Consider the following 57,671-nt stretch of genomic DNA (forward strand, 5'->3'; position numbering starts at 1 on the left):
TTGTGTCATTCGCCCGAAGGCGACTTTTCTATCTTATCATGTCGCAACCGTTTTTGCAAGAGGTTTTTTCAAGCGTTTCGCTTCGTTCAGCAGCGACAAGATCTAATATAACAAAATCACCAGGCATAAGTCAAGTGTTTCTCTCACTTTTTTATCAGTGATTTTTTAAGTGTATTGATTGTTTCAAGCAGAATTTAAATATAAATGAAATGAATGACGGAGTCAATAGGAAAAACGAATAGTGATTCTCTTTTTATTTCAAACTATAACCGCTGGGCGTTTAAGCTGCGTAACCGTGAAGTACCCAACAAATAAACGGCGGTGTTACTATGGATCCAAAACCAACCTATGAAGAATACGAAAACGACAATTACAGTGAATTATCTACTGTAGAGTCGCAGCGCAATGAAATCCTTCAGGAGGAATTCCCAGAGGGGCCATTTGGAGCTGCCACCAACGAAACTCGCTTAGGGAAAGCAACAGGCTGGGAGCCCGGACAGCATTCCACCACCACTCGGTTCACTTACGAAACACGGCAGATGCATCAAGACCTCCCGCGACAAGACCCATCTGCGCATCCCATTCATGATGATCCGAACAAAGAAGAATAAAATAAAAAAGCCAAGCCCCCACTTCACACAAGCAGGGGGCTTGGTCCATCTTATCAAAGAATGTATGACTACTCCTCGGCCACTACATGAGTCGTTAAGGTTCCGATCCCTTCAATGGTTACCGAAATCTCATCACCTGGAACAAGCTCACCTACACCAGATGGAGTCCCGGTTAAAATAACATCGCCAGGACGAAGCGTCATGACCGCAGATACAGCCTCGATCAATTGTGGAATCGTAAAAATCAATTGGTCAGTGCAAGCATCCTGACGCACTTCTCCGTTTACTCGTGTCACGATACGCAAGTTATGATAATCCAGTTTAGCCGCAATAGCAGGTCCAAGCGGACAAAATGTATCAAAACCTTTTGCCCTTGTCCATTGCCCATCGCTCATCTGCAGATCGCGCGCGGTCACATCAATCGCACAAGTGAATCCCAAGATATAATCGTCTGCATCCGCAGCCTTGATCTTCTTGGCCTCTTTCTTAATCACCACGGCGAGTTCGCCTTCATAATGAAGGTTCTGCGTCAGCTTTGGATAGACGATGGGCTCACCAGGTCCAATGACAGTTGTTGACGGCTTCAAAAACATCAACGGTTCATTTGGCAGGTCAATCCCCATCTCAGCCGCATGGTCCCGGTAATTCAATCCGATGCATACGACCTTGCTTGGATCACTTGGCGCCTTCAACGTGACCTCATCCAAAGGCAGCTCAAGGCCCGTCATGATCGGTTTTGCCGTATGGATTTTGTAAATGTCCCCTTCAATCACGCGTACTTTGTGATCCTCTTCCACCATCCAGCCATGCTTCACCTTACCATTGCGCTCATAACGGATTATCATGGTTCCTTCTCCCCCGTGTCGCGATTTTCTCTATACTTGTATTTAGAACAGGTCGGTTGTCGTTTCTATTGGCTTCGTTGTAATCTCTTCTATTTCAGTTCTCGCTACAGCATCCTCCACTAGCGCTTCTACATCCAGTGCTTCCTCAAATTTTGCAGCGAGGCGAGGCTTCGGTCGCGTGACAGGATTTTTCGGTGTAAACACTGTGCAGCAGTCTTCATACGGCAAAATAGACAGCTCGTACGTATCGATTTGGCGAGAAAGGTCTACAATGTCTACCTTGTCCATGGCGACGAGCGGTCGCAGGATTGGAATCGAAATCACCTTGTTGATCGTGTCCATGCTTTCCAAGGTTTGCGATGCGACTTGACCGAGGCTTTCCCCTGTTGCGAGTGCCTTCGCATTGGTATTTTCCGCTACACGCTCCGAAATGCGCATCATAAACCGACGCATGATGGTGATCAAATAGTCTTCTGGGCATTTTTCACGAATGGCAGTTTGAATCTCTGTAAACGGTACGACATGGAGGCGGACTGTTCCTCCCCATTTGGTCAGCTTATGTGCTAGATCCCGTACTTTTTGCAAAGCACGCTCGCTCGTAAATGGGTAGCTGTGGAAGTGAATCGCTTCAAGCGTCACACCACGCTTCAGCATCATCCAGCCAGCTACAGGACTGTCGATACCCCCAGATAGAAGCAGTAGTACTTTTCCGCTCACCCCAACTGGCAAGCCACCTGGTCCCGGGATGGTTTCACAGCTAATGTAAGTACCCTCCGTGCGAATTTCTACATTAACAATCATATCCGGCTCATGCAAATCTACACTGATAGCTGGAAGTGCACGCAAGATGTGTGTTGCCACCATACGGTTCACTTCCATCGATTGAATTGGATAGCGTTTATCTGCACGACGAGAAACCACACGGAAAGTGCGCGGTTGTGGGTCCATTTGACGAACCAAGTCCAGCGCTTTTTCCTTGATCGTTTCAATATCAGGATCTACCTGGATCGTCGGACTAAAGGAAGAAATACCAAATACACGTTTCAAACGCTCCATAACCGCATAAGCGTCCTCGCCATGCAGCTCCACATACATCCGACCGTAATTGCGTCGAACTTTTACTTTAAAAAACGAGCGCAGTACGTTTCTCACACTTTTTACAAGTGCCTCTTCGAATTGATCGCGGTTTTTTCCTTTAAGCGCCAACTCACCATAACGAATTAAAATAACATCGTAGTTCATATTTATCTCCTTTTAGTTGTCCACACTATTTTCTATGAGCGGGGGCAGGTTGTTGTTTTAAATAAGAACGAAGCACACTGACGCATTCCTCTAACGCCTTCAAAAACTGCTGAATGTCCTCCGCTGTATTTTCCCGGCCCAAACTAACCCGCAAAGACGACAACGCGCAATCCCGCTCAATGCCAATCGCAGTCAGTACTCTGCTTGGCTCATTGACTTTGGATGAACATGCAGACTTGGTGGATATCAGAAAGCCTTTTTCCTCCAAAGCATGCAACAGGACTTCCGCTTTTACTCCTGGTACTGACAAGTTCATGATATGAGGAGCCGTATTCGCTTCCGGGGTATTCACTATGCAACCTTCAATCGTTGCAATCCCTTGACGAAGCTGTTGATTCAATTGTTGCAGCCTGATCATCTCCACGCTGCCTAGTTCTTCTAAAATCCGGATTGCTTTTGCCATACCGGCGATGGCTGGGAGGTTTTCCGTACCTGAGCGAACTCCGCCTTCTTGGCCGCCACCCATCATCAACGGGTGAATGATCAAGCCTTCCCGTTTATACAAAATGCCGACTCCCCTGGGTCCGTAAAACTTGTGAGCAGAGACGCTCAACAGATCAATCCCTGAATCCTTGATGCGCAAAGGAACTTTCCCAATTCCTTGGACAGCATCGACGTGAAACAAGACTTTCGGGAATTGCTTCAACCATTGTCCGATTTCCAAGATCGGTTGAATGGTTCCCAGCTCGTTGTTCACATGCATGACCGAAACGAGAATCGTATCCGGACGCATTGCTTTCTGAACAGCTTCTACCGATACGCGACCTTCACGATCTACTGGCAGATACGTCACAGTAAACCCTAGGCCTTCCAACTGTTTGCAAACATCGTAAACAGCCGGATGCTCTACCTGCGTCGTAATAATATGTTTCCCTCTGTTTTGATATTGAAAGGCTATACCCTTGATCGCCGTATTGTTGCTCTCCGTACCACCTGAAGTAAAAATAACTTCACTTTCTTTACAACCCAAATACTGAGCGGCAACCTTTCGCGCCTGCTTCAGTACATTTTCCGCCTCTACTCCTTTTTGATGCAAAGAAGACGGGTTTCCATAGTAGCTTTCCATCGCGCGTCTAACGGTTTCAATCACTTGAGGATGAGGCCGGGTAGTCGCACTGTTGTCCAAGTAAATCACCAGTACACACCTTCCTAAGGGCAAGATGCCCGAATACTACGCTTCATCATAACATGACTTTTCGTAAAGAACATATAAAGTATTACACTTCTCGACCTTATTTTTCCCCGAGTTCGTTGCTCTCAAAAGGCCAAATCAGACAATCTGAACAAGCGTTCACAGACTATTCACGAATAAAACGCTTACATCCAGATATAGGCTATTTACATTGTTTTAGCCTTTCGTTAGAATAGTCAATAAATTTAGATAAAAAACGACAACAAGGAGAGAACCACCATGACCGCACAAGCTATGCAAGAAGAAATCAAGAAGATGGAAGCCGAATTGAAAAGACTGCAAGCGGAACTGGCGAAGATGAACAAAAATACTCCTCAGTACGATCGCACGGACGTCGCATACCTAAATGAGGTGTACAACGCGTGACACTTATTCGAATTCGATAGCGTGGTGACGGCATGAAGGATTCGCCGTGACCACGCTATTTTTTGTGAAAAAACCGCTCCTGTCGATTTCGACGGAACGGTTTTGGCTTGCTGTTATTTAAATGGGATCTCCCCCAAATACTTACCAGAAAAAACTTCAGTAGCCGGACCCGTCATATAGACACGGTTATCCGCTTCCTTCCATTCAATAAAGAGATCGCCTCCTGCCAGATGAACAGTGACTTTTCTACCGGTCTTTCCACTCAAGTGGGCAGCTACTGCAGCAGCGCAAGCTCCTGTCCCACAGGCAAGCGTTACACCCGAACCCCTTTCCCATACACGGAAAAGAATTTCCTCTTGATTCAATATTTGGATAAATTCGACATTAGTTCGCTCAGGGAACCATTCGTGATACTCGATCATTGGCCCGTAGTGACGAACATCTTCTTCCTTCACTTCATCCACGAAAAGGATGGCATGAGGATTGCCCATCGAAACAGCCGTCATCGTAAACGCAGTTCCACCGACTTCGATTACCTCTTCTCGCACTTGCTCTTCAGGAATGCCTGTCATCGGAATTGCTGCTCGCTCAAAATGAGGCTCTCCCATATCTATTGTTACTTGATCGACCTTACCGTCTGTTCCAAGCGATACAACAGGAGTAACGGTCCCTCCTAACGTCTCCACGGTAAACGTTGTTTGCTGAGTTAAAGCATGATCGTATACGTACTTACTCACACAGCGCAAGCCGTTTCCGCAATTTTTTGCTTCGCTGCCATCATTGTTAAATACCCGCATGCGAAAGTCTGCTCGCTCAGATGGCATAATGAGGATCAGTCCATCGCCACCAATGCCAAAATTCCGATCGCTCACCCTTCTTGCCAGTTCGGGTAAATCTACACCTGACAAGTCTTCCTCAAAACAGTTGACGTAAACGTAATCATTACCCAAGCCATGCAGCTTTGTAAATTTCATCGTCCACTCCTCTTTCTCTTTCGGATGCTAGGTCTGACTTTTCTCTATGCATTATCTTATCACAACCTGAGGAATCGCGGTCGAATCAAAAGGTGGTATACTACCACTAGCATCGATGATGGAAAGAGGTGGAACAAGCCGTTGGATTATCATATTTTCCGTTATGCACTCGGAACGAAAAATGAAGCAAAACGTCTCGCTGTACAAAAAGCAACTGGAACGGAACCTTTCTGCTTATCTGTCCCCTCTGGCGTAGCGGCTCAGCCGATGAGTGAAGAAGAGACGATTACTGGAGCGATCAATCGAGCAAAAGCTGCACATAGTCAAACCCCAGAAGCAGAGATTGGGCTAGGTCTGGAAGGCGGACTTATGTACGATGAGCCGTTTACCAAACAGTGGTATTTGATTTCCATCTGCGCAGCCTGGAATGGAAGTGAGCTCTTTATTGGAAAGGGATTGGCTTTTCCTATCCCAAATCAAGCTGTCCACCGAATCCAGCAGGAGCAAATTGAGCTAAGTACCATCATAGATGAATGGGGGAAAACCGTCGGCAGTAATCACCGTGGCGGCGCCTATTCCCTTTTAACGGATAATCGCGTAAGTCGTTCTGATGTATTTTGTGACGCCGTTATCGCAGCGATTACACCTTTCGTCTCCTCCTTGTACAAATAGCAGTGGGGCAACACAAAAACCTCTCCGGCTGAATGAACCGGAGAGGTTTTGCGGTTTGATACTTTTAGCGAGCCGTATAGTACGGGTAGATGACTAATGCGCCCAAAATGGCAATAGCACCTATGATCATCGCCCAGGCTCCCAGCGTCTTCGAGTTGCGTCGATACGCCAGATAGCCAAGCACCATACCAATTGGAGCCACCAAGTACGGCATGAGAAACAGGGACAGGATCGATAAGCCCAAGCCAGTCATTCCAATACCGGTGGCCCCATTTTCCCGGCTGTCCTCGTCTGTGTCGATCTCACTGGCAGCACGACTGGTCGGAAACGGCTCGGCGATCTCCGCCGCTGCCTCGATGTCGTCATCTCTGACTTTGGCGACCCGTGAACGGTCCTCTTTTGTCAGGACAACGCCATCCAAACGCTCCGAAAAGTCGTTACGCTCCTCATCCAGCTCGCCTGTATAGCGCTCTGTAAAGGAGTGGGGGTCATAGTGAACCCTGCGCCTCGACCGCTCTTCCTCTTCGTCAAAAACGGCCTGTGTCCAAGTATTCGCTGCAAACTCCCTGTCGTGCTGATCAACCGTCTCGGAAAAACCGGTATCTTCCTTCCGCTTCGCATCATTACGTTCGTGTCGATCCAACATAGCATGCTCAGCCCCTTTTTTGGTAAAGGATTATTTAAGTGAAGGAAGTAGCCTTATTGTCTGCCTACGTTGTACAATTTAAACGGGAGGCGAGAGAATGAAACCAGACAAAATCCTAACGATTGGCATTGATATTGACGGCACAGTCACATCACCTAGCAGTATTGTTCCGTTGATGAATGAGAGCTTTGGAAGAGATTTACGATATGAAGACTGTGTGGAGTACAATTTAGCCAACGTGTATCAAATCACAGACGCAGAGTTTGAAATGTGGCTGGATCAAAACGGGGAACGCCTTTATGATGGTGCGCCTGTTCACGGAATTGCCGATCAGGTTTTGCGCGATTGGTTTACCTCCCACAAGCTGGTATATATAAGTGCTCGAGAGGATCGTCATCGCGATGTGACCTTACAATGGTTTGCTCGCTACAATATCCCTCACCATGAAGTGGATTTGATTGGGAGCCACGACAAGCTGTCAGCTGCCCGCAAATGGGGCGTGGACCTCTTTTTGGAGGATCGTCTGGAGAACGCTTTGCAATTGTCAGAGGCGCTGCAAATTCCCGTGTTCTTGTTTGACACTCCGTATAATCAAGCGTCCCTACCTCCACTCGTCCATCGAGTCACTTCTTGGGAAGAGGTTGCCCAAAAAGTCAACGAGCTTTTTCCAGCTAGGACAAGCGTATAGGTTGAATAGAAAAAAGACGTATCACCGTTTTGGGATACGTCCTTTTTGCGCCGAGACAGCGTTATTTCTTCGCTGATGTCTTCGGCTTGAACGTCAGACAACAGGTCTCAGACGATGTCTTTGCCTGATCCTGATGCTGGGTGTTTTGACCGTACTCGCCTGCGAATTCTTCTTTCAGGTTTACGGTAGCGTGTGCGTCAATCTCTACCATGATTTCTTCGGCGCTGCAAAGATTGCCTTGCGCCCAGTACTCACAGTTTGCTACAGAACATTTTACTGCTGGCATGTGCATTCACCCCCTAGAGGCTAGCCTTCACATCAACTAGGGGGCTTATACTTTGCCATTTACAGTGGAAATCAAAACTCTACACAAGAAAGAAGTGGATGACATGTCGACTCCCCGTATTGTCGTCATCACCGGTGCTTCTGGTGGCCTTGGTCTAGCTTTGACTCGACTTCATTTAGAAAAAGGTGATTGTGTCATTGCCACGAGTCGCAGAGCTATCAACGAGGAACTCGTTTTGTTACAAAACGCTTATCCGAATCATCTCCATCACTACCCGTTAGACGTCAGCAGCAACGAAGACATTCGACAGTTCGCTGCATGGGTGAACATCCGTTTCGAGCGTTGCGATTTTCTTTACAACAATGCCGGGATGGCTGTCTTTGAACCGCTGATCGACATGCGCATAGAAGAGCTGGAAGAAACATTGCGGACGAATATTTCCGGTGTTTTCTACACAACCCGCGCCTTTTTGCCGATGATGCTTCAACAAAAGCAAGGTCATATTATCACAGTTGCCTCACTTGCCGGACAGGTCGCAACTGCCAAAGCTGCGGTGTATGCAGCCAGCAAAGCAGCTGTTATCCGCTTTAGTGAAGGATTGCGCCACGAACTGCAAGGCACTGGAATTGCTGTGACGTGTGCGATGCCAGGGCCGATCGACACGCCCTTTTTGGATAAAGCAGACAAAACAGGTAGCTATCGCAGCAAAGTGAGTCGGTATTTATTGACACCGGAACAAACGGCAAGGGCCATTTATCGAGCAGCGGAAGCAAAGCGTCCGGAGGTTGCCATGCCATTTCGTCTGCATGCGCTCTCCCGCATCTACTTCCTATTGCCTCAGTGGCTAAAACATCTCGTCTCACCTCTCCTCAATCGGAAGTGAGGAGGAATCCTCCAAGTTTTTCAATGCCCCGAATGCAAGGAGACCGAAAATGATACATACGGCTGCTCCGGTTCCAATGATCCCTTGAACGCCCAAAAAGGGTATGAGGAAGCCAGAGACAGCCGCTCCTGCTGGCATTCCTGTCCCCGTAATCGTACGAACACTGGTCAATACCCGCCCCAAGAGAGCATCAGGCACCTGTTTTTGCAGATAGCTTCTGTACATGATGTTATAAGGAGCAAAGCAAAAGCCCGCCACAACCATCGAAGCCATCGCGATCTCCAACCTTGAGAATAATGCGATCGGCAATGTGGTCAATCCCCACGCCACGATAATCCCTGCCAGTGTCGAACCCAACGGAAGTTTCCACGTAATCGTTGAGAAAAAGAGAGAGCCTAGTAATGCCCCGACTGCCAAAGAAGACCACAGCATCCCTAATGCAACAGCTCCTCCTGCCAAATCCTGATTCGCATACAGGGGGAGTGCAATTTCAATCGGACCGTACGACATGTTAAATAAAAATGTAAAAAAGATAAGAATAATCAATTGCTTGCGTCCCAATATGTAGCGATACCCTGTCCGCATGTCACTCAAGAGAGAACGAAAGAATACTCCCATTTGACCTTTTACAATCGCAGTAGGATTCGCACTTTTCGTAAGCTCACGCGGCAACCGGGAGAAGCAGAAGGCACATACAAAAAAGCTGGCCGCATCGATCAATAGAACATAAGCTTCACCAATCAACCCGATTAAAACACCCGCGAGTGCCGGTCCAAACATATAAACAATTTGCCATTGTGTTTCCATCACGCCATTTGCTTTGACCAATTGATTTTTGTCCGAAACGATTCTCGGCAACAAAGTCTGCGCCCCAGCTGTGCTCAGCGGAGAAAGGATTCCTGCAATCACAATCAGTACGTATATCACAAAAAGCGGAACTTGTTCGATCTGCAATAATGCGACCAATGCTATAAAAATGAGTCCTCGCGCCACATTGTCCATCATGATGAGCTTGCGTCGATCAAACCGATCCAGCAAAACTCCCGCCACTAAACCAGTAAAAACAGCAGGGAGCATATACGCAAGAACAACTCCACCCATCGCAGCAGGTGAGCCTGTTTTATTCATGACAAACCACGTCAAGCCCATCCAGCCAAACTGATCCCCCAAACCAGATAAAAACATCCCCAGCCAGTACCAGCGAAATGAACGCTGCAGCCATAATTCCTTCATGCTGCATCTTCCTTTTTCTCTTTTTTCCATTCATTGTATAATTGGTTTCATACTTTTTCAATAATTATATTTATTAAATCTAAAAGTTTCATTTTGTATGAAAAAAGAGCCTCTGCTCCAAATAAGCAGAGGAATCTATCCTAAGTCTAACTGTACGTCTGCGAACTTTTGCAATTTACGACGGCTCCAAAGCCACAGAAGTCCTGCTGCTACCCCAAAGAAACCAAGCCACACGGAGACAGCGGCACTCCCGACCTGCTCCGCACTGAATCCGAGAATCAAGCAGCTCGCAGAAAAGCTTCCCATGGTCGCCATTTCCCGAATGGAAAATACGCGAGCCAAATAAGCAGGATCAGACAGTCGCTGAAGCTTCGTTACAGACAATATCGACGAGCCAAATTGAGCCGTTGATGCAAAGAGGATGGCAATGGCCAGCCCAAGTAGTGGTTTCGTATGAAACACAGCGATAATCGAGCAGCCCATCGCAACGAGTGCCCAGCCTTGGACACGCCACGTTCCCTTTTCACTCAGGCTGTCAGACAGCTTGTTCACGGCAATCCCAGCGATCACACCCCCGAGTCCCAGCGGAATATCTAAGAGTCCGAATACATACAAGCCCTCTCCCCGCTCCGTAAGAACATAGTACATCAGCATAATGTAATAGGCGCCACATACTCGTTCCGCCATCTGATAGCCGATCACACTGCCAATTTCCCGATGTTTGCCGATATAACGGAAGCCCTCTTTTAGCCTTTCCATAAAAGGTACAGCCGCTTTCGATACAACATGGTTAGCGATATGCGGGAGCGGAAGCAAGATAAACAGCGACAACAAATAACAGGCGGCATCGAGCAAAAAATTGTAACGGTAGGAGAACAAGTAAACCAGAACTGCTGCCACACCCTGACAAACAATAATGAGAAACGAAGTCGTCCCCTGCAAAAGGGAATTCGCAGCCAGCCTATCCTTTTCCTCCACGGATTGTACGATCGCGACTTGCATGGCTGGTTGAAAAAAAGCACTGCAAATATTGACCAGAATCAATAACAAAAAAGCCACCCATAAGTAGGCCGCGGATGTGATGAAGAAAAACAAACTGACGAGAATGCCGCGAAGCAAATTGACAACAATCATGACCCGCCGTTTATCCCAATTCTCTACAAGCGTCCCTGCGAAAAAGCTGGCAAACACATAAGGGATCATGCGAAACACAGTACCTGCCGCAAAAGAAAGACCCGATCCACTTAAATCATGTAAAAGTCCAACGACCGCAATAAATGTAAATTCATTTCCGATGATGTGTACAATGTGGGCCGTATACAAACGACGAAAGACGGGATGTTGCAAGATCGCCACAGGAATGCACCCTCTCACCGTTTTCAATATTGTAGCACTTGTCAAAAAATAAGCGCAAATTGATCTTGCGAAACAGATCGTTTTGTTGTTACAATACGTTCAAATAAAACTGAACGTCTAAAAATAAGAAAACGTTCACGTTCAACGAAACGAGGTTGATCGACTTGAAACGATACGTAGTTGTGGAAACTTTGGATCAATTAAAAGCTGTCAGCGATTCCTTGCGCCTACAGATCATCACGATGCTGGTCAAGGAGGAATACACAGGCAAGCAGCTCGCGACCCTTCTCTCCCTTTCTCCCTCTAAAGTGCATTATCACCTGAAGGAATTGGAAAGCCACGGCTTCGTTGAAGTCGTGCGTACGGAAGAAAAGAACGGGATCGTACAAAAGTTTTATCGGGCTGTTGCTTACGACTTCAAGGTTAGTGATGATTTGCTGCCCTCCCTGCGCGAAGACAGTATCCTGTTGCAGGAAACGATGATAAATCACCTGCGCTCCGGTATTAATCGCCTGTATAACGCACCAGACGAGTCATTCATGCTCTTTTCGGATCAAGAGGATCGTCCTCCTGCTATTGCAGCTAGCTCCGAAGTGAGAGCACCTCGAAAAGAAATATTTGCTTGGCTCAAAAAATATCAGGCTTTACTTGAGGAGCTATCCGAAATGGAAGATCGCTACTTAGGGAGGATTGCTACTGGAGAAGCGGAGGATACGGTTGAAAACTTTTACATGGTCACCGTCGGATTCATGACGAATGAACGTTACTACGTCGCAGAAGACGAATCCTTGCCAGATAACTATGAGCACCAACAGTCTGAATTCAAGCATTACACCAGCAAGATTGTCGTGAAGAAAAAGAAGGAGGAAAATGGAGATGAGCACTCTGGCGACAAATAATTCCCTGTGGAAAAATGGATCGTTTGTCCGGTTATGGTGCGGCACTTTATTTTCGGCAATGGCTGACGGGGCTTTCTTCATCCTGCTCAACTGGTATATCGTGAATGGCTTAGGCTCAGGAGCAATCCTCGGCACGACTTTGATTTGTCTGTCCATCCCCCGTCTCCTCTTTATGCTGGCGGGCGGGGTGGCTGCTGATCGTTTGAATCGAAAATGGATTATGTTTTCCTCCCTTCTGGTTAGGGGCATTATTTTAGCCTGCTTCAGTTTGCTTATGCTTCAAGGAAATGGCGCCTGGTTCCCAGTAAGCCTGTACGTCATGGCAGCTTTATTCGGAACAGTCGATGCATTTTTTTGGCCAGCACGCAGCTCGATTCTGCCCTCTCTTGTCTCTCGAGAACAACTTGCGCCAGCTAACAGCTTAATGGAACTATGCCATCAGATTAGCATGGTTGCCGGACCGGTAGTTACTGCCTTATTAATTGGAACCGTTAGTTATCCGATCATGTTTATGATCTTGGCATGCACCTTCTTCGTAGGAACACTCTTTGTACTCTCTCTCCATTCACACTCATACACCAAAGATACGACTTCAGCGTCTACAACAGAATCACGAGCAAGCTCATATTTCAAAGATATCGTGGGGGGCATTCGTTTTACGTATTCAATCCCGATCCTCGCACTTATTTTAACAACATCACTGTTTACCAACATGATGTTCTCCGGCCCAGTTAACATGATCATTCCCATTCATGTAAATAACCTCGGATGGGACGGGAGTGCTTTTAGTTCACTCAGTACCTCAGTTGGAGTGGGCATGATTGTCGGCGGTATTTTGACTGGATTGTTTAAAGGATTCCGTGGAAAATTTATGTTACTACCTGTCATTCTCGGTTGTATGGGAGTTGGAATCAGCTCGTATTATTTCATTGAGGAGCTTTCCTTTGGACTTGTCTCTCATTTTCTCATCGGAATGGCACTCAGTATGACGAATATTCCGTTTATCACCTACATTCAAAGTATCGTCCCTGCCAACATGCTCGGTCGTGTCATGTCATTGCTTTCCTTGATGTCCGTCGGCTTTGGGCCAGTCAGCTATGCACTGTGCTCCTTTCTTCTCGCCAAAAACATCGCAACACCGGGGCTTCTATTATTCTTTGGCGGTATCATATTTGCAAGTATCAGCCTTAGCCTGTTCTTTTTCCGCTCGTTCCGGCAAATGGAGCAGCATCCGAACTGGAAACGACCTATGGTAGAGGAGCAGCAGTTTCCTGCCACCCTTTCTTCGTAACGCCTCTATTATAAATAGAAAGAACGCGCACCTCGCAAGCATGAGCTCTTGCAGGTACGCGTTTTGCTATTTAAACAGTTTGTTCTTTTTCAGCAAAGACCTTTACCAGCTGACGACCACCAAAGCCCATCCGTGTGACTACTCCGGCCTCATCTCGTACAAAGCGGATAAACATGTCGGTTTCTCCACGTTTCATGACGAAGCTGTCTTCTCCCACTGATCGTAGCGGAATGTTCGTTCCGTTACTTTTTGCTACCAGCTCATTTTCTTCGATTTCAACTGATACGATCGCCCCTTCGGAAGAGCGATACTCGCCTGTAAATGCAGGGAGTGCTTCGACAGCCAGCTCATAATCCGGATATGGGAACGGTACCGTATCCGTAGAACGTCCGTTGGTCGCATTCAAAATACCGTGCATCACATCTGCCATTGGCCCGCCATCTGTGTTCATCAATATGGCTCCTGTCAGGCCCCGCTCCGGGAAAACAAAAATTTGTGCCGCAACTCCCTTGATCGCTCCACCGTGCTCAATGAGTGTTCCATCATGACAATTGGCTATAAACAATCCATAGCCATATGCTTGAAACGGAGAAATCGAGAAATGAGGCGCTATCATGGCCTGCACACTCTCCGGTGAGAGCAAGCGATTCTCTCCTACCAATCCACCCGTTCTGAATATTTCGGTATAGCACAATAGATCGTGAATCGTCGATTTCAGAAAACCAGCGGAGCGCATCGATGGTGAATCCCACCACGAGGGTGAACGAAATACCTCACCGCCATCCTTTGGACTTTTTCGGGTAAACAAGGTAGCTACCTCTGCTCCCTCTGGCAAATCTTCGACGAGAAAGGCACTGTTCTTCATCCCGGCTGGCACCAAAATATGGTCATGCACAAACTGCTCGTAAGAAATCCCGCTCACTCGTTCAATAATCAGACCGAGCATGGCATAACTGTCGTTGGAGTAGCTAAACTCCGTTCCAGGCGCACCTAAAAACTCGTAATCCAGCTTGCCGATGTAGGCCATGAATTCTTCTTTTGTATTGATCTCTTCCACTTTATCGAGATCAAACTCAAGACCGGAGCTAGAGGACTTAACGTCCCCACCCTTCAGAATACTTCTTTTCATCGCACCAGCTAATGTATCCAAAGGAGGGAATCCAGCCGTATGTGTCATCAGATGATGGATGGTCATCTCGCGAGTATAAGCTTCATTAGGTGTGCGTAGCTCTGGGAGATACTTAATGACCGGATCATGAACGGATAGCTTTCCTGCGTCCTGAAGCTGCATAATGGCCACACATGTAAAGGACTTGGTAGCAGAACCAATGCCAAACACCGTATCAGGCGTTAATGCTTTTGCATCCTCTGTGTTGTCTGCCAAACCGAAGCCATGGAAATACCTCAGCTCTCCTTGCTCTGCCAATCCGACCGCTGTTCCTATTACTTTTGCCTCTGCAAGCAGCTTTTGTGCGTATTCCTCAAACGACTGTACCCAATCCGCCATGCTCCTTCTCCCCTTTTCATTTTTTTTAAGGCCGGAAGTTTGCCGTACGAATCACATAATTGCCGATCGCCTTTTGGTTCAGGACGTAACCGATGCCCGGGGTATCTGGAACTGCCAATTGGCCAGGAGCCATCAGTTCTACTCCATTCTCCACGATGTCTTCCTCCCAGTAACGGCTGGAGGCGGCTGTATCACCAGGGATCGTGAAATTCGGCAAAGAGGTAATCGCAATATTGTGCGCGCGGCCGACACCCGACTCAATCATGCCTCCGCACCAAACCGGAATGTCGTGTGCCTGACATAAGTCGTGAATGCGTTTGGACTCTGTTAATCCACCGACCCTCCCCACCTTGATATTAATAATGCCGCAGCTGCCTAGCTCTATTGCTTTTCTGGCATCATCCACATTGTGAATACTTTCATCGAGACAAATTGGAGTAGACAGCTCCCTTTGCAGCTTGGCATGATCAATAATGTCATCATGGGCGAGTGGCTGTTCGATCATCATCAGCCCATATTGATCCAGCTCCTTCATCACATCCAAATGCTCCATCGTGTATGCGGAGTTCGCATCCGCCATCAGCGGGACACCCTCTCCAAAGCGTTCGCGGATTGCTCGAATCACCTCTACGTCAAAGCCCGGCTTGATCTTTACCTTGATCTTCTTATAGCCCTCACCGAGATGGCGCTCTACTTTTGCCAAAACTTGATCGACAGTCGGTTCAATACCAATGCTGATCCCTACATCGATAACAGATTTCTCGCCTCCTAATGCTTTGGCGAGAGAGATTCCTTTCTGCTTGCTGTAGAGATCCCAGATCGCGCCTTCTAAAGCCGCCTTCGCCATGTTATTGCGGCGAATGGGGGCAAACAGCCGATCCACATCTTCCGGGGTCTCGATTTCACTCGTGAACAGCTTCGGAATCATAAACTTCTCCATCATGTGCCATGCTGTCTCTGTCGTTTCTTCACTATAATAAGGGGCCGACATCGCCACACTTTCCGCGTGCCCTACCTCTCCCTCTCCATACACACTGACCAGAATGAGCTCCTTGATGGTCGTATATCCAAAGCTCGTTTCAAAACGGAAACGAAGTGGCATGTGCAGTTGCTGCAATTCAATTCGTTCGATTTTCAATGTACTTCATCCCTTCTGTTCCATATAAATGACAAGCAACATAATGTTGTGGCGAAGCAAGTGTAGCGACAGGACGCACTGTGCGGCAAACATCCGTAGCATAGGAGCACCTGGTATGAAACGCACAGCCAACTGGAACATTCGCTGGAGAGGGAACATCCCCGGAAAGAACGATTCTCTCCTTCTTCCGAAACGGGTTGGCTTTGGGAACCGCTGACATGAGCGCTACCGTGTACGGATGCAACGGTCGCGCAAACAAATCCTTTTTGCTGGCGATTTCGACGATTCTTCCAAGATACATGACCGCAATTCTGTCGCTGATGTGGCGAACGACACCTAGATCGTGTGAAATAAACAGATAGCTCAAGCCTAGACGTTGCTGCAAATCCTGCAACAGATTCACGATCTGCGCCTGAATGGAGACGTCAAGTGCTGAAACCGGCTCATCTGCTACGATCAATGAAGGTTCTACCGCCAATGCTCGAGCGATCCCGATTCGCTGCCGCTGCCCACCGCTGAACTCATGGGGGAAGCGAGTAGCGTATTGAGCATTCAGTCCGACCATCTGTAGCAGTTCTTTTACTTGATCGCGCCTTTCTTTCGCAGACATTTGCGGATCTTTGACGCCTAACGCTTCCTCCAAAGCCCCTTGCACGGTCATCCGTGGATTTAACGACGCATACGGGTCCTGAAACACGATTTGCATTCGTTTGCGGAGTGGACGAAATCGTGCAGCCGACATATCCAAAATGTTTTGCCCCTCAAATTCAATCGTTCCACCTGTCGGCTCAATGAGTCGCATGATGCTACGACCAGTCGTTGACTTGCCACAACCGCTTTCTCCTACCAACCCAAGCGTTTCGCCTTTTCGCAACTGGAAAGAAACCCCATCGACTGCCTTGATCACTTCGTCGCTATTGCGAAACATTCCTTTGCTAATGGGAAAATACGTCTTTAAATCGTTTACGGATAACAAGATATCACTCATACCGCCATCTCCTTGTTCTCGTACAGCCAGCATCGAACGGCCTGTGTGCCTGTGCCCGTTGCCTTAAGCGGCGGTTTTTCTTGGTAACATCGCTCTTCAGCCTGCGAGCAGCGGAAGCGGAATGCACACCCTTGTGTCACTTCACCCAGTAGCGGGACACTGCCTTCAATCGGATCGAGGCGTAGCTTCTCCTCCTCATCCAGATCGGGGATGCAGCGTAAAAGTCCAATCGTATAGGGATGCTTCGGATTCGAAAACAGACTGGCAACGTCAGCTTCTTCTACAATCTCCCCGTAGTACATGACAAGTACACGATCAGCCATTTCAGCCACCACTCCCAAGTCATGCGTAATGAGCAGCAGGGAGGTATGATCGTTCTCCTTCAGATCGTTCATCAATTCCAAAATTTGCGCTTGAATGGTCACATCCAGTGCAGTCGTCGGCTCGTCCGCGATCAATAAATCCGGGTTACAAGCCATCGCCATCGCAATCATGACACGCTGCTTCATCCCACCTGATAGCTGATGGGGATATTCCCGCATGATGTCTTCTGCCCGCGGCACGCCCACTTTTTTGAGCATCTCAACCGCTTTTGCTTGGCGTTCTTTTTTCGATAAATCGGTATGCAGCTGATACACTTCCTCCAGCTGTCGTCCGATCGTATGGACCGGATTGAGTGACGTCATCGGTTCCTGAAAAATCATCGCGATATCTTTTCCGCGAATGTTGCGAAGTTCACTGGCACTCAACTGGTTCAATAAGGTATCACGAAACCGAATGCTTCCCTCCATCTGCGCATTTGCCCGTGACAAGAGCCCCATGATTGCCAAGGACGTCACACTTTTTCCACAGCCAGACTCGCCTACCAGCGCGACCGTCTCACCTTTTTTCAGTTGAAAAGAAATGCCTTGCAGCGCTGGTAGCTCGCCCTTATCCGTCTTAAACTGCAAGCGTAAATCAATTACTTCCAAGAGTACCTCTTTCATCAGCTTGTGCCCCCTTCATCCATTACCTCGTTTTCGGGTCGAATGCATCCCGTAATCCGTCACCTAACAGATTGAAGCCAAGGACAACCAGCATAATGGCCAATCCAGGAAAAATGGACATCCACCAGGCCTGACTCAAGAATGCCTTGCCGACAAAAACCATGGCTCCCCACTCTGGCATCGGCGGTTGCGCACCCAGTCCGAGGAAGCTCAAGGCAGCTGCCGCCAAAATACTCACACCGAATTGAATGGTGGAAAGCACGATGATCGGGGAGAGAATATTGGGTAAAATATGCTTCAGTAAAATCTGCCAGTCTCTGATCCCCAGAGCGCGAACAGCCTCAACGTACTCTTTTTCCCTTATGGATAAGACTGCAGAGCGAACGACCCGCACATAAGACGGAATAACGGCAATCACTACCGCAATCATGGCATTCGTTAAACCGGGACCCAAGACCGCAATGACAGCGATCGCCAGAAGCAGAGCAGGAAGTGACATGAGAATATCCATGCCCTGCATGATAAACAGATCCACGCGACGATAATAGCCAGCGATAATACCGAGCGTTACACCTATCAAGGTAGAAAGCACAACCGTTATCAAACCCATCAGCAAGGAAATCCGTCCCCCGTGCAATAAACGAGAAAAAATATCTCTGCCAAAATCATCTGTTCCGAGAAGATGAGTCATACTCGGAGCGCTTAATCGACTGTTAAAGTTCATTTGTTCGACAGGATGAGGGGCAATGACTGGAGCAAGAAGCGAACCCAGTGTGAAGACGATTAGGATAACCACACCCGCCATTGCTGTCTTATTGCGTCTCAGCCGTTTGCCCATCCCACCCCAATACGACTCCGGACGATTACTGTTCACCATCCATCTGCTCCTTCCTTAGTCGAAATGGATTCGCGGATCAATCCGGCTGTAAATGAGATCCACGATCAAATTGGTTAAGGCAAAAATCAACGCCATGAAAAACACCATGCCCTGTATGGTCGGCATATCCCGTTTACTGATCGCCTCAATCGCCAGGCTGCCGATGCCTTGCAGAGAAAACACGGTTTCCACCACCACAGCTCCAGCCATGAGCGAACCGAACTGCAAGCCTAACATCGTGACAACAGGAATAATGGCGTTCGGCAGACCGTGGCTCACTATGATTCGGAAAAGTGCTGCCCCCTTTGCCTCAGCTGTCCGCATGTAATCCTGCTTGATGACTTCCAGCATGCTGGATCGGGTCATACGGGCGATCATCCCCGCTTCCGCCATACCCAACGTAATCGCTGGCAGCAGCAAGGAGTGAATCCCCTCATAGCCGGAAATCGGAAACAAAGCAAGTTTGTAAGCAAAAATCCAGATAAGAAACAAGGCAATCCAGAAGCCGGGTGCCGAAATACCGAGTAACGAGGTAAGCACGACAAGCCGATCGATGATGGTGTTTTGTTTGACGGCAGCAATCGTGCCCAACAAGATACCGAATATTGCGGCAATGATTACACTAAGGATGGCAAGCTGCATGGTGATTGGGAAACGGTTCATAATCTGATCCCATACCTTTTCGCCAGTGAATAACGATGTTCCCAAATCGCCAGCGAACAGGTTTCCAGCAAATCGCATGTATTGCTGCCACAGTGGTTGATCCAGACCTAGCGACGCTCTCATTTGACTGATGGCCTCTGGTGTTGCAAACTGTCCGAGTATTTGTGTTGCGGGATCACCCGGTATGAGGTGCACCATCAAGAAGATCAGGACGGAAACGCCAAACAGTGTACCTACCAGGGAAAGTAATCTTTTTACTACATATCGGCGCATGCCCTCACCCCAGTTGTCTATTTTTCGAGCGTGACATCATGCAACGTAATACCTTGCGTGTACGGATTGACCGTGAAGCCTTTAACGCCGCGAGTTGCTATCACCGTCTCACTAACCCATAAAGGGACCCACGGCAAATCATTTAGCAAAATCTCCTGTGCATCTTCGTAAATCTTGAGACGCGCCTGCTCATTCATTTCCAAACGTCCTTTGTTCAGTAAAACATCCAACTCAGGGTTGTTGTAATGAGTACGGCTTGTAGAATTGCTCTTTTCAAAGATGAGGTACAAGATATCAGCATCAAACCAGCCGTAGTACATCAAAGCCATGTCATACGACTTTTTCGAAATGCGCTCTTTGATGGTTGTCATTTCTTGCACGCTGATTTTCATATCAATACCTGCTTCTTTCAGCTGGCTCTGCAAAATCTGCACTGCTCGCTGAAATGCTGGCTCTTGAGAGACGAGCATTTCTACAGACAACGGTTTTCCGTCCTTATCTACGATGCCATCCCCATTACTATCCGTCCAGCCTGCTTCTGCTAGCAACTGCTTCGCTTTGCCTAAATCTCTCGTATACAACTGCTTCGCCTTACTTTCAATCGCTTCACTGTAGCCATAAATCGTGGGTGCCAATGGACCATAGACTGGCTTGCCGAATCCGTTCAATGCTACCTGAACAAGTGGATCACGATCTACGGAGAGTGCTACTGCTTTGCGCAGACGAACATCTGAAAACAGCGGGTGCTTATTGTTAAAAGCAATGTATTTGTTTCCAACGTCCATCGCTTTCTCAATCTTGACTCCGGGCAGTGCCTCAAGCTCCGCAACCGAGTTCGGCGGCGCATCATACAACACATGGACCGTACCCTTTTTGAATTCCATCAGGCGTGTATCATCGTCTTTCATAAACCGGAACATCATGCTGTCGAATTGCAGAGGACCTTTGTTGGTAGCGTACTCCGGTCCCCAGTTATAATCAGGATTTTTCTTGTAGGTGAGCGAAGCACCCCGCTCGCGTTTGTCAAAGATAATCGGCCCCGTTGCAGATGGGTTATCTGAGAAGCCATCCCCTAATTCTTTTGCCTTTTTGGCGTCAAGAGGTGAGACTAATCCACCGACAATGACGTTAACAAAAGGAGCAAATGGTTGGCTAAAATGCACCTTGAGCGTATGCTCGTCTGTTGCTTCCACTTTTTCAATTGGACCTGCAAGCCCCTTCACAGGAGAAATGGCAAGCAAACGGTCAAACGAATCTTTTACGGATGCTGCCGTCATTGGATCGCCAGAGTGATAGCGGACATCTTTTCGGAGGGTAAATGTCCAAACCTTACCGTCCTGCGAGATCTCGTACTTCTCTGCCAAACCCGGATGGAGTTTGCCTGTTGCATCGCGGGTCAATAGAGGCTCGTATATTAAACTGTTTTCCATACTGAGCCAGCTCGTTTTGTGCATATCAAGCGAGTCTGGGTCCGTCAAGGAAGCGATGACTAATGTGTTCCCTTTGGCCGACGTGTCATTCCCCGTTTGATTGGTCGGCTGTGAGGAGCAGCCTGCAATCAACGCCGTTGCCACAAATACACTCAAGGCCCCTTGCTTCCACTTGTGAATCTTCATGTCCCATCCCCCTTATCAATGGCCGTTACACTTCTGTCCCTTCCACAAACGGGTATATTTGTCGACTTGTCTCTTCGTATTCTTTCAGTCTTTGTTGTACCTGTTCACCATCAGCCTGAACCACACCACTGATCAAAATATTCAGCATGGAAAAGATCGCCGTCATTCCTTTTAAGGCAGTAGGAGCAGGTGCGCTGACTTTCAAAATTTGGTCGGCTACCGGTCCAATCGGAGATAGCTCATCGTCTGTAATCCCGATGATTTTGGCACCTCTCTCTTTGGCTGCTTTTGCAAACAGGATGGTTTCACTCGTATAGCGGGGAAAGGAGAGTGCGATCACGAGCCACTCCTGATTGATCTGGGTCAACAGATAGTTGACGTCATCAACTGGCCCATTGTACAGATGCGCGTTTCCTCGGACGACATTCAGTGTAAAGGCGAGCCAATGGGCCGGAGCAAAGGAGCTGCGAAACCCTACGACAAGAATGTGTTTGGCTGCCATAATACTTGAAACCGCTTGCAAAAGTTGGTCCTTTTGTAGCTCCCCTAATGTTTGCCGAATATACGCAACATCCTGCTCCATGTTATAAGAAATCAGGTCTTGTTTCCCCTTCATCTCCACAGCCGCTGTACGAAAACTGTGGATGGCATCAGCTTTTGGGACTTTTTCCAATAAGGAGCTGCGGATCTCGTTTTGCAATTCGCTGTACCCGGAGTAGGCGAGAGCGTATGATAGTCGGATGATTGTGGTTTCGCTTGTGCCGCTCAATGCCCCGACAACTTTGGCTGGTTGCAGTGCAACGCTCTTCGGCTCGGCGAGAATGTATTTGGCTGCGAGTTTTTGTTGGTTGGTCAATTCCGGATAATGCTTGCGGATGCGCTCCTGTACGGATTCCATGATCATCTACTTCCTTGTCAATTGATGTAGGTTCCACTCTGTGGCTGGGTCTAACGGATAAATCGGACGAATGGCGCGCTCGTATTTGAAAAAGCGGAAGTTGAGTGTCGTCAATCCCGGCGAATCAACGGTAATGACGCGTGCGCTGATCGGTTCGAATGATGCCCGGAAATGTGTGCTTGATTTCAAGGCCACGATCTTGTATTTGGTCACGTCAATTCCGTGCAACAGAAAAATTTGCTCATCCAACACTTGCGATTTCACGGAGCAAACCAGTACATCAACCCCGTCAATTTGCAAGCGAACGGACTTGCCAAAATTCTCATGACCGCCTTGCCCCATCGGCGTCGTCGCAATGAATTTTCCATCTGTCAAAGCTTTGACGTAGGCTGTTACTTCAAGTGGCTCTCCATGCAAGTAGTCTGTCTTTCCACCAAGGGATAGCTGTAAGGTAGCGCCTACTCCAGCTTGATGGGCAATCTGTACCACTTCGGGATCGTAAATAAAACCAAAGCATGCATTTGTCAGCTGGGCTTCCAGCATGGCCCGCAGTAAATGCGTTCCGTCTCCGGGTGTGCCTCCGCCTGGATTATCTGAGGTCTCATTGATTACAATGGGCATCCCTTCCGTTTCCAGTGCCATCGCAATTCCCTCGGCAGGCGCGGGCATGTTCAGCTCGAACTCATCCCGCTTTTCCCAAATCAGACTGGCGACATCCTCGCTCACTTTTTTGGCGAGCTCCTGATCGTTATTGGTGACGCTCAAAACAGAAACGCCCAGCTCAGGAATGTCCGTATACGGAAATCCGTGGAAGAATGCACAGTCGATGACGCCTTCTTCCTTTTCCCACGTCCAGCAGGCTTCGTTTATTTCGCGTGCCGGGGAATGATGAGTAGCTGATGTCGGAATCAATAATGGCAGTCTGGTCAAATGCATGGTCGGCTTTATACCTTCCGTAACCATCTTGTGTGCCAGATCGATCGCTTCGATTCCACGTTCATAGCAATCCACGTGTGGGTAGAGGTGGACACCCAGGAGCGCATCGGCTTCATCCACCATTTTTTGTGTCATGTTTGCGTGGAGGTCGAGCGTAACAATTAAGGGAATGTCATAACCGACCAACTGACGCACGGATGCCAGAAGGTCACCTTCCAGGTCATCCATTCCTTCTACGACCCCCGCTCCGTGAAGTCCTAGACAAATGGCGTCTGCACCTTCTGTCGCAGCAATGGTGTCAAGAAGCTCCTTTTTAATCCGGTCGTACGCTTCTCGCAAAATCGTCCCCGCTGGATACGTAAAGGTGAGAAAGGTCGGTAGTAGCTCGATGCCCAGCTCTTCGGCGCGATCCACCATCCCTCCTGGAAAGTTCCGAACGCCCCGATTGCGATTCACAATCGTTTCATGATAATCCCACTCATAGCTTTGAAACATCTCAAGCGTCGTGGGCACATTGGAAAACGTGTTTGTTTCATGCGCAATCCCACCAATAATCACCTTCATTCTTAGAACCTCCATTCATTCTTGAAGTATGAACTTTAAATTTTTGATTTTTTTGAAGTTTCAACCTTTGTGGACATTATAAAGGGAAGAAAATCATTTATTCAACCGCTAAATCATGAACGTTTTATCTATTCTGCTATACTCGTTGATTCATAAACAAAAGCTCTCCCTAGTATAGGGAGAGCTTTTTTCGTAGCTCATGCCATTTATGAGGTTTTCCATTTTGCCAATTCAGATGGGAACTTGTCATTCAGCACTTTGATATATGTACCCTTCATCCCTAACGAACGGGATTCCAGCACACCGGCACTTGCCAGCTTGCGAAGAGCGTTCACGATGACAGAACGTGTCAGGCCTGCTTGATCTGCCAGCTGACTAGCTACCAGCAAACCTTCGCGTGCGTCCAATTGCTCCATAATTTTTTCAATCGCGATCTGTTCACTGTAGGACAACGAAGAGAGTGCGATTTTGGCAAATGTTTTGTCGCGCACTTCATTTTCAATCTGTTCTGTGCGCTGACGAACGATTTTCATACCGATCACGGTAGCTCCGATCTCGCCCAAAATCAGATCCTCTGTTTCAAACTGACCGTAAGCACGCAGCAGGACGAGTGTGCCAAGACGGCTTCCCCCTGCATTGATAGGAACAATCGTCGTCATCATTTGCGGGAAGATCGAATTCAACTCTTTTGGAACCAGGCTGTACGGACTGGTAACCGGCTCGTTCGCCAAGGTTTGTGTAACTTCCAGCAGCTTTTGATGTACACCTTCCTGCAGCTGCGTGGAAGAACGACCGTCTTCTTGCAGGGAAATTTCCTGATTCATTCCACTTCCCAGGATCGAGCCATCTGCGGTAATGATGTAAACATTTGCAGAAATCACTTCAGATAAAAGCCTTGCGAGATCCTGGAAGCCTACTCCGCTGCCACCCATTGTTTTTTGAAGCATCACATTAATTTTTCTCGTTTTTTCTAACAAATTCATAATAATATCCTCCTCTGGATTCTTCATGCTCACAGTATTGTCAGAAAAATCCAGCCCTATACATGCAAATCGAAAAATTAAAAAGAAAGTTGTGTACAGGAATTAGGTAGAAGCCTCGACACCGATTCATAGATCAATGACTATCCTATAGGGAATTGACTACGCCTTACGTGTGGGAGGAAAATCGATGAGCTTGTTTAACGGCGGCTTTAATGGGATTGCGCTAATTCTCGTCTTGTTCGTTCTGTTGACTATCGTAGGCGTTGGCGATGATTAAGACCTCCATAAAAGAAAAAAGGCTGACAGAGTGGTCATGTTCACTCCGTCAGGCCTTTTTTGTATATTCTCTATCGAAGCTGCTGCTTAATGAGTGCTTCAATCGCTTCTGCAATGACATGCGTATGCTTGTTCACATCCGCATTCGTTAAACGGAAACGAATATAGCGTTCATCGAGATTAAACGCTTCTTCAAAAGATCCCATAAAGCCTCGCGCACGTTTATCCAGTTCCAATAAAACTTCCAATTCGCCATCGCGAAGATAGAAGACTACTTCGAGTTCCTCCAATTGGCTGCGGTAAGGCCCTGTCGGACGGAATTCAAATTCCTGTACAAACGGATGTTTGCGACCTAGGTGGCGATTGTATTCACAGTCTACCTTATACAGCTGGAATCCGATCTGTTGAACCGCATCCAACACTTTAGACATTAACGGATGTGGGCGAACCTCGATGAAATCGGAATCCCCCGGGTCAATCGCATTTTTAATATCGAGACCTGTCCGCAAGTAAACCGGTTGGCGCCCCATCGTCAATGGCGTCTCGTAAGGTAATTGAAAAGCGAATGGCAGAACGGTTTCTTCTTTCGGTTTCAATTGTACCCGCTCAGACAGACGATATTTTACAAGTGTGCATTCTTCCTTTGTCTTGGTGTCGTTGACTTCTCTTTCATAGTGTGTGACGACATACATGTAAATCTCGTCGATTTCTTGGGCCACATCTCCTCCCTTGATATGGACCTCACCTCTGACCGTATCTCCGGGAATGAGTGAATCCTGCTCAAGACGTGCATCTACTTGCGCAGAGCCAATACCTACACTAGCCAACAATTTTTTGAACATGGACATGTGTTCGCCTCTCCTTTATACCGACCCAGACCTACATAATCTGGCTATCAGATATTCTATATTGAAATATACGGCGGAAGAAATAGAAAGTTTCGCGCAATCTTTTGCCAAACATCATCAGGTATAACGTCCGCTGTCACGAACACATGCAGCGTTCTACTGATTACCACCGTTTTGATTCGTACCTCCACTGTCGTTCGATCAGACAAAATGTATTCGCGGCGTCGCAGCATTTCATGCAAGACCTGATGGACCTCCGCAACCTGCTCAACCTTCTTCCCTTTTAACGAAGCGAGATCCTTTTCCACGCGATCGACTACTTGTACCACAATGGTGGCATGGAGTGGCTGCTTCTGATCCGCAGTGAGTACAGAAGCGCGTACGTCTTCGATGACGGTCTCTTGCTTTTTCCGATAGACCCGCTGATTTTGCTTCAGCTCCAGATTTTCCTCGTACAGTTTTTTATTTTGTAGCTCCAGGCTTTTTTTGATCAGCATCATCTGTTCCATTTCGCGTCCGTATGTAAATAAAATCACGCTTCCGCCCAAGACGCACCCCATGAGCAAAAGTGCGAGGTAACGTTTCCAAAGAGTCACCTTCATGAGCGCACCTGTACCAGCCAATGCACACAAATCGTTCCGATATGGGCACCTAAGAATGCGACGACGATCATCACAAGCTGCTTAAAGACAGGTGTCAAATTTCCCATCAGTATTTTTTCGATCTGCAAAAACGAATCAAAGGTTCCGCCCAATGCCCCAACTAATCCCCATATTTTGAGCTGGTCAGCCAATTGGGCCATGGATAACAGCGGGGGCTTTTCTGTGAGAAATGCGCCCACCCCACCTGAAAGAGCGCCGCCGACCACAATGCCATAAGCCACGAAAAACGTCAAAATGACTTGTGCCATGTTGTGCTTCATCCTTTCTTCGAACAAGCTGCACATGCTTATCCCTACGCTCGTCATCCCGGTTTTATAACAGGACTTGTTAGCGTTCCAAATAAAAAAGCGGCATGCTCTATTTGGCAGCATGCCGGATCGGTCAGCGTTGGTTCCTTCTCCATTTCTTCAGTTTCTTTTCAATGCGCGGCGAATTCATGATCATAAGATCCGTGAACAAGTTGACCATTTTCGGATTGCGCAGCATCTGCTTAAACACCTCTGGATTTTGCTTGAACCATTGCTCATTGGCACGAATCCATTTCTTGAAACCGTCGTTTGATTTGTAATAGTCATTCAATTGACGAACCGGCCGATATGCGCTCATCTTAATCTATCCCTTCGTCAAAAAATATAACGAGGAGAAAAACGATCACGATGATCCAGATGATCACTTCGAAACCTTCCTCGTTGAAAAAACCAAATCCTCTCACGTCAGATCCCCCTTTCATCCTGCCGCGCTCCTCGCACCATTCCCTACCGCCCATGGTACCTTTCCCTATAGGTATATGTCGTTCCACGCTTGTTGGATTGGACGCTTGCCTGCCTTCATATCGATTTTGTGTGCTGGCCTATATTTTGTTTGTGAAAACGGCTAGACGTTTTTCATAAAACAGGATGAGCATACTAGGGAGGAATGAATCAAAGAGGAGAAGAACATGACAGCCTCTACTGGATCACTGTTACGCAACAAGCCTTACTTGCTATTACTGATAGTCGTCTTTTTCATGCACATGGCCTCTTATCTGGTCATTCCCGTCTTCCCAATCTTTTTGCAAAAGGTACGGGTTCTTTCTCTCTCCCAAGTCGGCATCATTTTGGCAGCGGGAAGCATCACATACCAAATCGGAAGCTTGGCAGGCGGCTTGATGTCAGATCGCTGGGGCAAACGCTCCATCCTAGCCTTTGGGGCATTCCTTCAAGGATGTGCCATGGCAGGCTATCACTTCAGCCATTCTTATGGTTTCTTCTTGTTATTCTCCGCTGTCAACGGCTTAGGTCTTGGCCTGCTCGCTCCTACCATTAAAGCCATGATCGCGGATGAAGTGGATGAGAGCCAAAGAACCGCTGCCTTCTCGTGGAGAGGGATACTCGCTCATAGCGGGATCATTGTCGCTGGCTTGGTCATTACGTGGATGACTGCGGGTGGAAAACAACCGTTTCTCGTAGCTGCCTTTGTGTACGGAGCACTTGCTGTCTTTTCTCGCTTCATCCTCCCCGATGATCGGTGTGTGGGAACAGATTGCAAGCAAACGCCGATCAAGGAGTATCGTCACATCTTGACCCATCGCAGCTTTCTGCTTTTTTCTGGGATCTCGCTCTTAATCTGGGCGCTTTACGCTCAATTCGCCATGATCCTGCCACTGCGGGGTGAGCATGTCCTGCATTCCGCTACGATGATTGGCCTCATTTGGACGATCAACTCGCTCAGTGTCGTCGTCTTGCAAGGGTTTATCTCACGTTTTGTTCTACAGCGCATCAATCCGTACTTGTCCGTAACGATGGGAACGATCTTGTTGGGTGCAGGGCTTACGCTCATGGGATGGGCGAACCACTTTCTTACACTGTGCGGGGCTGCGATTCTTTTCATTTTGGGTGAGATGCTGTTTATGCCGATGCTGGACAGTCTCGTCACTCATTTCGCAAAGGAAGAATGGCTGGGAGCGTACTTTGGCTTTTCCAATTTCGTATCTGGTCTTGGAACGGCTCTTGGGACGGGATTGGGTGGAGCGATGGTTGAAAAGCTAGGAGGAGTCGGCAGCCATTATCCATGGATCGGCTATGGAGTGCTTACGCTGTTTTTAGCGGCCATTCTTGGTCTGTTTGCCGTATATGCAATTCCTCGCCACAAAAACAATGTGCTTGACTCGCCCTCAAAAAATCGTAGAAGGGAAGGTGCCACATGAACGCAGAGGAACACACACAGTATCAACCCGAAAAGCAAATGGAAGTGCTTAGGCGAGTGCCCCTCACCTCCCTATTCATCCAACTGGAGGACAATGTATCCTCCCGCAATCGCCAAAAAACAAATTCGCCTTGGCAGCCATGGCTCTAGGAAAGGAGTAGTTACATGACCAAGCAAAGCAAGGATTCCTCTGTACAGCAAAATCGACCAGATGAGCGCAATCGCCAGCCCAAAACTGTTCAAAACGATGCACCGGGCTATGGAGACAAAAAACTGGAGGGGCCAAATCGTCCGTCCACCTAACCCTCAGGCAAGCAATCAATAAAAAAAGTCATTTTGCGCCTTCATGCAAGGGCAAAATGACTTTTTTCGTTTCATTTACGCAATCGGCACGAGCATGTACGGCAAAGAAAATCCTTCCAATCTCTCCAAAAATGCTTGGCGAGACTTTTCATCAGGCGCAATCAGTTGCAGATAGCGCGTGAAATAAAACACGATACGATCTTCATTGCCCTCTTTTAAGCGATAGTGGGACAGCTGTGCGATGTCCGTCAAGTTGTAGAAGTATTCATAGTGCTCCTGTGTAAAAGGCACTTGAAAGATCCGGCTGACGACTACACCATTGCTCAGATTTTCCCGCATGTTCTCTTTTGTTGCCCCGAGAAAGCGAAGCAGTTCACCAGCACGCTTCGCCCCGACCTTTTCCACCAGTATGCTATCGTTGTACTCCACTTCCAGATCGGTCAAGTTGTTAGAAACGGCTGCAAGCATTGCCATCAGCACCTTGCGCACTGCCAGATTCTCCGTAGCGAATTGATTGTCAAATACATTAAATTCAAAGGACGTAGCTTCGCCCTGACGCCGTGTATACAATTTGATCGCGTTCAAAAGCACTCCTCCGCTTTCTGTTTCCTCGACGATATTCTCCAGACCATTTATCTAGGCAAAATGGATTCCCACGTGGCACGGTCCAGCTTGCGAATGACACTGAACAAGAGACGCTTGGCTGCCTCGTAATCCTCGCGATCAATGATCGAAGCATGGCTGTGAATGTAACGGGAAGGAATGCCAATAACGGCAGACGGTACTCCCTTGCCATGGTACTGCACGACCCCTGCATCCGTCCCGCCTTTTGCCACATAAATCTGGTACGGAATTTTCTCTTCTTCGCACGTGGAGATAAGAAGCTCACGCAATCCTACCGGCATGACGTACATCGGATCGTAGATGCGCATCAAAAGTCCACCGCCGAGCTTGCCTCCATCGTCTTTTACACCTGGTATGTCTGTAGCTGGACTCGCATCCACAGCCAAGAACAAATCCGGATCGATGGACGAGGCCGCAGTTTTCGCGCCGCGCTGCCCGGACAATTCTTCCTGTACAGTAGCCCCGACGTAGACGACATTCGGATGATCTGGTTTTTCGTGCAGCTCTTTTGCGAGCTCCACTGCCAAACTGCAACCATAGCGATTATCCCATGCTTTAGCCATTATGCGGCGTGGATTGGCCATGACCTGCAATGGGCAAACCGGAACGATTTGCTGGCCAGCCCGTATTCCTACCTGTTCTGCTTCCTCACGTGAATCTACGCCGATATCAATGTACATGTTGCGTACATCCATCGGGCGATTACGCTGATCGTCGCTCAAGACATGCGGCGGGATCGAGCTGATTACGCCTTCGACTGGTCCCTTGTCCGTAATAATTTGTACACGTTGCGCGAGCAGGACCTGCCCCCACCAGCCTCCCAACGTCTGAAAAGAAATAAATCCCTTATCAGAAATTCGGGTGACCATGAAGCCCACTTCGTCCATGTGACCCGCTACCATAATTTTCGGACCGTTCTCGTCACCACGCATAACGCCAAAAATACTGCCCAAATTGTCGTACATGAGTTCACTCGTATAGCTGCTTATGTATTCCCGCATAATCTCGCGTACCGGACCTTCGAAGCCAGGCGCTCCTGGTGCCTGCGTCAAACGGTTCCACAGCTCCATTTGAAATTTATTTTCCATCGCCAAAAATCCTCCTCGACCCTAGTTTCATGCCTATTATCCTTCTCTATTATCCGCGAGAGAGAATTCAGACGCAACTACTCCCAAGCAGGAATGCAAGCGCTTGTCCCGAATGAAGAAAAAAACACGAATCGTTTGAGGAGGAAAAAGTAGATGACAATCACGTTGCGAAAGTTGGCCGAATTCAGTGAGATTGAGCAATTAGAAGCAATGGAGGGGAAAATATGGGACCCTTCTACTGCTATTCCCCACCATATGACACTTACCATGCAAAAGTTTGGCGGTCTGTTTTTAGGGGCATTCGATGACGAGGAAATGATCGGCTTCTTGTACAGCTTCCCGGGCTTCACCAACGGAGAATCCCATCTTTGCTCGCACATGCTCGGCTTTTTGCCAGAGTATCGCAAGCAGGGGCTAGGTGTACAAATGAAATGGCTGCAAAAAGAAGAAGCAGCAGCAGCGGGCTATTCCAAAATCACATGGACGTACGATCCGCTTGAGACAGTAAACGGTGTTCTGAACATCGCCAAGCTGGGAGGTATCGTTCGAACTTATTTGCCAAACTGCTACGGCCAGCTCGATGACGACTTCAATCGTGGACTGCCGACAGACCGTTTCCTCGTGGAATGGTTTATCGGAAGCAATCGTGTGGAATCGCGTCAGTCTGGAAAGAGCTCTGCTCCCTCTTTTCAACAGGCGCCAGACCTATTGCGTTTTGAAATCAAGGATGGTATTCCACATCCTATCGAAATCGATTTGTCACGCGATGAGCCTGCAGTACTGCTCCCTGTCCCTGCCTTCTTCCAAGATGTAAAACGAGCGGATATAAGCGTCGCTTCCTTGTGGAGAGAAATGACGCGCGAATTGTTCACGTCGTATTTTGCCAAAGGATATGTTGTCACGAATATCCTCCGTGGTCCATCCACCGTTCGTTACGCCTTAGAAAAGCAGCCATTTCCTGATATTTTAGGTGCCTCGTCCTCTCTATCTTAGCTAGAATTGCGCGTCGGGTGATCAGGTTGTGGTAAAATGGTGGTTGCCCAACCCTATACAACAAAGGACGAGAATGAAATGAATCGATCACAATACAATTATGACGTTATCATCATAGGCGGCGGCCCCTCTGGGCTGATGTCTGCAATTGCTGCTTCTGGCCAAGGAGCGAGAGTTTGTCTCGTGGAAAAAGGCGCGAAGCTCGGACGCAAGCTCATCATATCGGGCGGCGGACGCTGTAATGTAACCAATGCCAAGGAACAAGATGAATTAATCAAACAAATGCCAGGAAATGGACGCTTCATGTACAGTGCTCTCACCCAATTCGGCAACCGAGAGATTATCCAGTTTTTTGAGGAGATGGGTGTCGCGTTAAAAGAAGAGGATCGGGGCCGTATGTTTCCTGTCACAGATAAAGCAGTGACAGTCGCTCAAGCATTGATTGATTTATTGAAGCGCCAAGGTGCCACCATTCATTTAAATGCCGCTGTAAAAGAAGTTCTCTATTCAGAAGGGAGAGTCGGTGGCATCATGCTCCAGTCCGGTGAGAAAATCACCGCGCCTTGTGTGATTATTGCTGTCGGAGGCTGTTCTGTACCACAGACAGGGTCTACAGGCGATGGCTATACATGGGCGAAAGCAGCCGGGCACACAATCACAGAGCTGTATCCTACTGAAGTACCGCTTACAGCGAATGACTCTTTTATTCGCGACAAATCAATTCAGGGTCTATCGCTGCGTGACATCACGATGACCTTGTATGCGCCCAATGGGAAAAAGATTAACACCCAAGAAGGCGATATGATCTTCACTCATTTCGGAATATCAGGCCCCGCCTCCCTGCGCATGGGACACTATGTCTCTGTGTCGCAACGAAAATACAGTGCGGTTCCTCTATCTCTGACGATCGATCTCATGCCTGACAGAACAGCCGAGGAAATCATGGCGGAAAGCTGGCAGTTGATTGAGGAGCAGCCAAAAAAGGCAGTAAAAAATGCAATCAAAGGCTTCCTCCCCGAACGGATTATCCCACTCTTGCTTGCGATGGCAGGAATTTCGGAAGAAACGACCTACAGCCATATGAAAAAACAAGAGTGGAGCAAGTTCACGAGCTTGATCAAAACTTTTCCACTCACCATTACGGGGACGCTCTCTCTTGAGGAAGCGTTCATTACAGGTGGTGGTGTAAGCGTAAAAGAGATCGATCCACGCTCGATGAGGTCCAAGCTCATGGATGGGTTGTATTTTGCTGGCGAGGTTATGGACGTCCACGCCCATACCGGTGGTTACAACATCACCATCGCCTTTTCGTCCGGCCATTCTGCGGGTACGCATAGTGCGCAGGAAGCATTTGAATTTTTTTACGAGAATGACGTTTAGATGAAGTGGGATTGGGGAAACTATGAATCAGGTTCTCTTTTCATGAAAAGAGAAATCAGCACATTACTCCCCCCTAGTTGTAATGTGCTGGTTTAACAGACCTTACTCCCTTTATCTTCCTAGATGGGCATCGCCTGCGTGAGCGATGCTTCTTTTTTTTGCCCAACAAAAAGCACCTGCTACAAAAGAAGGCTAGGCCATCTTTTCATAGCAGGTGCTTTATTCGTCGTTATTGATTTATCCGACAAGGCGGAACAAATACGCAAACCCAGCGAAAAAAAAGGCTAGGCCCAACAGAAAAAACGTGTTGGCACGCTGCTTAATGCGCCTTTCGTCTCCTTGAAAATGAGCGTTCATCCGCGATTGCCAGCGTTTTGTCCTCGGCTGTACCATAACGAGAATGCCAGCTGCCAGTAAGAAGAGAGGAAAGATCATCATCGGACTCATCCCTTTTTCTTACGACGTAGAAGCCAACGGTTGTCCTCTTCGGCTGGTGCGCCTTCGATTACCAGACGGGCCTCCTCGGCAAGCTGATAGGCTTCTGCAAAAGCTAGTTGTCGAAATGATATCTCTGCCTTCGTCAACAATTCATTGACCTGGCGATTTTGGCGGCGATAACGGTTCGTATACTGAATGGCACCTTCTGCCATCTGACAAGTTGTAATAATGCGTTCTGCCATCCGCTCTGTTTCGCCGACCAAATCACTTGCGTCCTGAACCAGCATAGCCACCTCTTCCAGATCATAGCGATATTGCTCCATGATCGTTTGCACGCGGCCCAACGTTTGCACGACTTCTTCAAACATGTATTTCAATTGATCCGGAATCCCCGGCAAGTAGCTGCGCTTGATTTGCTGACGGACGCGGACTAATGTGTTAGAAATTCGCTCCAGTTCATCCAGCGCATCGTCTTCCGTTTCGATGACCAAATACGTTTGCTCTTCTTCTTCCTGAATCAGCTCTTCCTGTTCAGGCTGACTCTTTGGCATGACCAGTTCATACTCTTCTTCTTCGTACGCAGGCTCCTCTGCTTTAACTGGTGGCACAGGCTTTTGTGCTTTTTTATTGAAAAGCTGAGGAATTGCTTGCAACAAAACGGAACGTTCAGCTTCACTCAGCTCTGAGGATTTTCCTCGCACCGGTCGCTCTTCTTCCACTTTCGACTGCTGGAGATGAGTCGGCTTTTCAGGATCTGTTTCGCTGGTAGAATGCTCGATCTTGCTAGCTGGAGTCGGCTCAGGTATACGAATCTCCTGCTCCACAGGCGCGGATGTCGCAGCTACTTGCTGTAGCGAATCATCCTGTTCCACCTCTTCTACTTCTGCTCTCTTTTCTACCTGTACAAATTCTGTTTCATCATTGCCTTGATTCACTTCTGCTTGCGGTTCCGCTTCTGTATATACCGTCGCTGCTGCTTCATCACGGGCAAGAACGCCATCCTCTATCGCTTGATACGTTGCATCAATGAGTACTTCGAACGCTTTGACATGGGTCAACACCATTTCCAGGCTGCCCTCTTCCAAAGAGCTTTTCGCGGACATGACCAATTGCTTCGCCTGCAAAAGAGCATTGTCCAAGGAATCCTGTTTTAAATCAAAGCCGTCACGAAAGGCCTGCTCAATTCCTTCTTCCAGATGCTTGAATTCTTCCGGCATTTCTTTTTTCACACGTTGCACAAGCTTTGGAATGAGCTCCATTGCTTGTCCTACCTGCTCCAGTACTTGCTGCGCTTTTTGTGTGGTTTCGTACGCAGCAATGTCGTCCCCTGCCGCACGCGCAGTTTTCACGAGTTTTCGCATTGTGTCTACTTCATCGAGCGATGCTTTCAGCTCATGGAAAGACAATCCGTATTCCAGACGCAAATCGGACAAGCGTCGTTCCATCTGCTCCACTTGCTTTCCGATCTCAGGAACAACAACCTTGTTTTCTTGCTTGGTAACGGCCACTTTGGAAGTGTCTGTTTTTAACTCATTCAGCTCTTCTTCAATTTTTGAAATGGCCTCTCTCGCCTCATTCAGCATGCCAAGTGCCAACGTAAAACGGAAGCGATCACAAGCCTCTTCCGCATCGAGAATCATCATTTCCACATCAGGGATGCGAATGCGCAACAGATTTTCTTTTTTGTCAGCCAAGTGGTGGTAACGTACTTCTGTCATGCCGCTGGAACGGCGAAGCGGTTTTTCCACCTCGATGACATTGAGCTTCTCAACGAGCTCTTCCTTCCAATCCTCTACATCGTCTACTTGAGCAAAAATAGCACGGCGTCTGATCATCGCATAAATCAAGCCGATCGATAGGCCAGCAAATACCGCCCCCACCAGATAGATCCACCATGGAATGCCTCCGAGAGCGCTACTGCTTTCACTCTCTCCCGCTTTACTTGCGTCGGTCTCACCCGGTTTTGCTGTTGCTTGCTTGCTTTCCATGCGGCTAAGCTCTTGGTTTACTTCCGCAATTAAGGTCTGAATCCCGGTCAAATACTGCTTTTGTGTACGGAATGGTTCATAGAAAGACGCGATCTTGTCATGCAGCAATGCCATTGTGGCACCTTTTGCCTGTAAGCTAGGACCTGCATAAATCCCCAGCTGTTCGGTGTTTATGTCGAGTACGATCATGAGTGCATCGTCAGCTAAATTGTAATTGTCAAACAGCTTTTGCGCGTAGATATCCGGAGATTCAGCTTCTGGTGCAGTGCTTTCCACTACCACGACTTTGTAGCTGCCCGGTATGCCGTTCAATGAATTGGCAAAGGTGGTCCTGTCTTCTTTTTTCAAATAGTTGTCAGCGTCCTGAATAACTTCTTCTTTTTTATCTGGAAACGGCGTCGCATAAGCCGGATTCGTATATAACAACATGCCTGCCAAACAGAGCATGAATAGTTTTCGTTTCACTTGTCATACATCCCCTTACTAGAATCATTCATTGGGAGAGGTCACGCCTAAACGGGCAGCAAAGAACCTCGCAGATAACACATAATCGAGGTTTGCAGCCATTGGACGAACTCCTCGGAAGATGGTTCCAGATCATAGACCTGGCGAACCATTTGTGGTTGCAAAAAAGGATATATCATCTGGCTCGTCATAGCCAGCACTGTACAATCAATAGAGACGGGCAAAAACTCACCCGAGATGACACCGCACTCGATCACACGAGAAAGACCGTGCTTCCAGCGGCTCATATATAGCGTCATCACTTCACGTGCAAGCATGGATTCTACGCTCAGCTCACGATGAATCAAACGCGTGATAGGCGCATGCTCACATTGAAACTGCAAATACAGCTGCACAACTTGTTCCAATCGTTGATAGGCAGGGATGTTTTCCTGCTCGTTTTCCAGTTCTTCCAAAAGGCGAAACAACGTCTCAAAGTAAGAAGCAATCAACGTCTCCAGGACTCCTTGCTTCCCTTCAAAGTGATAGGAAATCAGCGCGGAATTTACTTGAGCAACAGAGGCAATTTGTCTTACGGAGGTCCCTTTGTAGCCATGAACATCAAAAAGCTTTGCTGCTGCGGATAAAATACGCATTTTCGTCTGATCCATCAGGCATCTTTCCCATTGTACAGATTATTCGACGAAAAAAGATAGTCTTGTTGTATGTTCGACAATGTTTTCCAGAGTTCCTTCTAGAAATGCTGATTCCATCGAAAAAAACCGCTATCGCATAGATTTTCTTCCACATAAGAAGTACGTAAAAAGCATCAAACACGTTACCTCTATTTTTAAATTTTCCCTGACAGAAAAAAGACGCTCCTGTCTGTTTTGCAAGAGGAACGTCTCACTTGATTACTCTTACTCCCTATTTGCTTTTTTTCCTATGGAGCTGTGATGGGGGCTACTGCTCCGTATTGCTGCAAATACGTTTCTACTTGCGTATGCTCTTTTACACGCTGATCGTTCAAATCGTACGCTGATCGAATGGACATCGTCATGTTCGTGGGGAGCATCGTTTTTTTGTTGTAGTGAATCGTATACTCTGCCTCCACTTCCATCTGGTTCACGAGCTCGTTTACGTCCACCTTTTTCTTGGACTGAATCGTGGGTCCAGAATGTTGTGCAGGTGTCCCTCTCCAATTGCCTTCCGAGAGTGACATCGCTATCTTTAGCTTCGGTATGTAGGGTTTCTCTCGCCCTGCTATCGATTGGACTTTTGCTCCCGACTTTGTTTGTTCTTGCATTTGGGAAACAAGCCAACTCTTTAGTTTGGAAGAATCCAATACAACTCCGAACGCCTCAAAATCGTCTTTTGGATTCTCATCAGGCAGCATTCGAACGTTTCTTTTCATGTTGTCGATTTGCTGAAAGGAAGCCATAGGGTTCCAGTTGTTCATTTCTTGATGCAGGGCCGGACTATCCCCTGCGACATGTTTCCAGCTTTCGTTTTGACCATGCTTGGTATACAGCTTGTTCCCATGACTAAGTAAGGATAAGTTGTCCACTCTGTTTTCTTCTGGGACAGAGAGCTTCACGTTCATGTAAACAGCCTCTCCGTCCTTTCTGCCCGAAAAGTTAACCATGTTCGCATTGGCACTATTCGCCGTCAACAGCTTGGTTTGCCCATAGAACGCATACGATTTCTGCGCATCGAACTTGTCACGTACCTGCTCAAACGTTGTATTCGCATCCTGCTTCACACTCATTTGATTACAGCCACCTACAACAACTGTACACACAAGAGCCATCACGCAAATGGGCCAATACTTCTGCATAGATGCTACCCTCCCTCGGCTACCCTGGGTTAACCTCATGTGGGGTCCCAGAGTAATAGTCCCTTTTAGCGTTTCCGGGGAGGAATAGGCTTATTCTACTTGCAAGCCTCTCTTGTACGATCAGGTTTTACAGGTGGAAATACAAGATGCGATCCTGCTCTCTCACTTCAATCTGGTGGAGAATCATCAACAAATCTATGTGCCCTAATGTCTCGGATAGCGTCAATGGCAATTCTTTTTGGTACAAGCCTGGAAATAAGAGAGCATTCAGTTCAAAAGCTGTCTTTTCTCCATCTGCAAGAAGCCTGCGGAGCGTGTCTGTTCTCTCCCAGTTCTTTTGCAGTCGAGCGAGTATGAGCTCTCGATGGTTGTAAACCGGTTGACCGTGTCCACTGAGAACCTGTTTGATCTCCATGTCCGCACACATTTGCAACGCTGTGCGGTATTGAATCAAGGTCAGTGGTCTTGTACTCGAACGATTCCGGGGTGGTTCAATGAAGGCATTGGATGATATTCGCTTGATGATATGGTCTCCACCAATCATGACTTGATCCTTTGCCCGATACAACGACAGATGGCTTTGGCTGTGTCCTGGGGTATACAGTACCTGCCAGTCCTCCAAGTACGGTACCTTTTGCTCATGCTTCAGATGAAAATCAATCTGGCTTGGCGCAGAAAACGTCTTCATCAGCTTGTGAAATTTCGAGATAATGACCATCATTTTTTCTGGTACGCCACTCTGGATGTACAGCTCTTCGAAAAACTGATCATGAAAAGTCATAAACTGCTCATCCTGCTGTACATAAGGTGTTGCCTGCGGATGAGCAAACGTCTTCGCTCCCGATCGTTCCCGTACTTTTTCTAACTGCCCGCAATGATCCACATGATGATGCGTCAGTATGACTTGCTCGATATCTTCCACGCTGACCCCAATCGATTCTAAGCCTTCTGTTAAGGCCGCCCACGCATCGTCGGTCAATGGACCCACATCAACCAAGGTCAAGCGCTCCCCTTTTAACAAGTAGACGTTTACTGCCCCCACATCAAAAGGCGTAGGTATTTCCAGACAAAAAATATCAGGTGCTACTAGGGTCGCGATCGTTTGCTTGCCATCGTTCGTTGTCATTTTTTATCTACCCCTCAAGTTTTTTGCCTTTTTTTCCGAAAAGAGAAAAGAGCCATTGTTTTGGCTCTAGGCGAGAACAACTTGATTTCTACCTGAATTTTTGGCTTCATACAAAGCAATGTCTGCTTGATGGAACAGCGCTTCTACACTCAGGTTTACATCCATCTCCCTGCTCCATTTCGCTAGTCCACACGATATCGTGACCTGTGGAGACGTCTCCTGCTCGACGCATTCCCGTATGCGCTCTGCCACGGAATGCGCGGTGTTTTTGTCCACACGCGGCAAATATACAGCGAGTTCCTCTCCACCCCATCTTGCCGCGATATCACTGTCTCGGATGCTATGTCGAATCAGATTGGAGACCTGAATCAGTACTTCGTCCCCTACCTGATGGCCAAATGTATCATTCACGGTTTTAAAATAATCAATATCGATCAAGATCAACGAGCCATAGTTATCTTTTTGTAATGATCCTCTTACTCGTTCATTCAAATGTCTTCTCGTGTACAGACCTGTCAAATTATCCGTAATGACCATTCGTTCCATTTCATTATGCAGGACGGCGTTGGTCATTGCCAAGCTCGCGTGTTGTCCAAATATTTCGAGGAGTTTGTAGTCGTCAAAACTAAAAAAATGATAACGGGAATCTGCGACTAAAAGGACTCCACTAATCTCACCCTCAACAACGAGCGGTACCCCCATGAAGGAACAGCACGAAAAGAGCGAAAAAGGAAGCGGTCCTGCCCCTGGTTGAGCCAGCAGCAATGCCTGCTTGTTTTGCAAGATTTGCTGAAATGGCTTTTCTGTAGAATCGATAGCCATGCCATTGAACGCTGGAATGGAGGAAGAGAGCACATCGAAGCAATCCTCTCCTGGCGTTTTTCGCAAAATAGCACAAAACTCTGCATCAAAAGTAGCCCGCATCATCGTCGTAACAAAATCGAGAATTTCCTTTAAATCAAGACTTCTGTTCAACTGGCGCGCCATCTCATTAATCAAACGCAATTCTCGAATCAAATTGCGCGATTGCTGATAGAGCTGTGCGTTTTCAAACGCAGTGCCAGCCGTATCCGCCAAGATTGAGATGTAATCCTTTTCATGCTGATTCAAGGTGATTCGCTGATCGGACGTCACCTGCAATACTCCGTAGATTCCCTGCTTGCCTAAGAGTGGCGCTGCGATCACCGTCACCTGTTGCTCCCCTTCTCCCACTTCTTCGGCAATGAGACGTCCTTCCAAATAGGCCTTGGTACTGGTAGACGGCTCTACTTCTTGAAAAGAAAGCTGTTTGACCGGGGTGGTTGCATTGGGTTCAACCGTCAGGAAAAGCTCTGCCGACAAGTACGGATAAAGGCTGGGAATGCTCGTCACGATTTCATGCAAAACATCATTCACATCAATCGATGCCTGAATCTTTGACATCAACTGATACAACAAATCTTTTTTGCTCGCTTCACGGCGTAGGTCGTCCGACATGATCGAACGCCAAAGCGCACAGCTTGCCTTCGCGCCTACTTCCTGCAAAAAAGCAACATCCCGTTCATCGTACACGCAATCTGACTCTTCGGGTGGCAGATGCAAAAACAGTGCGTAGAGCGGCGTTTGGTTCAAGGAGACAGGAACGACGACAAGCCTGTGGTCATCTAAAATGGAAGGCATGATCTGCGTCGTACCGAATCTCGAAACCAGTTGGGCAATGTGGGTTTGTCCAACTTCGACCTCTTGCGTTGTTACGCTCTCCTGCGGAATCAATGTGGCATTGTCCGCGAGCTTCACGGCCGAACAATAGCCTTTTTGGATAATGTCACTGATCTGACCCGTCAAGCTTTGCAGCAGCTCTTTAGTCGTATCATGCAACGTCAAATCCATGACAATCTGGCTTGTGACGTGTTGAATATAAGCATCATATCCCATGCGAATCAACGGCTCTAGCCCGCGCATGTAGGATGACAAATCGAAATGGATATGGTCTCCGGGTGCTATCATGCCAATGACAGCTCGAACCCTTCCATCTTTTTCACACAAAGGAAAGGCTCCACACACGTTGTTCGTTTCACTTCTCGTTTTGACTACGATCTCTTTGGAGGAAAGTGCCTCTAAAATAAAATCAAAGACTTTGCCAATCGATACATCGTGTTGCAGGGTAAGCCCTTGAGAATTCCGAGATGGACCAACCTGCATTTCCATGAAGTTGATTACGCGGCCCCCGGAATCTGTCAAGAAAAGGATGCCTGGGCGCTTTTCCGGCCAAGATTGTAAGATAAAATGGGCCGTGTAGGAAAAGACCGTCTCTAACTTCCCCAACATTTTACTTGACACGAGAAACTCCCTCTCTCAGCATTTTCTCAAGCTTTCAAATGGTCTGTATCATTAACGGATAGAACTTCCCACCTACGATCTACATACCGAAATATCGTAATACTGGTATTATCGATACGTGTGATACCCGTTCCTTGTTCTCCTACCGTCACATAATGCAAGAAGCTATTAATGAGACCGCCGTGCGAGACAACGACAATCGCCTCACCTGGGTGGCTCCCTGCTATTTCTGTCATGGCAGCTACAGCTCGTCGCTGCATGTCTTCGAATGTCTCAATTCCACAGGAGGCTTCATCCTGATTCTCAAATCGCTCACGTATTTCTTCATAGGTGAGCCCCTCCCACTCCCCATAGCAGCGCTCCCGCAAGGTTGTCCGCGTAGAAACAGAGGATTGGAAGTTACCAGCAATCTTGGCAGCCGTATCGTGTGCCCGACTGAGATCACTCGAATAAAAAGCGTGAATCTTCTCGCCTTGGAACCTGTCTGCTACTCGCTCGGCCTGACGTACCCCGAGCTCGTTCAATGCGATGTCACTGTGGCCTTGTATACGACGAATCTGATTCCACTCCGTCTCTCCATGACGAATGAGATACATGATGGTTTCCAAAACAATTTATCTCCTTACCGTTCTGTATTCTATTCGATAGTATTTCTTATTATATAAGATGCATGTTCACAATTCTAGATTGATAAAAAAACATTTGGTACAAAATTCCTATATTTCATTCCTTTCTGCAAATAGCGGATACTTTTTTTCATGAATTTGAACTGAAACGAACTTTCACTTCCTCTCGTCAGAGGTGATAAGAAGAATATGACATCGTTGGAGGGGTTCCTATGAAACCGTGGATCATTCGGTCTAGCTCTTTTGTTCTATCTGCCAGTCTGTTGCTGCCTGTGGCTCAAGCGCATGCACAATCACCTTATGTGAGTACCAATAAAATGGCGACTACTGTGGCACAAGCTGACTCTGTGGCACAAGCTAAAGCAAAGCTGTCCAAGGAAGCTGCCTTGGCTCTCGCTACAAAAATAGTGCCTACCGCCGGGATGACGGTGCAGAATGTGTCATTTCGTTCAGCGGATAGCTGGCGCCCATTTCCAGAATGGTCGTTTAGTTGGGTGAAGAAAGATCCAGAAAACGGCAACGTCCTTCTATCCTATAGCGTCAGTATCCACGCCAATACAGGCGAGCTGACTTCCTATTCGCATCAAGAGCAGGAAGCATCCCAGCTTCCCTATGCAAAACGAATTTCCTATACAGAGGCGCAAGAACAGGCGAAGCGCTTTTTCGAGAAAAACAATGCAGGAAAAGCAGCGGAAACAAGACTGTATACGCGCGATATGCCAGAGCCAAAAACTCCGCTGAACTCGGAAGTCTACTATAATTTCCGCTTTGTTCGTGACGTGGACGGCATTCTCTTTCCTGACAACGGCGCAGATATCACGGTAGATGCTTCCGGCAAAGTGACCAACTATTCTCTGTCTTGGAACGACGTGACTTTCGAGAACACGGATACGAAAATCTCAGAAGAAGAAGCTGAGAAACTATTTAAAGAACAAGCGAATCCAAAACCAGTTTACCTGCTGCCATGGGAGCGGATGGAAACTAAAAATAACAAGCCGTCTCTCGGGTATATGAATCCCTTCACATTCTACATTGATGCGGAGACTGGCAAAGCATTGACACAATCGTTGACCTCGTATCAACTAGCGAAAGATCCTGAGCCTGTAAGCAGCAAAGTCCTTCCTGCACGCCGCAGCGGACAACCGCTCTCCCAAGAGGAAGCTGTACAATGGGCATCGAAAGCGTTGAATTTGTCCAACTACGAGCTTCGCTCTGCCAATTACAATGAAAGAGACTACCGTGGCAATCGTCCCATCTGGGATCTCGAATTCGGCAAAAAGGGCAATAGCGAAGACGGATTTGCGTATGTCTCCGTGGATGCTGTAACCGGGGACATCTACCGATTGAACAAGGACTTCCGTGGCCATAAAGAAAAAACAACCGCTTCTAAAAAACCAGACATGGAAAAATTCAAGGCAAAAGCGATGGAAACAATTCGTGATTTGGCGCCAACCATGGCCCACCAGCTTTACTGGACAGAGCCTATTGAAGAGGAAAACCAAAACCAACCTGTTGATTCCGAGCGGACGCAGATCCGATTTGAGCGTTTTATCAATGGAATAGCTGCAGCTAGCGGCTCTGCCCACTTCACGTTTGACATCGAAACAGGCGATCTGCTGAATTACAGTGCTGAATTGGGCAACGAAACATACCCGACACAAGTTCCCAAGCATCTGCCTGCTGCCGAAGCGAGTGAAAAGTGGTGGACTGAGACAAAAGCAGAGGCCGTTTACGCCCTCGTCCCCCTTACTCCTGAGGATGCCAAACGCGCAAAAGAGCAGCCTTCCTACACACCGAAGCGAACGGCCAAGATTGTCTATCGCGCAACAATGACGCCGTTTGAGCAGCCGTACTACCTTGACGCTGTAACAGGCGAGTGGAGCTCTACCTCTACTGGCAAAACGATTGCGCTGCATCGCCCGGCTCCTGCCGATTTGAAAGGTCATCCAGCAGAGAAGGAACTCTCGTTGATGTATGAATATGACGCACTATCGCTTGAAAACGGCAATATTATGCCGCAAAAACCGATCACACGTGGCGAAATGATTGAAATGCTCATGATCAGTCTCAACCAGGGCAGACACTATCCACAGTACTCTCTGGAACGCAAGGCCACCTATAGCGATGTGGCAAATGGTTCGCGCTACTTCTCAGCCGTAGAAGGTGCTGTTGATCGCGGACTTCTCGATAAAAATACTTCCAAGCTGAATCCAAATGAGACGATTACACGTGAAGAGCTCGCGGATATGATTGTTCGTGCACTCGGTTACAAAAAACTGACGGACTTCCCTGGCATGTTCCAATCTGAGCTCTCAGACATTGCCAATTCGAAGTACCGCGGTTCGATCATCATCGCGACTACACTCGGTATCGTGCCGACTGACAAACAGAAGTTCCAGCCGCAAAGCCTCGTCCCTCGTGCCGATGCAGCCATTACCTTTACCCGTTTCCTTGAAAAACGGGATACTCCAGACGGTCCTGTTACTTTGTTGCGAAAATAAACCCAAAAAGCGCCATCCATCCCACTTCTTGCGGCGGATGGCGCGCTTCTTTTCCCTTGACTTTACTATATCGCGCCTAGTATTATTGAATGTATGTGTACAGGGTAGCATTGATTGTAGGTAAAAACGGAAGGATGTACCCTCTTAGTTCCCTCCCTTACAGACTGCGGCTGATCATCTGTGAGGAGCACGATGCGGAAACGCTACCGTCCGAAGTTCGTGTAGATAAAGTAGGAACTAACCTGCCGGAAGTAAACACCTGCGAATCCATATTAAAGGAGAATGAATACATGTCACGTTACACAGGACCTCGTCACAAACTTGCTCGTCGTCTGGGTATCTCCCTCGATGGTACAGGAAAAGACATCAAACGCAACTTCCCTCCAGGTCAACACGGTCACAACAACCGTCGTAAACTGAGCGAGTACGGAATCCAGTTGCAAGAAAAGCAAAAACTGCGCCACATGTTTGGCCTTAACGAAAAACAATTCCGCCGCACTTTCGACAATGCAAGCAAAATGGCTGGCGTAGTGGGCGAAAACTTCATGAAATTGCTGGAATCCCGTCTGGACAACCTGGTATACCGCATGGGCTTTGCTCCAACTCGCCCAGCTGCTCGTCAGTTGGTAAACCATGGTCACTTCCTGGTAAACGGCAAAAAAGTAAACATCCCATCCTACCGCGTACAACCGGGTGATGTAATCTCCATTCGTGAAAAGTCCCGTGGTCTGCAACTGATCAAGGACGCTCTGGAAAGCCGTACTTTCCTGCCGAACTACGTTACATTCAACGATGCTGCTGCTGAAGGTACCTTCACTCGTCTGCCAGACCGTGAAGAAATGCCAGCTGAAATCAACGAAGTTCTGATCGTTGAGTTCTACAGCCGTTAATCGTCTGAGGATAAAAAGAAAAAGAGTAGTGCCGCTTGTCGGCCTGCTCTTTTTTTATTGCCTTCATACACCCGACAACTTTCAACGGTTTTTGACACATTTTGCTATCTCCTTCGCATCTTCTATCCTCTAGGTTCCTCGTATGGTATAATCAGGGGGTATGCTAGGGGGTCGTAGACTATGTCGAATAACCACACATCTTCCTCTGAACCGACGAAGAAAAAGCGACGCAGAAGCCGTGGTAGAACGTTTTGGATCATCTTCCAAATCGTCTTCGTACTCGGACTAATGGGAGCTGCAGTCGCGGGAGGAATCGTGACAGGTTATGTTGCCGCACTCGTGAAGGACGAGCCTGTGCGCAGCAAGGAGGAACTGGAGAATAAAATCTTCACCAACTATCTGACTGGATTCGCCTACTACAGCGACGGCTCTCTGATCGGCCAATTGCGGGCCGAAGAAGGCGATCGACGTTTGGTGAAGAAAGCAGACGTTTCTCCCTATTTAATTAATGCCATCATTGCAACTGAAGACAAAACCTACTACCACCACTCTGGAGTTTCGCTTCAATCTACCATGCGTGGAGCGATTCAGGAAATTACCAACCAGCCTGTCGTAACAGGTGGTAGTACGATTACACAGCAGCTTGTAAAAAATACAATCCTTTCTGCTGAAGTTAGCCACACCCGTAAGGCCCGTGAAATCTTTACCGCGATTCGGATCGAGCGCATGTTTTCCAAAGATCAGATTCTGGAAGCCTACATGAACGAAATTTACTTCGGGAAAAACGCCAACGGATCAAACGTATACGGCGTTCAGGCTGCCGCAAAAGGGATTTTTGGCAAAGATGTAAAAGAGCTCGGGCTCGCTGAGGGCTCCTATCTTGCGGGCATGATTCAAAACCCAGGTGCCTACTCTCCATTCCGTGCAGAAAGCTATCAGCGCGGGAAGGAACGCCAAAAAATGGTGTTGGATCGCATGCTGGAAAATGGCTACATCACACAAACCCAATACGATGGAGCTCTCGCCAGTGATTTGAAGGCACAGCTAGCAAAACCGACGCAGCAAGCTTATCGAGAAGTACCTTTCTTGATGATGGAAATTGAAGATCGTGCCGCACGTCAACTTGTGGATGCAGACCTCTTGGAAAAAGGTCGAGACAAATCAACCATCGGCCGCAACGAATACCGACAGCTGGTTGAAGAGAAACGTCGCGACATATTGCGAAAAGGGTACAAGATACATACCACAATCGACAAGAGCGTATATGACATCATGCAGGCTGTTGCAGCCGATCCGAAAAACTTCGGTAAGAATCGTACCTATACGATTCGTCGCTCGAACGGCAAAACAGAAAAAATCGAAAATGCTCTGGAAGAAGTCGGCGCAATGCTGATTCACAACAAAACAGGAGCTATCCTCGGCATGATCGGGGGACGTGACTTCAAGGTGGAACAGACGAACCACGCCACCGTACCACGCCAGCCTGGTTCGGCCATGAAGCCACTTGCAGCTTATGCTCCTGCTTTTGAACTGGGATTGCTCCAGCCAGCATCCCCAATCGATGACGCTCCGGTGCTACTCGCTGACGGCCAGAACGGTTCCCATTTACCTAAGAACTGGAACAACAAATGGCAAGGGATGATGAGTGCCCGCGAAGCACTGCGGATGTCCTGGAACATTCCGGCGATCAAGACGTATTTGAAAGTTGGCATTCCAACGGCTCTTGAATACGTGAAGAAAATGGGAATCACAACATTGGTGGATGCTGACAACTATGCAGCCACCGGCGTAATTGGCGGTCTTACCTACGGAACAACTGTCGAGGAAATTACAAACGCCTATGGGACATTCGCAAATCACGGTTCTTTCGTGGATGCCTATCTGATTGACCGAGTTGAAGATAACACTGGAAAAGTCATTTATCGTCATGAAACCAGCCCTGTGCAAGTGTACAGCGAGCAAACAGCATACTTGATCACTGATATGATGCGTTCCGTTGTCAATAACGGTACAGGTACACACATCCGCAAATACGTGCCGCGCAAAGTCGATGTGGCAGGTAAAACCGGAACAACGAACAACAGCAACGACCTCTATTTCGTCGGTTACACGCCAGAGCTGTCCATGGGGGTATGGGTTGGCTTTGACGAGCCATATCCAATGCCAGACGCGGACAAATATGTTCCGATGGTCGTATGGGGTAAGGTCATGAAGGATGTCATTGCGAAGCATCCGAACCTTTCACCTCCTGACTCCACCTTTAAAAAGCCGGCTGGAATTGTCAGCGCGACTGTTGACTCGAAATCAGGCCTTTTGCCAAGTGAGCTTTCAAAAGAAGCTGGCCATTTGATCACAGATATATTCAACAGCAAATTCGTTCCAACAAAGGTGGACGACACCCACCAAAAAGCACGACTCATTTCGTATAATGGCGAACGGTATTTGGCGAAGGAAGGAACACCTGAAGATTTTGTTACCGAAGGCGTCTTCTACCGCTCACCTGATCCGCTCCCTACTAAGGAGCAAATTCAAGCGAAAAACAATAGGGTCGCCACCCAACCACCAGATTGGGAGCAACGCCTGCCTGATAAGGAAGACCCTCGTACAGAGCAAGGTGGAACACCATCTTCGCCAAGCGGTGTAACAGCTACGGGCTCAGGCAAGCAAATTACGCTTACCTGGCAATCAGCCAAAGAAGCTGACTTGGTCGGTTATCGCATCTACCGCGCTGATGTGCAGAACAGCTTTGTCAAAGTAGCGACTGTGAAAGATCCATCCGAATTGACTTTTGCCGATACGACTGCAACCCATAGAGATTTAGGCTATTATGTCACTTCTGTGGATATCGCTGGCAATGAATCGCAGCCTTCCGCAATCGCTTCTGTCGGATCTACACAGACATGGCAGTTGCCTGATCCAAATCAAGGTACGGAAACAGGTCTCCCGAATCCGACGGACAATAACGGGAATGGTCAAACAGATTCAGGTGGAACTGCGACGAACCCACCAGATGGATCAGGAGGCACGAATACAAACACAGATTCCGCTTCACCACCTGCTGCTCCAAAATCCTTGTCCATCAAGAATACGCCAAACGGTTGGCAGCTACAGTGGAAAGGCAGCAGCTCGTCTGAGCAGATGTACAACGTATATTTTAGCCCAGACTCAGCAAGCGGCTATTTGCTACTCGGTACAGTCTCTAGCACAAGCTTTACTCACGCAGCAGAAGTACCGAATGGCAGTAACTATTACATTACCGCAGTCAACAGTTACGGAGAATCGCCACATTCTAACATCGTAACTGCCAACACCACAGAATAAACTGGAATAACAACTGACAGAGATGGTTAGACGCCATCTCTGTTTTTCTACAAACGTAAGGGGGGGAACTGATGGAGCACGTCAAACGCTATCATTCATTGAGCCTAATGGTGAACAACAAGGAGCTGCTCGTCGAAGGACCGATTACAGGAAGTCATCTGGCCTCATTACGCTTTGATGAGGGACTGAAAGCTTTTCGTATCCCTGAACAGCAGCATGAAGCTCTCATCGAAATCGCAGATTTGCCTGAAGGACGCATTATTATTGCACGCGAAGGAGACCTCGTCCTCGGCTACGTTACCTTTCTGCACCCCGATCCACTGGAGCGATGGTCACAAGCGCAACTGCCCGATTTGCTGGAGCTCGGCGCGATTGAAATCAGTCATAAAGTGAGAGCAGGTGGCGTAGGCAAAAAGCTGCTGGAAGTCAGCTTCATGGACGACGCCATGGAAGACTACGTCATTATTACAACGGAGTATTACTGGCATTGGGATCTGAAAGGAACAGGACTCGATGTATGGCAATACAGAAAGGTTATGGAAAAGGTCATGGGCAGCGCAGGCCTTAGCTGGATGGCGACAGACGATCCGGAAATATGCTCACATCCCGCCAACTGTCTCATGGCCAAAATCGGCAAGCGTGTACCGCCAGAAACAGTCGTTGCCTTTGATGCTATGCGGTTTCAAAATCGTTTTCTTTACTAGTTTGGATGCCTTTTGATTCCAGGAGGTCACTCTTATGCGTATTGAAGAGATTATGCGAAAAAAAATTGTCACGATCCAGCCATCCACTACCATCGGAGAAGCGCTTCTTCTCCTCCGTGCAAACAGAATCAGGCATTTGCCTGTCATTGAAAACGACTCACTCGTAGGCATTGTCTCGGACCGTGATCTGCGAGACGCTCTCCCCTCTCGCCTGCTGACGCATGACGATGACGACACCGTCCTGCACAAGCCTGTAGCCGATATCATGAATCAACAAGTTATCACTGCCCACCCACTGGATTTCATCGAAGACGCAGCCCTCCAACTATATGAGCACAAAATCGGCTCGCTACCCATCGTCGAAGGGAATCGGCTCGTAGGATTGATCACAGAATCGGATCTCTTCTCTAGCTTGATCGAACTTTTCGGCGTTAACAAACCTAGCTCCCATATCGAAGTCGAAGTAGATGACCGCGTCGGCATGCTGGCAGAAGTCAGTCAAGTCTTTCGCGATGCACAAGTAAATGTTACGAGCGTTGTGGTCTTTCCTGGGAAACAGCCTGCAAAAAAGAACCTTGTTTTTCGGGTACAGACAATTGATCCACGTATCGTGACGCAATTACTCCTTGAAAAGGGCTTTTCCGTAATCGGACCTACGGAAGGAGGGATACCCCAGTGAGCCGAAATGCTCGTCTGATCTACTCTCCAGACTACACGCAATATTATTTTCATGATGATCATCCGTTTAACCAGCGTCGTCTGCTCCTCACACACGATCTGATGAGCAGTTACGGAATACTCAAAGACTCAGACATCCTTACTCCCCGACCGGCGACAGATGAAGAGCTCGCCCTGGTGCATGACCCACGTTATATCCAATTTGTTCGCGATCAGGGCCATAGTGAACACGAGCTTCCGCAGGCAGCCAGCTATGGCTTGGGAACAGAGGATGTTCCCTGTTTTTCGAACATGCATGAAGCGTCCTCACTGATCGTAGGAGGTACGTTAAACGCAGTGGACGCGGTTATGAGTGGACAGGCAGAACACGCCTTCAATCCCGCTGGCGGACTGCATCATGCCTTTCGTGGACGCGCCTCTGGATTTTGTATCTACAACGATTGCTCCGTCGCGATCGCTTATTTGCGAAAAAACTGGAATGCGCGTGTGCTGTATATCGACACAGATGCCCATCATGGTGATGGGGTACAGTGGGCGTTTTACGATGACCCTTCTGTACTAACTGTATCCATTCACGAAACGGGAAAGTATCTCTTCCCGGGAACGGGGAATTTGTCTGAACGTGGAGATGGAACCGGTTACGGTTATTCTGTCAACGTTCCGCTCGATGCCTTCACGGAAGACGATTCTTTTCTGGAAGTATATGAAGAGCTAGTGTCAAAGCTAGCAGCTGGCTTCAAGCCTGATGTCATCCTGACCCAAAATGGTTGTGACGCTCATGCGTTTGATCCCCTCACCCATTTGTCTTGCTCAATGAAAATTTATCAAGCCATTCCTCGTCTTGCCCACCGTCTTGCTCATGAATATTGCGACGGTCGTTGGATCGCTGTAGGCGGCGGGGGATACGATATTTGGCGGGTGGTGCCGCGGGCGTGGACGCTGGTATGGAGTGAGATGAGCGATCAGCCTCTGACAGACAGTGATCTTCCCGAAGCTTGGCTCAAGCGCTGGCAACCTGAGACGGATTTGCCCTTGCCACCTCGGCTTTTTGACGAATCATTCCCAACAATCCCACGGCGAGCAGAGATCACGGAAAAAAATCGTCTTACGTTAGAACGTGCGATGCTGAACGCACCTATTGGATGAAAAGTAAAAAAAGCGTGCTGCCCTCGTACCTTTGGGTACTGGTCAGCACGCTTTTTCTATTCCAAACCCTATTTCACTAGCTCTTCCAGCTCAGAAGGTGCAAAGCCTTTTACCGCTTTATCGCCTACGACTGTTACAGGCACACCCATGAAACCAAAGCGCTCCACTTCCTCTTGATAGGCACGACTCGTCATAACATCGCGCACTTCAAAGGAAACATCTTTTGCTGTCAGCCAATTTTTAACCATATCGCAATCCACACAGTTTTTCGTCGAGTAGACGATCACTCCCGCAGCTGTCGATGCTTGAGAAGCTGTCAGCATGTTACGGACAATCGCATACGAGCGCTGGGAAGCCAGCTTGGTAAATTCCACGAAGTTTACATGCGCGGAGCCGTCTGCTTTATCCGACATCGAACGAACAACGACAAACGGCACGCCATTCATCGCACATACTTGTCCGACAGATGCCCCTTCCATTTCGGTACAATGTGCTGCGAATTGCTCATACAGCCATTGCACCTTTTCCCGACTGGCAACGAACTGGTCGCCGGACAAAATACGCCCGCTCACTACTTGAACTCCCGCTTCCAGTTCCTTGCCCGCATCGATCGCTTGCTGCATCAGCCCAGCATCCGCTTGCCAAGTCCATTGCTCTGTAAACGGTATCTGTCCTGGCTCAAAGCCAAGCGGTGTCACATCAATGTCATGTTGGATGCAATCCGTCGAAACGACAATGTCACCAATATTTAATTCAGGGTGAACAGCTCCTGCCACACCTGTGAAAATGACACGTTCTACTTGGAATGAATCGATGAGGATCTGTGTCGTCACGGCAGCATTCACCTTGCCGACACCTGATTTGCACAGCACGACATCCTTGCCTTCCATTTTACCTGTGTAATAGGTAATGCCTGCTTTGGTCGCAGTAGTCGTCTCTTGCATCGCTTCCAAGTAAAGCGCGATTTCTTCATCCATCGCGCCGATAATTCCGTAACGCATTTCCCATCCTCCTCTTGCTGTCAATTGCCTACATCCCTTTGCAATCAAGCTTGCTCGGGCTTAGTACTCTCCCGATACTCAATTCGATGCGGCAGCAGCACGACATGCTCTTCGACATTCTCGTTATTCATGTACTTGGTCAACAGGCGCATCGCCACCGCACCAATATCATACATTGGCTGTACGACAGAAGTCAGTCGTGGACGTACCATTTCAACCAGACGAATATTATCGTGACCAATGACTTCGATGTCACCTGGCACGTTCAGGCCAGAATCTTGAATGGCGTGGATCGCGCCAATGGCCATCTCATCATTCGCTGCGAAAATCGCCGTTGGCGGATTTTTAAGGGCAAGAAAAGCTTTTGTAGTGGACAAGCCAGATTCATAAAAGTAGTTGCCTGTCGCAATCAGCTCTTCATCCAGCTCGATACCCGCATCTTTCAACGCCTTTTTATAGCCTTCATAGCGCATTAACCCTGCCAATGGATCGTTTGCAGGACCCGCGATCATCGCAATGCGCTTGTGCCCGCGTGCAACCAATGCTTCTGTCGCATCGTATGCGGCTTGGAAATGGTCAATGCTAACCGACGGCAGTACGTTGTCTGCATCGCGAGTCGCGGCGAGTACAGTCGGTACAGATGTGCTTGTTAATGCCTGCAAATGATCTTCTTTGATTTCTGCGCCCAGGAACAGAAGCCCGTCCACCTGCTTTTCGAGCAAGGTATTAATGAGCTGCAATTCCTTTTCCATCCGTTGGTCAGAGTTACACAGGATGATGTTGTATTTGTACATGGTAGCGATATCTTCAATCCCTCGCGCCAATTCGGAGAAAAACAAACTGGAGATATCCGGGATGATGACACCAACTGTTGTCGTTTTTTTGCTAGCGAGTCCACGAGCAACCGCATTTGGTCGATATCCCAATCGCTCAATCGCAGCCAATACCTTTTTTCGGGTCAAAGGCTTTACGTTGGGATTCCCGTTGACTACGCGGGAAACTGTCGCCATCGACACCCCCGCTTCTCTTGCTACGTCGTATATAGTAACCGGCATCATGCACCCTCATTTCCCTATTTTTTGGTTTTCATAAGCGTTTTCATAAATATATGCACCTATGATACGACAAGCCGTATGCCGTTGCAATCGTTTTTGACGGCTTGCGCACCCGTTACTTCATAAGTTTGTTCATCGTTTTCAAAAGCTCATCAATTACTTCATGATCGCCTTGCTGAATGCGATCCATCACACAGCTTTTCATATGTCCTTCGAGGAGCATTTTCCCAACCGCATTTAGTGCAGATTGCACCGCCGCAATTTGATTGAGAATGTCGTCGCAGTAGACATCCTTCTCTACCATCCCGCGAATTCCGCGAACTTGTCCCTCTACCCGATTCAAACGGGAGATGAGATTAGACTTAATTTTATCCGGCCTTTCGGTGGACCGATCAGTCGAGCAGCATTGATGGTTGTCTTCCATATGGCCTATCCTCCTTCACCAATATCAGCACGTAATTCTAGCTTACTTGGTCGCCAATGGTTCGTCAAATGAGAAAGGTCCTCCCCGCGCGCAGGAAGGACCCTCAAAACGTACCCGAAAGGTATTCTTATGCTTTTGCTGCCACAATCTCGCCTTTGTACAGGCCAGAAGCGAGCAGTTCATCAACGAACTCGTTGAATTGTGGAATGTTCAGCTGTTGCTTTGCATCAGACAGTGCCACATCTGGATCTGGGTGAACCTCTACCATGATTCCATCAGAACCGACTGCGAAGCCTGCTTTTGCGCAAGGCAAGAGCAGATCACGACGACCTGTAGAGTGCGTCACGTCTACAAACACTGGCAAGTGCGTCTCCTGCTTGAGGAGTGGTACAGCAGAAATATCGAGCGTATTGCGTGTCGCTTTTTCATACGTGCGGATTCCACGCTCGCACAGCATGACTTGTGTGTTACCTTCGGACAGGATGTACTCTGCCGCGTAGATGAACTCTTCAATCGTAGCAGAGAGGCCACGCTTCAAGAGGATCGGCTTGTTCACACGACCTGCTGCCTTCAGCAACTCGAAGTTTTGCATATTGCGAGCACCGATTTGGATGACATCGATGTATTTCGTCGCCATCTCGAGATCTGCTGGCGTCACGATTTCACTGATCGTTACGAGGTTGAATTCATCCCCGATACGCTTGAGGATTTGCAAGCCCTCCTCACCCAGACCTTGGAAGTCGTATGGCGAAGTACGAGGCTTGTACGCACCACCGCGCAGTGTGCGCAGTCCGCGTTTTGCGTGGTTTTCTGCTACTGCTCTTACTTGCTCGTAGCTTTCCACGGAGCATGGACCTGAGATAAGAATCGGATTTTTCCCTCCGAACTCAACGCCTTTTACAGTGATAACAGTATCCTCTGCCTTTTTCTTACGGCTAACGAGGAGTACTTTTTTCTTATCGTCGTCTTGCAGATCTAAGGAAACTTGGAAAATTTGCTTGAACAAATGACGAATCGCATTGTCATTGAAAGGACCTTTATTGTTTTCAACGAGCAGATTGAGCATTTGGCGCTCACGCTCTGGGTCAAAACGGTTGCTGCCCTGTTTTTCTTTTTCTTTGCCGAGCTCTTGAACCAAGGTAGCTCGTTTGTTGATCAATTCAAGAATTTGCAGGTTGATCTCGTCTATCTGCTTGCGCATGGTTTCGATTTGATCGTGTGCCATCTCTCTCCACTCTCCTCTTTTTATATAGGGATTTATCGATAAATTAGGGTAATTATAATCGATTCAAACACCCTTGTCAGCAGTTTAGCGCCAAAAAGCGCGAAAGTAAATTTTTTCTGTTTTTTTATCTTTTCAAATTATTCGTCAAACCGAAGAAGATTCCTTGATTCGACAGGATTCTTTTCCTTTTGAATCGAATAGTTTTGGATATATGTTCTAGCTAAAAGTGATTGTTCCTTTCCGATACACCGATAAGTATTGTAAAGACTTTTTGAACAACCTCTTACAAGGAGTGACCTACTTTTGTCTGACATCACAGCCCCTGAGCTTATTTTTTCATTAGATATTGGAACGCGCAGCGTCGTCGGCCTGATCGTAGAAACGACCGGCGAGCAGTACCGCGTATTGGACTGCGCAATTCGAGAGCATGATGAACGCTCCATGCTCGATGGGCAAATTCACGATATTGTCGCCGTAGCTAAGGTGATTCAACAAATAAAAGAAGAGCTGGAAGGAAAATACGGCAAACTACATCAGGTAGCGGTCGCTGCTGCCGGTCGGTCATTGCGCACCCGCCGCGTTCGTGTGGACATGCCGTTAGCCAGACATGCCTTCATCTCTCGTGAAGATGTTGTCGCTTTGGAGTTTTCCGCTGTACAGGAGGCCCAAGCCGCATTAGCCCAAGAGCTAAAGGATCAAGACGTCACCCGCTATTATTGCGTCGGTTACAGCGTCGTCAATTACCATCTGGATGGCGAGTTGATCGGGAGTCTGATTGACCAGCGGGGTGACATCGCAAGCGCAGATGTGATCGCAACTTTCCTTCCACGCGTGGTTGTCGACTCGCTGATTGCTGCTCTGAAACGATGCGATCTGGAAATGCAGGCATTGACACTTGAGCCTATTGCGGCGATTAATGTCCTGATTCCTGTGACCATGCGCCGACTGAATATCGCATTGGTGGACATCGGGGCAGGTACTTCTGACGTAGCGCTGACTGAGGAAGGGGCGATTACCGCTTACGGCATGGTACCTGTTGCAGGTGATGAAATCACGGATGCGCTCATGAACGCCTTTCTCATGGATTTTCCGATGGCAGAAGAAGTGAAGCGTCTTTTATCTACCGAGGAGTCCGTCACCTTCACCGACATTCTCGGCATAGAGCATACGATAAGCGCTACCGAGGTAACGAGTGCGATTGAAGCAGACATCCAGCAACTCGCCGACAAAATTGCCTTTAAAATATTGGAGCTCAACGGAAAAGCTCCGCAAGCGGTCATGCTGATCGGCGGCGGCAGCCTCACCCCTGGGCTTACTGGAAAAGTCGCTCAGGTCTTGAATATTCCTGCCGCCCGTGTTGCTGTCAGAGGCGGCGATGCGATCAAACAGTACGTCGGAGACAATCCAGCGCTCAGTGGACCTGAGTTCGTAACGCCAGTCGGTATCGCTGTTGCTGCGCGCCGTCATCCATTGCGCTATGTAACCGTTACGGTCAATGATACTCCTGTGCGCATTTTCGATTTGCGAAAAATGACGTTGGGTGATGCGCTCATTGCATCTGGATTGGATATCCGCCGTCTGTATGGTCGCCCCGGATTGGCGATGACAGTCACCGTAAACGGACGGATGAAAATGATTCCGGGTGGTCATGGGACGGCGCCGGTGATTGAGCGCAACAAAGAGAGCGTCAGTCTTGACACGCCAATCAATGACGGGGACCACATCATCGTAGTGGCAGGTACAAATGGCGATGATGCACGTGTATTTGCCAAAGATTTATTCGATGAGCTGGACACGCTTGAAGTGATCTGCAATGACCGTCCCTACTCGCTCGGTCCAGTCGTACATGTGAACGGAGCGGTTGCTACTCTCGATACATGGATCTCTGATCGTGCCGAGGTGGATATCCGCCTTCCACGTACTGTCTATGAAGTACTCGAGCTCGCAGAACTGAAAACGTCAGCGGAATCAGGCTTGCGTTTTTCTGTGAATGGACAAGATTATTCGGTTCCGTCCCGTATGGAGGTGCTCGAGCTGAACGGAAGACCAGCAGCTTTGACAGATATCGTCCGACAAGGTGATGTCCTCGTATATCGGCTGGATGAAGTCCCTGCCCCTTCCATACAAGATGTCATCCCTTTGGAAGAATGGGTACAGGAGACAATGATTGTACACTTCAACGGTGAACGGGTCGTATTGCCTGTCGCACAAGTAACGATTACCGTAGACGGAAAAGCGGCGAATGCCTCTGATCCCGTGAGCGAAGGTGCCGACATCACGGTAAAATCCTCACCTGCGTCTACACCTGTGTTTAGCGACGTCTTCCGTTTTGTCGATGTTTCCCTGGAAAAGCCCGACCGTGAGAGTATCTCCGGATTCGTCATGCTCGTCAACGGCGAACAAGCCAACTTCCAGACAGAATTGAAAAGTGGAGACAAGTTGGAGTTATTCTGGGAATAGTCTATCCAGCGTCCTTTTTCTCCATTCAAAAAGCCGGATTCACCTCGCTTATCGGGTGTCCCGGCTTTTTGCTTTACTCAAGAGCTGTCCGACTTTATTTATCGTCAGTAGCTTTTTTTCCTGTTATGAATGATTATGCGTTGAGCGCCTGGCCAATCGCGTCCTTTGTAATTTTCCAGTGAGACGTGTGCCATTTTACTTCGCCGTCTTCCAGCAAAAAGATTTGCGGGGATTCGTGCTTGATGGAAAAACGATCCGCTACGGCGTTGGAGACAGGGCGATCCTCTCGTACCAGAATGACCGCAGATTCCACTTGATTGTCCAGCAAATACGCCTGAAACTCTTCATAAGCGGACGTACTGATTGGGCAAATCGTGCTATGCTTAAACAAAAGCTTTTTCCCATTTTTCGCTACGAACTCATCCAGTTCTTCAATGGAGTGAAGCTGTATTTGTGA

The 57,671-nt window shown here is 48.1% G+C and carries 55 protein-coding genes (1 of these 55 running past the window's edge); 19 read left to right on the forward strand and 36 right to left on the reverse strand.

The annotated features are described in order from the left end of the window. Positions 1-329: 329 nt before the first annotated feature. On the forward strand, positions 330-611 hold the full coding sequence (locus HP398_RS22180) for a hypothetical protein (RefSeq protein WP_007720859.1): 282 nt from the start codon (positions 330-332) through the stop codon (positions 609-611). A 68-nt stretch (positions 612-679) separates the two neighbouring features. Here HP398_RS22180 and HP398_RS22185 read toward each other — a convergent pair whose 3' ends face one another. From HP398_RS22185 to HP398_RS22195, 3 genes are read right to left on the reverse strand one after another with little or no spacing between them, the layout of a single operon-like run. Next, entirely contained in the window at positions 680-1,456 is a 777-nt protein-coding gene (locus tag HP398_RS22185) for a fumarylacetoacetate hydrolase family protein (RefSeq protein WP_173623660.1), read from the reverse strand. Positions 1,457-1,498: 42 nt separating this feature from the next. Further along, positions 1,499-2,698 carry a tRNA uracil 4-sulfurtransferase ThiI gene (gene thiI, locus HP398_RS22190; protein WP_017250400.1) on the reverse strand — a complete coding sequence of 400 codons (1,200 nt, stop codon included), beginning with the start codon at positions 2,696-2,698 and terminating at the stop codon, positions 1,499-1,501. 25 nt (positions 2,699-2,723) lie between these two features. Beyond that, the gene (locus tag HP398_RS22195) at positions 2,724-3,893 is read right to left on the reverse strand and encodes a cysteine desulfurase family protein (RefSeq protein WP_173623661.1); all 1,170 of its coding nucleotides are present in this window, start codon (positions 3,891-3,893) and stop codon (positions 2,724-2,726) included. A 276-nt stretch (positions 3,894-4,169) separates the two neighbouring features. On the opposite strand from HP398_RS22195, the gene HP398_RS22200 reads away from it, so the two are divergent. Further along, positions 4,170-4,316 carry a hypothetical protein gene (locus HP398_RS22200; protein WP_017250402.1) on the forward strand — a complete coding sequence of 49 codons (147 nt, stop codon included), beginning with the start codon at positions 4,170-4,172 and terminating at the stop codon, positions 4,314-4,316. A 113-nt stretch (positions 4,317-4,429) separates the two neighbouring features. Here the strand turns inward: HP398_RS22200 and dapF are convergent, their stop codons facing one another. Further along, a complete protein-coding gene (gene dapF / locus HP398_RS22205) occupies positions 4,430-5,290 on the reverse strand; it encodes a diaminopimelate epimerase (RefSeq protein WP_106834915.1) in 861 nt (286 codons plus the stop codon). 141 nt (positions 5,291-5,431) lie between these two features. On the opposite strand from dapF, the gene HP398_RS22210 reads away from it, so the two are divergent. Then, positions 5,432-5,962: a DUF84 family protein gene (locus tag HP398_RS22210; RefSeq protein ID WP_017250404.1), complete on the forward strand. Its 531-nt coding sequence runs from the start codon at positions 5,432-5,434 to the stop codon at positions 5,960-5,962. A 64-nt stretch (positions 5,963-6,026) separates the two neighbouring features. Here HP398_RS22210 and HP398_RS22215 read toward each other — a convergent pair whose 3' ends face one another. Beyond that, positions 6,027-6,608 carry a DUF1700 domain-containing protein gene (locus tag HP398_RS22215; RefSeq protein ID WP_017250405.1) on the reverse strand — a complete coding sequence of 194 codons (582 nt, stop codon included), beginning with the start codon at positions 6,606-6,608 and terminating at the stop codon, positions 6,027-6,029. A gap of 97 nt (positions 6,609-6,705) precedes the next feature. Here HP398_RS22215 and HP398_RS22220 point away from each other — a divergent pair, with 97 nt between their 5' ends. Next, the gene (locus HP398_RS22220) at positions 6,706-7,296 is read left to right on the forward strand and encodes a 5' nucleotidase, NT5C type (protein WP_069847542.1); all 591 of its coding nucleotides are present in this window, start codon (positions 6,706-6,708) and stop codon (positions 7,294-7,296) included. 61 nt (positions 7,297-7,357) lie between these two features. Here HP398_RS22220 and HP398_RS22225 read toward each other — a convergent pair whose 3' ends face one another. Next, positions 7,358-7,582 (reverse strand): DUF1540 domain-containing protein, encoded by a 225-nt coding sequence (locus HP398_RS22225; RefSeq protein ID WP_173623662.1) that lies wholly within the window; start codon positions 7,580-7,582, stop codon positions 7,358-7,360. A 52-nt stretch (positions 7,583-7,634) separates the two neighbouring features. Here HP398_RS22225 and HP398_RS22230 point away from each other — a divergent pair, with 52 nt between their 5' ends. Next, positions 7,635-8,465: an SDR family NAD(P)-dependent oxidoreductase gene (locus HP398_RS22230; protein ID WP_173623663.1), complete on the forward strand. Its 831-nt coding sequence runs from the start codon at positions 7,635-7,637 to the stop codon at positions 8,463-8,465. Here the strand turns inward: HP398_RS22230 and HP398_RS22235 are convergent. Both HP398_RS22235 and HP398_RS22240 read right to left on the reverse strand, forming a co-directional pair. Further along, the gene (locus HP398_RS22235; protein WP_173623664.1) at positions 8,442-9,698 is read right to left on the reverse strand and encodes an MFS transporter; all 1,257 of its coding nucleotides are present in this window, start codon (positions 9,696-9,698) and stop codon (positions 8,442-8,444) included. The genes HP398_RS22230 and HP398_RS22235 overlap by 24 nt on opposite strands. 135 nt (positions 9,699-9,833) lie before the next feature. Further along, on the reverse strand, positions 9,834-11,054 hold the full coding sequence (locus HP398_RS22240; RefSeq protein WP_173623665.1) for an MFS transporter: 1,221 nt from the start codon (positions 11,052-11,054) through the stop codon (positions 9,834-9,836). Between the two features lie 164 nt (positions 11,055-11,218). Here HP398_RS22240 and HP398_RS22245 point away from each other — a divergent pair, with 164 nt between their 5' ends. Together HP398_RS22245 and HP398_RS22250 are read left to right on the forward strand one after the other, a co-directional pair. Continuing rightward, positions 11,219-11,953: a winged helix-turn-helix domain-containing protein gene (locus tag HP398_RS22245; RefSeq protein ID WP_173623666.1), complete on the forward strand. Its 735-nt coding sequence runs from the start codon at positions 11,219-11,221 to the stop codon at positions 11,951-11,953. Beyond that, a complete protein-coding gene (locus HP398_RS22250) occupies positions 11,925-13,244 on the forward strand; it encodes an MFS transporter (protein WP_173623667.1) in 1,320 nt (439 codons plus the stop codon). The genes HP398_RS22245 and HP398_RS22250 overlap by 29 nt, the downstream gene beginning before the upstream one ends. Before the next feature lie 70 nt (positions 13,245-13,314). On the opposite strand, the gene HP398_RS22255 is transcribed toward HP398_RS22250, so the two are convergent. The 10 genes from HP398_RS22255 to codY all read right to left on the reverse strand — a co-directional run bounded on the left by HP398_RS22255 (position 13,315) and on the right by codY (position 24,673). Next, positions 13,315-14,751, reverse strand: coding sequence for a serine hydrolase domain-containing protein (locus HP398_RS22255; RefSeq protein WP_017250413.1), 1,437 nt, complete (start codon positions 14,749-14,751; stop codon positions 13,315-13,317). A gap of 25 nt (positions 14,752-14,776) precedes the next feature. Next, entirely contained in the window at positions 14,777-15,889 is a 1,113-nt protein-coding gene (gene menC, locus HP398_RS22260; protein ID WP_173623668.1) for an o-succinylbenzoate synthase, read from the reverse strand. Further along, positions 15,870-16,877: an ABC transporter ATP-binding protein gene (locus tag HP398_RS22265; protein WP_017250415.1), complete on the reverse strand. Its 1,008-nt coding sequence runs from the start codon at positions 16,875-16,877 to the stop codon at positions 15,870-15,872. The genes menC and HP398_RS22265 overlap by 20 nt, the downstream gene beginning before the upstream one ends. Next, a complete protein-coding gene (locus HP398_RS22270; RefSeq protein WP_017250416.1) occupies positions 16,874-17,863 on the reverse strand; it encodes an ABC transporter ATP-binding protein in 990 nt (329 codons plus the stop codon). Before HP398_RS22270 ends, HP398_RS22265 begins: the two co-directional genes overlap by 4 nt. A gap of 22 nt (positions 17,864-17,885) precedes the next feature. Beyond that, complete coding sequence (locus tag HP398_RS22275) at positions 17,886-18,740, reverse strand: ABC transporter permease (RefSeq protein ID WP_173623669.1); 855 nt, start codon at positions 18,738-18,740, stop codon at positions 17,886-17,888. 15 nt (positions 18,741-18,755) lie between these two features. Beyond that, on the reverse strand, positions 18,756-19,676 hold the full coding sequence (locus HP398_RS22280; RefSeq protein WP_017250418.1) for an ABC transporter permease: 921 nt from the start codon (positions 19,674-19,676) through the stop codon (positions 18,756-18,758). 17 nt (positions 19,677-19,693) lie between these two features. Beyond that, entirely contained in the window at positions 19,694-21,292 is a 1,599-nt protein-coding gene (locus HP398_RS22285; protein ID WP_173623670.1) for an ABC transporter substrate-binding protein, read from the reverse strand. 25 nt (positions 21,293-21,317) lie between these two features. Continuing rightward, complete coding sequence (locus HP398_RS22290) at positions 21,318-22,196, reverse strand: MurR/RpiR family transcriptional regulator (protein WP_017250420.1); 879 nt, start codon at positions 22,194-22,196, stop codon at positions 21,318-21,320. Next, complete coding sequence (locus tag HP398_RS22295; RefSeq protein WP_173623671.1) at positions 22,197-23,690, reverse strand: M81 family metallopeptidase; 1,494 nt, start codon at positions 23,688-23,690, stop codon at positions 22,197-22,199. Positions 23,691-23,896: 206 nt separating this feature from the next. Next, the gene (codY, locus tag HP398_RS22300) at positions 23,897-24,673 is read right to left on the reverse strand and encodes a GTP-sensing pleiotropic transcriptional regulator CodY (RefSeq protein WP_017250422.1); all 777 of its coding nucleotides are present in this window, start codon (positions 24,671-24,673) and stop codon (positions 23,897-23,899) included. A gap of 187 nt (positions 24,674-24,860) precedes the next feature. On the opposite strand from codY, the gene yjcZ reads away from it, so the two are divergent. Beyond that, positions 24,861-24,950: a sporulation protein YjcZ gene (gene yjcZ, locus HP398_RS22305; RefSeq protein WP_007720887.1), complete on the forward strand. Its 90-nt coding sequence runs from the start codon at positions 24,861-24,863 to the stop codon at positions 24,948-24,950. Between the two features lie 70 nt (positions 24,951-25,020). Here the strand turns inward: yjcZ and HP398_RS22310 are convergent, their stop codons facing one another. The 4 genes from HP398_RS22310 to HP398_RS22325 form a co-directional block, all read right to left on the reverse strand. Continuing rightward, a complete protein-coding gene (locus tag HP398_RS22310; protein ID WP_017250424.1) occupies positions 25,021-25,797 on the reverse strand; it encodes a sporulation protein in 777 nt (258 codons plus the stop codon). A 56-nt stretch (positions 25,798-25,853) separates the two neighbouring features. Beyond that, on the reverse strand, positions 25,854-26,399 hold the full coding sequence (locus tag HP398_RS22315) for a sporulation membrane protein YtrI (protein WP_017250425.1): 546 nt from the start codon (positions 26,397-26,399) through the stop codon (positions 25,854-25,856). After that, complete coding sequence (locus HP398_RS22320; RefSeq protein ID WP_007720892.1) at positions 26,396-26,707, reverse strand: YtrH family sporulation protein; 312 nt, start codon at positions 26,705-26,707, stop codon at positions 26,396-26,398. Before HP398_RS22320 ends, HP398_RS22315 begins: the two co-directional genes overlap by 4 nt. A 133-nt stretch (positions 26,708-26,840) precedes the next feature. After that, entirely contained in the window at positions 26,841-27,065 is a 225-nt protein-coding gene (locus HP398_RS22325; RefSeq protein ID WP_017250427.1) for a hypothetical protein, read from the reverse strand. 331 nt (positions 27,066-27,396) lie between these two features. On the opposite strand from HP398_RS22325, the gene HP398_RS22330 reads away from it, so the two are divergent. Both HP398_RS22330 and HP398_RS22335 read left to right on the forward strand, forming a co-directional pair. Next, complete coding sequence (locus HP398_RS22330; RefSeq protein ID WP_017250429.1) at positions 27,397-28,644, forward strand: MFS transporter; 1,248 nt, start codon at positions 27,397-27,399, stop codon at positions 28,642-28,644. 164 nt (positions 28,645-28,808) lie between these two features. Further along, the gene (locus HP398_RS22335) at positions 28,809-28,946 is read left to right on the forward strand and encodes a hypothetical protein (protein WP_017250431.1); all 138 of its coding nucleotides are present in this window, start codon (positions 28,809-28,811) and stop codon (positions 28,944-28,946) included. A gap of 75 nt (positions 28,947-29,021) precedes the next feature. On the opposite strand, the gene HP398_RS22340 is transcribed toward HP398_RS22335, so the two are convergent. Together HP398_RS22340 and HP398_RS22345 are read right to left on the reverse strand one after the other, a co-directional pair. After that, positions 29,022-29,537, reverse strand: coding sequence for a hypothetical protein (locus tag HP398_RS22340; protein ID WP_017250432.1), 516 nt, complete (start codon positions 29,535-29,537; stop codon positions 29,022-29,024). 41 nt (positions 29,538-29,578) lie between these two features. Continuing rightward, positions 29,579-30,658, reverse strand: coding sequence for a M42 family metallopeptidase (locus HP398_RS22345; protein WP_173623672.1), 1,080 nt, complete (start codon positions 30,656-30,658; stop codon positions 29,579-29,581). A gap of 153 nt (positions 30,659-30,811) precedes the next feature. Here HP398_RS22345 and HP398_RS22350 point away from each other — a divergent pair, with 153 nt between their 5' ends. Beyond that, a complete protein-coding gene (locus HP398_RS22350) occupies positions 30,812-31,651 on the forward strand; it encodes a GNAT family N-acetyltransferase (RefSeq protein WP_173623673.1) in 840 nt (279 codons plus the stop codon). A gap of 78 nt (positions 31,652-31,729) precedes the next feature. Next, on the forward strand, positions 31,730-33,031 hold the full coding sequence (locus HP398_RS22355) for a BaiN/RdsA family NAD(P)/FAD-dependent oxidoreductase (RefSeq protein ID WP_173623674.1): 1,302 nt from the start codon (positions 31,730-31,732) through the stop codon (positions 33,029-33,031). A gap of 237 nt (positions 33,032-33,268) precedes the next feature. On the opposite strand, the gene HP398_RS22360 is transcribed toward HP398_RS22355, so the two are convergent. The 7 genes from HP398_RS22360 to HP398_RS22390 form a co-directional block, all read right to left on the reverse strand. Further along, positions 33,269-33,478, reverse strand: coding sequence for a hypothetical protein (locus tag HP398_RS22360; protein ID WP_017250436.1), 210 nt, complete (start codon positions 33,476-33,478; stop codon positions 33,269-33,271). Continuing rightward, positions 33,475-35,922 (reverse strand): septation ring formation regulator EzrA, encoded by a 2,448-nt coding sequence (locus tag HP398_RS22365; RefSeq protein ID WP_173623675.1) that lies wholly within the window; start codon positions 35,920-35,922, stop codon positions 33,475-33,477. Before HP398_RS22365 ends, HP398_RS22360 begins: the two co-directional genes overlap by 4 nt. Before the next feature lie 47 nt (positions 35,923-35,969). Continuing rightward, positions 35,970-36,572, reverse strand: a complete 603-nt coding sequence (gene refZ / locus HP398_RS22370; protein ID WP_017250438.1) for a forespore capture DNA-binding protein RefZ — start codon at positions 36,570-36,572, stop codon at positions 35,970-35,972. Between the two features lie 272 nt (positions 36,573-36,844). Beyond that, positions 36,845-37,738, reverse strand: a complete 894-nt coding sequence (locus tag HP398_RS22375) for a hypothetical protein (protein WP_026043240.1) — start codon at positions 37,736-37,738, stop codon at positions 36,845-36,847. A gap of 127 nt (positions 37,739-37,865) precedes the next feature. Then, a complete protein-coding gene (locus tag HP398_RS22380; protein ID WP_017250439.1) occupies positions 37,866-38,864 on the reverse strand; it encodes an MBL fold metallo-hydrolase in 999 nt (332 codons plus the stop codon). Between the two features lie 66 nt (positions 38,865-38,930). Continuing rightward, positions 38,931-41,171, reverse strand: coding sequence for a sensor domain-containing diguanylate cyclase (locus tag HP398_RS22385; RefSeq protein WP_173623676.1), 2,241 nt, complete (start codon positions 41,169-41,171; stop codon positions 38,931-38,933). A gap of 38 nt (positions 41,172-41,209) precedes the next feature. Continuing rightward, a complete protein-coding gene (locus HP398_RS22390; RefSeq protein ID WP_069847583.1) occupies positions 41,210-41,791 on the reverse strand; it encodes a histidine phosphatase family protein in 582 nt (193 codons plus the stop codon). A 230-nt stretch (positions 41,792-42,021) separates the two neighbouring features. Between HP398_RS22390 and HP398_RS22395 the strand changes: the two genes are divergently transcribed. The 6 genes from HP398_RS22395 to HP398_RS22420 all read left to right on the forward strand — a co-directional run bounded on the left by HP398_RS22395 (position 42,022) and on the right by HP398_RS22420 (position 51,049). Further along, positions 42,022-44,310, forward strand: a complete 2,289-nt coding sequence (locus HP398_RS22395) for a YcdB/YcdC domain-containing protein (protein WP_173623677.1) — start codon at positions 42,022-42,024, stop codon at positions 44,308-44,310. A gap of 290 nt (positions 44,311-44,600) precedes the next feature. Further along, the gene (rpsD, locus tag HP398_RS22400) at positions 44,601-45,200 is read left to right on the forward strand and encodes a 30S ribosomal protein S4 (protein WP_016742106.1); all 600 of its coding nucleotides are present in this window, start codon (positions 44,601-44,603) and stop codon (positions 45,198-45,200) included. Between the two features lie 180 nt (positions 45,201-45,380). Continuing rightward, positions 45,381-48,521 (forward strand): penicillin-binding protein 1A, encoded by a 3,141-nt coding sequence (locus HP398_RS22405; RefSeq protein WP_017250443.1) that lies wholly within the window; start codon positions 45,381-45,383, stop codon positions 48,519-48,521. Positions 48,522-48,592: 71 nt separating this feature from the next. After that, positions 48,593-49,225 (forward strand): hypothetical protein, encoded by a 633-nt coding sequence (locus tag HP398_RS22410; RefSeq protein ID WP_017250444.1) that lies wholly within the window; start codon positions 48,593-48,595, stop codon positions 49,223-49,225. 34 nt (positions 49,226-49,259) lie between these two features. Beyond that, positions 49,260-49,904: a CBS and ACT domain-containing protein gene (locus tag HP398_RS22415; RefSeq protein WP_106834937.1), complete on the forward strand. Its 645-nt coding sequence runs from the start codon at positions 49,260-49,262 to the stop codon at positions 49,902-49,904. Continuing rightward, positions 49,901-51,049, forward strand: coding sequence for an acetoin utilization protein AcuC (locus HP398_RS22420; protein ID WP_173623678.1), 1,149 nt, complete (start codon positions 49,901-49,903; stop codon positions 51,047-51,049). The genes HP398_RS22415 and HP398_RS22420 overlap by 4 nt, the downstream gene beginning before the upstream one ends. Before the next feature lie 68 nt (positions 51,050-51,117). Here the strand turns inward: HP398_RS22420 and HP398_RS22425 are convergent, their stop codons facing one another. From HP398_RS22425 to HP398_RS22440, 4 genes are all read right to left on the reverse strand, one after another. Continuing rightward, complete coding sequence (locus HP398_RS22425) at positions 51,118-52,050, reverse strand: 5'-methylthioadenosine/adenosylhomocysteine nucleosidase (RefSeq protein ID WP_069847595.1); 933 nt, start codon at positions 52,048-52,050, stop codon at positions 51,118-51,120. A gap of 44 nt (positions 52,051-52,094) precedes the next feature. Continuing rightward, positions 52,095-53,105 carry a catabolite control protein A gene (gene ccpA, locus HP398_RS22430; protein ID WP_017250448.1) on the reverse strand — a complete coding sequence of 337 codons (1,011 nt, stop codon included), beginning with the start codon at positions 53,103-53,105 and terminating at the stop codon, positions 52,095-52,097. Positions 53,106-53,220: 115 nt separating this feature from the next. Further along, positions 53,221-53,529, reverse strand: coding sequence for a metal-sensitive transcriptional regulator (locus HP398_RS22435; protein WP_007720961.1), 309 nt, complete (start codon positions 53,527-53,529; stop codon positions 53,221-53,223). Positions 53,530-53,656: 127 nt separating this feature from the next. Beyond that, the gene (locus tag HP398_RS22440) at positions 53,657-54,754 is read right to left on the reverse strand and encodes a bifunctional 3-deoxy-7-phosphoheptulonate synthase/chorismate mutase (RefSeq protein WP_017250449.1); all 1,098 of its coding nucleotides are present in this window, start codon (positions 54,752-54,754) and stop codon (positions 53,657-53,659) included. 303 nt (positions 54,755-55,057) lie between these two features. Between HP398_RS22440 and HP398_RS22445 the strand changes: the two genes are divergently transcribed. After that, positions 55,058-57,214 (forward strand): cell division protein FtsA, encoded by a 2,157-nt coding sequence (locus HP398_RS22445; protein WP_173623679.1) that lies wholly within the window; start codon positions 55,058-55,060, stop codon positions 57,212-57,214. 133 nt (positions 57,215-57,347) lie between these two features. Here the strand turns inward: HP398_RS22445 and ytxJ are convergent, their stop codons facing one another. Next, a protein-coding gene (gene ytxJ, locus HP398_RS22450; RefSeq protein WP_017250451.1) for a bacillithiol system redox-active protein YtxJ crosses the window boundary here: on the reverse strand, positions 57,348-57,671 show its 3' portion. 3 nt of this gene lie beyond the right edge of the window; only the last 324 of its 327 coding nucleotides appear in the window; its start codon lies beyond the right edge, outside the window; the stop codon is at positions 57,348-57,350.

Source organism: Brevibacillus sp. HB1.4B, from assembly GCF_013284285.1.
Classification (GTDB): Bacteria; Bacillota; Bacilli; order Brevibacillales; family Brevibacillaceae; genus Brevibacillus; species Brevibacillus porteri.

Excerpts from the sequence above, each read along its gene's own strand:
- HP398_RS22180 (WP_007720859.1), top strand. The coding sequence starts at position 330 with ATGGATCCAAAACCAACCTATGAAGAATACGAAAACGACAATTACAGT.
- HP398_RS22185 (WP_173623660.1), bottom strand. The coding sequence starts at position 1,456 with ATGATAATCCGTTATGAGCGCAATGGTAAGGTGAAGCATGGCTGGATG.
- thiI (WP_017250400.1), bottom strand. The coding sequence starts at position 2,698 with ATGAACTACGATGTTATTTTAATTCGTTATGGTGAGTTGGCGCTTAAA.
- HP398_RS22200 (WP_017250402.1), top strand. The coding sequence starts at position 4,170 with ATGACCGCACAAGCTATGCAAGAAGAAATCAAGAAGATGGAAGCCGAA.
- dapF (WP_106834915.1), bottom strand. The coding sequence starts at position 5,290 with ATGAAATTTACAAAGCTGCATGGCTTGGGTAATGATTACGTTTACGTC.
- HP398_RS22215 (WP_017250405.1), bottom strand. The coding sequence starts at position 6,608 with ATGTTGGATCGACACGAACGTAATGATGCGAAGCGGAAGGAAGATACC.
- HP398_RS22220 (WP_069847542.1), top strand. The coding sequence starts at position 6,706 with ATGAAACCAGACAAAATCCTAACGATTGGCATTGATATTGACGGCACA.
- HP398_RS22225 (WP_173623662.1), bottom strand. The coding sequence starts at position 7,582 with ATGCCAGCAGTAAAATGTTCTGTAGCAAACTGTGAGTACTGGGCGCAA.
- HP398_RS22235 (WP_173623664.1), bottom strand. The coding sequence starts at position 9,698 with ATGAAGGAATTATGGCTGCAGCGTTCATTTCGCTGGTACTGGCTGGGG.
- HP398_RS22250 (WP_173623667.1), top strand. The coding sequence starts at position 11,925 with ATGGAGATGAGCACTCTGGCGACAAATAATTCCCTGTGGAAAAATGGA.
- HP398_RS22255 (WP_017250413.1), bottom strand. The coding sequence starts at position 14,751 with ATGGCGGATTGGGTACAGTCGTTTGAGGAATACGCACAAAAGCTGCTT.
- HP398_RS22265 (WP_017250415.1), bottom strand. The coding sequence starts at position 16,877 with ATGAGTGATATCTTGTTATCCGTAAACGATTTAAAGACGTATTTTCCC.
- HP398_RS22270 (WP_017250416.1), bottom strand. The coding sequence starts at position 17,863 with ATGAAAGAGGTACTCTTGGAAGTAATTGATTTACGCTTGCAGTTTAAG.
- HP398_RS22275 (WP_173623669.1), bottom strand. The coding sequence starts at position 18,740 with ATGGTGAACAGTAATCGTCCGGAGTCGTATTGGGGTGGGATGGGCAAA.
- HP398_RS22280 (WP_017250418.1), bottom strand. The coding sequence starts at position 19,676 with ATGCGCCGATATGTAGTAAAAAGATTACTTTCCCTGGTAGGTACACTG.
- HP398_RS22285 (WP_173623670.1), bottom strand. The coding sequence starts at position 21,292 with ATGAAGATTCACAAGTGGAAGCAAGGGGCCTTGAGTGTATTTGTGGCA.
- HP398_RS22290 (WP_017250420.1), bottom strand. The coding sequence starts at position 22,196 with ATGATCATGGAATCCGTACAGGAGCGCATCCGCAAGCATTATCCGGAA.
- HP398_RS22295 (WP_173623671.1), bottom strand. The coding sequence starts at position 23,690 with ATGAAGGTGATTATTGGTGGGATTGCGCATGAAACAAACACGTTTTCC.
- codY (WP_017250422.1), bottom strand. The coding sequence starts at position 24,673 with ATGAATTTGTTAGAAAAAACGAGAAAAATTAATGTGATGCTTCAAAAA.
- yjcZ (WP_007720887.1), top strand. The coding sequence starts at position 24,861 with ATGAGCTTGTTTAACGGCGGCTTTAATGGGATTGCGCTAATTCTCGTC.
- HP398_RS22310 (WP_017250424.1), bottom strand. The coding sequence starts at position 25,797 with ATGTCCATGTTCAAAAAATTGTTGGCTAGTGTAGGTATTGGCTCTGCG.
- HP398_RS22315 (WP_017250425.1), bottom strand. The coding sequence starts at position 26,399 with ATGAAGGTGACTCTTTGGAAACGTTACCTCGCACTTTTGCTCATGGGG.
- HP398_RS22320 (WP_007720892.1), bottom strand. The coding sequence starts at position 26,707 with ATGGCACAAGTCATTTTGACGTTTTTCGTGGCTTATGGCATTGTGGTC.
- HP398_RS22325 (WP_017250427.1), bottom strand. The coding sequence starts at position 27,065 with ATGAGCGCATATCGGCCGGTTCGTCAATTGAATGACTATTACAAATCA.
- HP398_RS22330 (WP_017250429.1), top strand. The coding sequence starts at position 27,397 with ATGACAGCCTCTACTGGATCACTGTTACGCAACAAGCCTTACTTGCTA.
- HP398_RS22335 (WP_017250431.1), top strand. The coding sequence starts at position 28,809 with ATGACCAAGCAAAGCAAGGATTCCTCTGTACAGCAAAATCGACCAGAT.
- HP398_RS22345 (WP_173623672.1), bottom strand. The coding sequence starts at position 30,658 with ATGGAAAATAAATTTCAAATGGAGCTGTGGAACCGTTTGACGCAGGCA.
- HP398_RS22350 (WP_173623673.1), top strand. The coding sequence starts at position 30,812 with ATGACAATCACGTTGCGAAAGTTGGCCGAATTCAGTGAGATTGAGCAA.
- HP398_RS22355 (WP_173623674.1), top strand. The coding sequence starts at position 31,730 with ATGAATCGATCACAATACAATTATGACGTTATCATCATAGGCGGCGGC.
- HP398_RS22360 (WP_017250436.1), bottom strand. The coding sequence starts at position 33,478 with ATGAGTCCGATGATGATCTTTCCTCTCTTCTTACTGGCAGCTGGCATT.
- refZ (WP_017250438.1), bottom strand. The coding sequence starts at position 36,572 with ATGGATCAGACGAAAATGCGTATTTTATCCGCAGCAGCAAAGCTTTTT.
- HP398_RS22375 (WP_026043240.1), bottom strand. The coding sequence starts at position 37,738 with ATGCAGAAGTATTGGCCCATTTGCGTGATGGCTCTTGTGTGTACAGTT.
- HP398_RS22380 (WP_017250439.1), bottom strand. The coding sequence starts at position 38,864 with ATGACAACGAACGATGGCAAGCAAACGATCGCGACCCTAGTAGCACCT.
- HP398_RS22385 (WP_173623676.1), bottom strand. The coding sequence starts at position 41,171 with ATGTTGGGGAAGTTAGAGACGGTCTTTTCCTACACGGCCCATTTTATC.
- HP398_RS22395 (WP_173623677.1), top strand. The coding sequence starts at position 42,022 with ATGAAACCGTGGATCATTCGGTCTAGCTCTTTTGTTCTATCTGCCAGT.
- rpsD (WP_016742106.1), top strand. The coding sequence starts at position 44,601 with ATGTCACGTTACACAGGACCTCGTCACAAACTTGCTCGTCGTCTGGGT.
- HP398_RS22405 (WP_017250443.1), top strand. The coding sequence starts at position 45,381 with ATGTCGAATAACCACACATCTTCCTCTGAACCGACGAAGAAAAAGCGA.
- HP398_RS22410 (WP_017250444.1), top strand. The coding sequence starts at position 48,593 with ATGGAGCACGTCAAACGCTATCATTCATTGAGCCTAATGGTGAACAAC.
- HP398_RS22415 (WP_106834937.1), top strand. The coding sequence starts at position 49,260 with ATGCGTATTGAAGAGATTATGCGAAAAAAAATTGTCACGATCCAGCCA.
- HP398_RS22425 (WP_069847595.1), bottom strand. The coding sequence starts at position 52,050 with ATGCGTTACGGAATTATCGGCGCGATGGATGAAGAAATCGCGCTTTAC.
- ccpA (WP_017250448.1), bottom strand. The coding sequence starts at position 53,105 with ATGCCGGTTACTATATACGACGTAGCAAGAGAAGCGGGGGTGTCGATG.
- HP398_RS22435 (WP_007720961.1), bottom strand. The coding sequence starts at position 53,529 with ATGGAAGACAACCATCAATGCTGCTCGACTGATCGGTCCACCGAAAGG.
- HP398_RS22440 (WP_017250449.1), bottom strand. The coding sequence starts at position 54,754 with ATGGCACACGATCAAATCGAAACCATGCGCAAGCAGATAGACGAGATC.